Source organism: Arthrobacter silvisoli (assembly GCF_003369445.1).
GTDB classification, from domain to species: Bacteria; Actinomycetota; Actinomycetes; order Actinomycetales; family Micrococcaceae; genus Arthrobacter; species Arthrobacter silvisoli.
The window spans coordinates 115,343-163,511 of sequence record NZ_QRCU01000036.1 but is presented as its reverse complement, the minus strand read 5'-3'; the positions used below and the strand labels follow the sequence as shown (position 1 = coordinate 163,511).

Genomic DNA, 48,169 nt, shown 5'->3' with positions numbered 1-48,169 from the left:
GGAGCCGTCCCGGCGACAATGGACGATCAGAAGGACCGGAACCCACCCCGGGCCGCAGCCCCCTCACACATATCGTCTAGGGCTGCGGTTGCGGGTCCAGGACTTAGACGGACTCCTCGGGGACACTCTCCACCGATTGTCCTTTTCGGACGCAGTTGTGGTCGCGGACCAGATGTTGTCGGAGCGGGCCGACGCGCCGTATCTCCGCTCCAAAGGCCATCTTGAAGAGCTTTGCGCCTTGCTTCCCAAAGCCGCTCAACGGGAACGCATGGCAACGGCCGTGGCTTTTGCGGATCATCGCTCCGAATCCGTGGGCGAGTCCTTCAGCCGGGCAGTGATCGCGCAGCTTGGCTTCGAGGTTCCGGATTTGCAGTTCCACGTGATGGGGCCGTCCGGAGAGGTGGCCCGCACGGACTTTTACTGGCCGCGGCGGAAACTCGTGGGCGAATTCGACGGCCACACTAAATACACCCGTGCCCGGGAGCTCAGTGGAAAGTCAGTCTCGGAGGTAGTGGCGGAAGAGAAAGCCCGCGAGGACCGGATCCGCGAACTGGGTTATGGCGTGATCCGATGGGAAGGGGATGAACTGACCCGGCCCGAAAGGCTCGCAGCCAAATTCCTACGCGCCGGTGTTCCCCGTGCGCGGAGGTTACCGGCCCAAACGTGGGTAACCCGCTCAAATTTCGGCGGGCTACCACGTTTAAGCCGGTGAAGGGGGCAAGCGGACCTTAGGCCGTGAACGGCAGGCGGGGGTCGACGTCGGCGTCCTCCCAGGTGGTGCGCACCCAGCCGTGGTGCTCGTCGTCGCTGATGAGCCACTTGCGCACTCGGCCGGGGCCGGCCATGACGTTGAGGTAGTACATGTCGTAGCCGGGGGCGGCCATGGCGGGGCCATGCCAGCCGTAGGGAACCAGGACGACGTCGCCGGTGCGGACTTCGCCGCAGATGTCGATGGGGCGCTCGTCGGATGCGGAGACGCGAACGTAGCCCAGCGGGTCGGTTCCTGCGGGACTGCCGGCGGGGACGGGGGAGCCTTCGGCGAGGCGGGTTTCGAAGTAGTAGATTTCCTCGAGCGCGGTTTCGCCGTCTTTTTCCTCGTCGTGCTTATGGGGCGGGTAGGAGGACCAGTTCCCGGCAGGGGTGATGACTTCGCAGACGATGAAGCGGTCCGCTTCGAGGGCGGCGGGGGTGCCGAAGTTGTGGACCTGGCGCGAGCAGTTGCCGGCACCGCGGAGTTCCTGCGGGGTCTCTTCGGCGCGGACCAGGCGGGTGGGGTACTCCGCCTTGGCCGGTGCCAGGGCGACGGCGACCCGGCCGCCGCCCGCGCTGCTTACCGAGGCGGCCTTACCGATGCCGGTGTAGAGGACGTCGGTGGTGCCGTGGAAGACGCTCCTCCGGCCGCGCAACTCGTGCTCCCCACCGTCCACCGTCACCGTGAAGGACCCCTCAAGCGGGATAACGATGCGCTCCTCGGCGGCGGCGTCCAGGGACACGGTTGCGCCGGGGGCCAGGGTGGCGACCTTCAGCCCGGTGTGGGCCCAGCCGTCCACCTTGGTGCTGCTGTCGTGCGCGCCAAGGGAGACCTGCCAGTCGCCGTCGGCTGCCTGTCCTGAGGGGTAGACCCATTCGGCCATGGGGGGAGCGTCCTTTCGATCGGGAGTGCCGGCCCCGCGCCTCAGCGCTGGACCAGCGTCATCTCAAAGGTGTAAGAGTCGGCCCGGTACACGTGGTGCCCGGTTTCAATGTTCCGGCCCGTGTCGTCTACGGCGGTGCGCTCCATCGTGACGAGCGCTGCGCCCGGCTCGCAGCCGAGCAAGCCGGCTTGGTATTCGTCCGCGACGGCGGCGCCGATCCTCTGCTGCGCGAGCCGGAAGTTGACCCCGGCGGTGCGCAGGAGGTCGTACATGCCGCGCTCGCTGAGGGTTTCCTCGCTCAGTTGTGCGACGTCGTCGCGCACCCAGTTCTCCATGAGCGCCAGCGGCTTGTTGCCGACGCTGCGGAGCCGGGTGAAGTGGTAGACGCCGACGCCGGCCGGCAGCTGCAGGGTGGTGCGCTGTTCTTCCTGCCCGGGGCCGTGGCTGAAGGACAGCACACGGGTGCTGGGCTTCTGGCCGGTGCGCAGGAGGTCGTCGTTGAGGCTGGAGAGCTCCAGGGGGCGGCGCACCTGGCTGGCGACCACCTGGGTGCCGACGCCGCGCTTGCGGACCAGCAGGCCTGCGCGCACCAGCTCATCCATGGCTTTGCGCATGGTGGGGCGGGAGAGGTTGAGGCGGCTGGCGAGCTCGATCTCGTTTTCCAGCCGGGAACCGGGTTCCAGGGCGCCCGAACGGATCATGCCCTCGATGCCCTGGACCACCTGGTGGTACAGGGGCACGGGGGAGGAACGGTCGATAGGGATGTTCAGGAGCTGTGACATTTCTCCGTCTCCTTCGGGATCGGGTGGCCGTGGCATGTCCGGTTGCAAGGACAAATGCCTTGCCTGAAGTTTAGGCCCGGAATCCGCGTCATGGCAGCGACACGCACCACCCGGAAGCCGTGGTTCATTTGTCAGCAGTAGCTGACATACGCCGGTTTCTACATCCCATTATTTATCGTGACGTAAATATGTCAAGACAAACTATTGACTCTTGTGATGCCGATCACCCATGATCAATTCCAGCCCCCCACGCCGTTCCGTGGGAAAGGATCGAAGGAGATTCGGATGAAGAAAAACACCTGGCGCCGTGTCGCCGCCGTCGCGTTTGTGGCACCCCTGCTGGCCGTCGCGGCCTGCTCCGCGCAAGGAGGCAGGCCCGCCGACAGCGGCACCGGCAATGGTGGCGGCCAGGCGGCCGTGAGCACCCCCCGCCTGAAGATCGCGATGATTACGCACGCGGCCCCTGGCGACACCTTCTGGGACATCGTCCGCAAGGGCGCCGAGGAAGCAGCCAAGAAGGACAACGTCGACCTGCTGTACACGAACGACCAGGAAGCGGGCCGCCAGGCCCAGCTCGTCCAGCAGGCCATCGACCAGAAGGTGGACGGCATCGCCGTCACCCTGGCCACCCCCGACGCACTCAAGGACGTCGTCAAGAAGGCAGTCGACGCCGGCATTCCGGTGGTGAGCTTCAACGGCGGCGAGGATGCCTTCGCCAAGCTCGGAGCCTTCACGCACTTCGGCTCGAACGAGAAGCTCGCCGGCGAGGCCGTGGGCACCAAGCTCGCCGCTGAAGGCTACAAGCACCCCATCTGCGTCATTCAGCAGCAGGGCCATGTCGGCCTTGAGGCCCGCTGTGCAGGGGTCAAGGAAAAGGTGCCGGCCACGGAAGTCCTGTACGTCAACGGCCAGGACATGACCAGCGTGCAGTCCACCGCCACTGCCAAGCTCCAGGCCACCAAGGACGCCGACGCCATCATCGGCCTGGGCGCCCCCATCACCCTGACCCTGCTGAAGTCCATCAAGGACGCCGGCAGTTCGGCGAAGGCAGCCAGCTTCGACCTCAACGCCGAACTGGCCCAGCAGATCGTGGACGGCAACGTCCTCTTCACCGTGGACCAGCAGCCGTACCTGCAGGGTTACATGTCGGTGGACTCCCTGTGGCAGAACAAGCGCGGTGGCTTCAAGATCGGCGGCGGCCAGGCGGTCCTGACCGGCCCGGCCATCATCGACAAGGAAAACGGCGCAGAAATCCTCAAGTACGCCAAGGAAGGCGTCCGCTAACACGGACGTCCCCCGGTGTGCCGTCCGGTTCCGGCCGGACGGCACCCCGCGACCCAGGAGTATCCCCATGTCAACAACTGTCAATGCTCCGCAGGCTCCCGTGGCGGATGAGCGTGTTGCGAAGCGAAACCCTTTCCAGAAGCTCATGGCCCGTCCGGAGGTCGGTGCCCTTGTCGGCGCAGTCGCGCTGTTCGTCTTCTTTGCCTCGGTGGCCCCCACGTTCACCCAGCCGAATGCGCTGGCCACCGTCCTGTACGGTTCCTCGACCATCGGCATCATGGCCGTGGGCGTCTCGCTGCTGATGATCGGCGGTGAATTCGACCTCTCCACCGGCGTCGCCGTGATTTCCTCGGCCCTTACCGCGGCCCTGTTCTCCTGGTATTTCTCGATGAATGCCTGGGTGGGCGTGGGTGTGGCCCTGGTGGTGTCGCTTGGCATCGGATTCATCAACGGCTGGATCCTGATCAAGACCAAACTCCCGTCCTTCATCGTCACCCTGGCCTCGTTCCTGATGTTGACCGGCCTGAACCTGGCCCTGACCCGCGCCGTCGGCGGCAGCGTGTCCTCGCCGTCGATCGCGAAGCTGGACGGCTTTGAGTCTGCCCGTGCGGTGTTCGCCTCCTCGATCACCATCGGCGGCGTGGAACTGAAGATCACCATCTTCTACTGGATCCTCCTGGTGGCCGTGGCCTCCTGGATCCTGCTGCGCACCAAGGTGGGCAACTGGATCTTCGCCGTCGGCGGCGACGACAGCGCTGCGCTCGCTGTCGGTGTGCCGGTCACCAAGACCAAGATCGGCCTCTTCATGGCCGTCGGCTTCTGCGGCTGGCTGCTGGGCATGCACAACCTGTTCGCCTTCGACGCCGTGCAGTCCGGCGAGGGCGTGGGCAACGAGTTCCTCTACATCATCGCGGCCGTGATCGGCGGCTGCCTGCTGACCGGTGGCTACGGCTCCGCGGTGGGCGGCGCGATCGGCGCCTTCATCTTCGGCATGGCCAACAAGGGCATCGTGTACGCGCAGTGGAACCCGGACTGGTTCAAGTTCTTCCTGGGCCTGATGCTGCTGCTGGCCACCATCGTCAACCTGATCGTCAAGCGCCGCGCGGACGCGAGCAAATAGGAAAGGCGCAACCATGACCGAGAACAGCACAGCCAAGCACATCTCCAACCAGACCCTGCTGGCCGACGAAACCGACCCGCTCACCGACCGCCCCGTTCACCTGCTCAAACTCGATAAGGTGGCCAAGCACTACGGCAACATCATCGCCCTGACGGATGTGACCATGGCCGTGGACAACGGCCGCGTCACCTGCGTGCTCGGCGACAACGGCGCCGGCAAATCCACCCTCATCAAGATCATCGCCGGCCGCCACCAGCACACCCACGGAACGTTCACGATCATGGGCGAGGAACGCAAGCTGGGCAGCCCGCGCGAGGCCCTGGACTCGGGCATCGCAGCCGTGTACCAGGACCTGGCCGTGGTCTCGCTGATGCCGATCTGGCGCAACTTCTTCCTTGGTTCGGAGCTGACCACCGGCTTTGGTCCCTTCAAGCGCCTGGACGTGGCGCGGATGAAGGAGATCACCAAGAAGGAACTGAAGGACATGGGCATCGACCTGCGCGATGTCGAACAGCCCATCGGCCAGCTCTCCGGCGGCGAACGCCAGTGCGTGGCCATCGCACGTGCCGTGTACTTCGGCGCCAAGGTCCTCATCCTCGACGAACCCACGGCCGCCCTGGGCGTGAAGCAGTCCGGCGTGGTGCTGCGCTACATCCTGCAGGCCCGCGACCGCGGCCTCGGGGTCATCTTCATCACCCACAACCCGCACCACGCCTTCCCCGTCGGCGACCGCTTCCTGCTGCTCAAGCGGGGGCGGAGCATCGGCTACTACGACAAGAAGGACATCACCCTCGAAGAGCTCACAGCCCAGATGGCCGGCGGCGCCGAACTGGCCGAACTCGCCCACGAACTCGAACAGCTCGGCGGGCACAGTGAGCAACTCAAGGAAGTCCGGGCAGAAGCCGCCGCTGTGCAAGCGGACGCGCCGGCAGAAAGCAGGAACACATGACCATCAGAGTCGGAGTGATCGGCGCCGGAATCATGGGAGCCGACCATGCCAGGACTCTCAGCCGTTCGGTCCGGGGCCTCGCACGACTCGACCCATGCGGCCCTGGTGACCGCCTGCCTGGCCGCCGGCAAGCCGGTCCTGTGCGAGAAGCCGCTGGCCCCCAGCGTGAACGAGTGCCGGGACCTCGTGGAGCTGGAAGGGGATCGCGGCCCGGTGTCGCTGGGCTTCATGCGGCGCTTCGACCCCGGGCATGTGGAGCTCAAGCGTTTTCCTGCCCAGGTACGACGTCGTCTGGTAGCTCGTGCGGGACGGCCGGCTGGGTGCGGTGACGCAGAGCGTGGCGGACTACGGTGAGTTCCTGCCGCCGTCGCACCGCGCCTATGACCCCGCCCTGGCGGGCGGACCGCTCCTGGACCTGGGCGTCTACTTGTTCGCCTTGGCCACCGACCTGGCCGGCGAGGCCACGGCCCTGACCGCGCGCGGAGCCACTGTTCCGGGCCGCGGCGGGGAACCGGTCAACGGGCAGCTCTCCGCGCTACTGGTTTTCGACGGCGGCGCCCGGGCCGCACTTGCCGCCACCATGGGCGGTTTCACCCCCGCCACGTTCACCGTAGTAGGCACCGAGGCCGCCCTGGTGAGGGATGGCCCGTTCAACGGCCCCGGCGGCCTGACGGTCCGGAGCACGGACGGCACGGAGCCCCGCTGGGACGGGAAACCCGGCAGCCACATGGACGGGCTGCTGGGCATCGTGTACCCGGGGGAGCAAGCGCCCTAACCCGCCGCCTTGACCGCCAGCCACACGAACTCCTGGGCCCCCAGCGTCAGGCCGTCCACCAAGGACACGGCCCGGCCGCCCAGGAGTTCGGTGGCTCCGGCTTCGAAGCCTGAGAGGGTCCCGGCGGAGACGTGCTGGGCCGTATCTGCGAAGTTCGCCAGGACCAGGACGGTGCGGCCGGCCCCCGGGCGTTGGTAGCCCAGGACGTGCCGGTTGTTGGCGTTGAAGCCGATGAGGGGGTTCCCCGCGAGCTCAGGGGTCGCGGAACGCACGTCGAGCATCCGCCTCAGGCCCGCGAAGATGGCGCCCTCCGGCGTCGATGGATCCCCGCGGTGGGCGTAGCGCCCGGCAGGGTAGTGCGGGCGGTGGACCCAGCGGCTGTCGGCCTCATGGCCCGGCTCGTCCGCGTAGCCGTAGTCGTTGAGCTGGCCCACCTCGTCGCCGAGGTAGATGAGCGGGATGCCGCCGGTGCTGATCGCGATCGAGTGCAGCAGGAGCACCCGGCGAACCGCCTCCGGTGAGCCGTCTTCGAGGCCGCACAGGGACGCCGTCGTACCCGAAATACGGCAGTCCCCGGTGCGCGGGTTGTCCTGGAACGCGACCCCGCGCGCGAAGCTTCCCGGGAAGCGGTTGACGTAGAAGGAGTTGAGGAAGCGGCGGTGGTCGAAGCCGTTGATCCCGAGCTCCGCGGCGTCCTCGTCCGCGAAGGTCCAGCCGATGTCGTCATGGCTGCGTACATAGTTGACCCAGGCGGTTCCGTCCGGGAGGTTGTGGCGCCGTTCCAGGGCCTGGGAGAGCAGGGAGGCGTCCCGCGTGGCCAGGGCCTCCCAGCCGAGGGCCATTTCCAGCGGGTTATAGGAGATCTGGCATTCGGCGGGGTCGATGTATTGCACCACCTCATCCGGGTGGACGATCGCTTCGGATTTGAACAGCAGCGACGGCGCGGCCAGGCGGCACACTGCGTTGAAGCCGCGCAGGAGCTGGTGAGCCTCGGGAAGGCTCTCGCACGCGGTGCCCAACTGCTTCCAGATGAATGCCACCGCGTCCATGCGCAGGATCTCCACCCCTTGGTTCGCGAGGAACAGCATCTCCCCGGCCATCGCCCGGAACACGGCCGGGTTGGCGTAGTTGAGGTCCCACTGGAAGGTATGGAAAGTGCACCAGACCCACCGGCCGTCCGGCTGCTGCACGAAGCTGCCCGGGTGGTCGTCCGGGAAGATCTCCCGCACCGTCCGCTCGTAGGCGTCAGGCATGGTGCGGTCCGGGAAGATCCAGTAGTAGTCGGAGAACTCCTGTTCGCCCGCGGCGGCACGCCGCGCCCATTCGTGCTCGTCCGAGGTGTGGTTGAAGATGAAGTCCACCACCAGGCTGATGCCGTTGGCCCGCAGTTCCGCGGCGACCTCCCGCAGCCCGGCCATGGTGCCGAGTTTCGGATTGACGTCCCGATAGCTGGACACCGCGTAGCCACCGTCCGAGTTGGGCTCGGGGGCGAGGAAGAGCGGCATGAGGTGCAGGTAGCTGAGGCCGAGCTCTTTGAAATAAGGGATGCGGCCGCGCAGGCCCTCGAGGTTTTCGGCGTAGCGGTCCACGTAGCAGACCCCGCCGAGCATGTCTCCGGCAGCGAACCATTGCGGCTCGGCCTCGCGCCGGGCGTCGAGCTCCTTCAAGTCCGCGGGGCGCTCCTGCCACGATCTGGCGCACTCCACGACGAGGGCGGCCAAGTGCTCCTCCCAGTCCGGGCGTGAGCCGTAGAGCGAGGAGAACAGCTCCCGGAGCACGGGCACGTACTGGTCCACGCGGGCGAAAAAGGCTTTCCAGTCCGGTCCTTTGCGGCGGAGCCCCGGTTCCGCTTCCAGGGCCGCGAGGACCTGCTTAAGCGTCCCGTTTCCGTCGCTGCTCATTCCGCCCATGGGACCTCCTTGTACACCGTGCGTGGCAGCAGCCGCACAGGGAAAGTATGCGCTGCATCACATACTGTAGTGGCCTCCGGGGCGCGCATGAAAGCGCTTACGCATCTGTGACCCGCACGGAAGACCGCTCCACCACCACAGGTTCGAGGAGGAGCCGGCGCGCGGGCGCCGCCGGGGCAGCCATCCGGTCCAGCGCCATCTGTGCCGCCTCGGCCCCGAGCCTCCTGCTGTGGCCGTCCACCGTGCTCAGCCGGATGTAGCCGTAGGCGGCCAGCGGGGAGTCGTCGTAGCCAAGGACCGAGACGTCTTCGGGCACCCGCAGGCCGGCGTCACGCAGGGCGGCCATGGCACCCAGGGCCATCACATCGTTCGCGGCGAATACCGCGGTGGGCGGTGCGCCCGCGGCCCGTTCGCCCGCTTCCAGGGCCTGCCGCATCGCGCGGAAGCCATCCGCCTCGTCCGTGCCGCCGTCGAGGCCGTACACCAGGGGTTCGGCCCCGGCCGCCGCCATTGCCCGGACAAAACCCTGACGGCGGTGCTCCGCCGGTGCGCCTTGCCCGCTCAGGTGCGCGATGCGCCGGTGACCCCGCTCCAGCAGGTGCCGGGCGGCAAGCTGCCCACCGGCGTCGTCGTCCCCGGCCACCACGTCGGCCGGCCCGCCGTCTTCGAGCGAATTTCCGAGCAACGGAGTGAGGCTTCGGGTGCCCGCGATAACCAGGGGGACGCGCACGTCGCGCACCATCTCCGGAGGCGCCTCGGCGGCCACTACCAAGGCGTCAACGTGCTGGGCCAGGAAGCCGTCCACCGGGTTGCGGCCGCTGGCTTCCTCCAACCGCAGGTCCGCGACGGTCAACGTGTAGCCTGCCGGGTCCAGCACTGAGCGGGCCCCGGCCAGCAGCTCCACGAACCACGGGTTCCGGAAGTCGTCGATCAACAGGCCCACCGAGCGGGTGCTCTGGCTGGCCAGCGCGCTCGCGGCCTGGCTGGGGCGGTAGCCCAGCTCCTGGATCGCCTTCTTCACGGCCTCGCGCTTCGCCTCGGCCACGTGCGGGGCGTTCCGCAGGACCAGCGAGACCAGCGACTTCGAGACGCCGGCGCGTTGGGCGACGTCGTAAATGGTGGGGCGGGCGTTCATGCCCTCACCTTGCCCGCAGGGCGCCCGCTGACAGAGGTGCCCGCGTTGCGCGGCAGGAAGAAGCAATCGAGAACGCTGAGCAGCATGAGCGCGGCCACCGCCAGCAGGGCGGCCCGGTACGGGTCGGCCGAACCGTGGGCGGCCGGCAGGAGCCCGGCGCCCAGCCGGATGAACAAGGCCCCGACGGCGACCCCCAGGGCGTGCGCCAGCTGCACCAGGGTATTCGCGACCGCGTTGGCGCTGGCCAGCTGCCCGGCCGAGACGTCGGCGTACTGGACGTTCATGTACGCGGAGAAGCCGAGGGAGCGCAGCGCCCCGGAGAGTGCCAGGAGCGCCACGATGGCCGCATCCGGGGTCCCGGGTCCCAGGGCGGCGCAGGCCACGAAGGTGAGCGCCGATCCGATGCCGGCGAGCACCAGCAGCGGCTTGAAGCCAAAGCGTCGGATCAGCGGAGTAGTGGCGGGTTTGATCGCGATGTTCCCGATGAACACGGCCGTCACGAGCGCACCTGCGTGCACCGGATCCCAGCCGAAGCCGTCCTGAAACAGCAGGGGCAGCAGGAACGGGACGGACGTGATGGCCACCCGGTACACCAGGCCACCGGTCTGGGTGGCGCGGAAAGTGTGCACGCGGAAGACGCTGAGGTCGAAGAGGGCGCCCGGGCCGCGGCGGCGCATCCACTGCGCCGCGCCGGCCAGGAATCCTGCGCTGAGCAGCAGGAGCACGACGGCGGCAGCGGCCTGCGTGCCGGCGCTGAGCAGTTCCAGCCCGGCCACCAAGGCCCCCACGCCCAAGGTGGTGAAGCCAACGCCGGGCCAGTCCAGCCGTGCCCCGCGGTCCGGTGCGGTGCGGGGCACGAGCCGCAGAGCAACGATGAACGCCGCGACGCCGAGCGGCAGGTTCACCAGGAAGATCCAGTGCCAGGACAGGTACTGGGTGAGCAGCCCGCCTACCAGCGGTGCCAGGACCGGGGCCATGAGGCCGGGCCAGACCAGGAACGCCGTCATCCGCAAGAGTTGGTCCTTGGGCGTATCCCGCAGGACCAGCAGCGATCCGACGGGCACCATCATGGCTCCGCCCAGGCCCTGCAGGGCACGGAAACCCGTCAGGGCCCACAACGTCGGGCTCAGGGCGCAGAGCAGCGAGGCGACGGTGAACACCGCGATGGCCAGGCAGAAGATCCGCCGGAAGCCGAAGCGGCCGGCCAGCCAGGAACTGGCCGGGATCCCCATGGCCACGGCCAGGAGGTAGGCCGTCATGGCGATGTTTGCATCCGCGGCGGCCACCTCTAAGTCCCGGGCGATGGCGGGCAGCGCCGTGGCCAGGGCCGTGCCGTCGAGGAACTCGAGGAAGAAGGCCGCGGCGACCAGCAGGGCCAGCGCAGTTCTATTGGTGTATTGACAGGACAAATTACTCAGCCTTACTCTCGTTTGGAGCGCTCCAAATGTTACCTCCCGCACACCTCAATTTCCAAGGAGAGCCCCATGAGCAAGACGCTGGGTGTCGCCGTCATCGGTGCCGGCATGGCCGGCAAGTCCCACGCTGCCGGCTACCGCGTTGCCAGCAGCCTTTTCGCCCCGACGCTGCCGGAGGTCAAACTGGTCTCCATCGGGGATGTCAATGCCGGGTTCGGCCAGGCAGCCGCACGCCGCTTCGGCTACGAACGCCACGACGCCGACTGGCGCGCCATCGCCGAAGCCGATGATATCGACGTCGTCTCCGTGGTAATCGCCAACTCCCTGCACCGCGAGGTAGTGGAAGGCCTGCTCGCCGCCGGCAAGCACGTCTTGTGCGAGAAGCCGCTGTCCGATTCCATTGCCGACGCCGAGGCAATGCTCGCCGCCGCCCGCGCCGCAGAGGAACGCGGCGTGCTCGCCCGCATCGGCTACACCTACCTCCGTTCGCCCGCCATCGCCGCCATCCGGACGCTGATCGACGACGGCACGCTGGGCCGGCCGCTGCACTTCTCCAGCCGCTACTGGACCGACTACTCTTGCAGCCCGCACGCTCCCATGAGCTGGCGCTACAAGGGTGCGCCGGGCTCCGGGGCGCTGGCCGACCTCGGCAGCCACACCACGTATATCTCGGAGTTCCTCTGCGGCAAGACCTTGGCGGTCTCCGGCGGGCAGTTCCACACCGCGATCGAAAAGCGCCCGCTGCCGCTGGGCGCCGTCATGGGCCACGACCACGGCGCCGTGAGCGACGTCTTCGAGCAGGTGGAAAACGACGACTACGCCGCCTATGCCGCGGAATTCGAACACTGCAAGGGCAGCCTCGAGGTCTCCCGCATCGCCGCTGGCCACCCCAACTCGCTGACCTTCGAGATCTTCTGCGAAAACGGCGCCGCACGCTACGACCAGGACCGCCCGGCCGAATTCGGTCTCTACCTTAACCAGGGCCCGTATGCCCGGAACGGCTACCGCCAGGTCCTCATCGGCCCGGAACTGCCGTACGTGGCCAACGGCATGGCCATGGACGCCCCGGGCGTCGGCTACAACCACAACGACTCCTTCGCCTACCAGTCCCGCGCGTTCCTCGAAGAGGTCGCCGGCCTCTCCGCGGAGGAATCCCTGCCGCGCTGTGCAAACTTCGACGACGGCTTGCGAAGCATGACCATCCTGGACGCCGTGGCCCGCTCGGCGGCGGCCGGCGGCTCCCGCATCGAACTCTGAGAAAGACCATCATGAAACTCGGGATCTACAACGCCATCCTGCATGACCGCTCCCTGCCTGATGCCCTCAAGGTCATCGCCGACCTGGGCCTCACCGGGATCGAATTGAACACCGGCGGCTTCCTGCCCGCCGTCCACGTGCCCACCCTGGACGACATCCTGGCCTCCGACGCGGCACGGGACGACTTCCTGGCCCTGTTTGAAGGCACGGGCGTGTCCATCGCCGGCCTGAACTGCAACGGCAACCCCCTGCACCCCAAGCCGGAAATCGGACAGAAGCACGCGGAGGATATCCGCCGCTCCATCCGACTGGCCGAACGGCTGGGCCAGCACCGCGTGGTCACCATGTCCGGCCTGCCTGGCGGCGAGCCCGGCGCCACCGTCACCAACTGGGTGGTCAACGCCTGGAATTCCGCGGCCCTGGACGTCCTGGACTACCAATGGGGCGTGGCTGTGCCGTTCTGGAAGGAAATCGACCTCCTCGCCCGCGGCCACGACGTCAAGGTGGCCCTGGAACTGCACCCGCAGAACCTGGTGTTCAACACCGCCGACGTCCGTCGGCTCGTGGAGCTGACCGGAGCGACGAACGTGGGCGTCGAGCTCGACGCCTCGCACCTGTTCTGGCAGCAGATGGACCCTGTCGCGGTGGTCCGTGAGCTTGGCCCGCTGGTGTTCCATGCCGCGGCCAAGGACGTTCGCGTCAATGTCCAGCACGCCCGGCTCTACGGCGTGCTGGACAACAGCTTCCGCCGGCTCTCCCCGGACGAGCCCCGCACCAACCTCGGCGGCGACGAATGGGCCAACGAGTGGCCGAAGGAATCCGCATGGGACTTCGTGGCCCTGGGCCGCGGCCACGACACGGCTTACTGGGCCGAGTTCCTGCGCGCCCTGCGTGAGGTGGACCCGGACATGCTGGTCAACATCGAGCATGAGGACGTCTCGCTCGGCCGTATCGAAGGCCTGGAGGTCGCCGCCAAAGTCCTCAAGGATGCCGCGGCCCTGGTGGAGGCATAAGCGTCGTCCCGAGGGCCCCGACGCGAGCTTGCGAGCGTTGGGAAGGGACTTACGCGGCGTCGTCCCGAGGGCCCCGACGCGAGCTTGCGAGCGTGGGGAAGGGACCAACGCGGCGTCGTCCCGAGGGCCCCGACGGCGGTACGCGGCTTGGGCGCCGCCATAGGGTACTAAGAACTATTGACAGGACATACTGACGTTCATATGATCGTCTGGCGTTCTGCGTGAGGCGCGCCACACAGCCGTGGCCTGCACTCCCTCCGACAGCTGAAAGGCAAGTCCATGTCCCCTGAAATCCGTAGTGTCGGTGTCGGCCTGATCAGCGTCGGCTGGATGGGAAAGCTGCACGCCAAGGCGTATACGCAGCTGCCCCTCGTGTACCCGGAACTGGGGATCCGTCCTCACCTGGTGATCGCCGCGGACACCGAACCCAAGCGGATCGAATATGCCAAGGATGTCCTGGGCTTCGCGGAGGGCACCACCGACTACCGCGAGGTCCTCGCCCACCCGGACGTCGACGTCGTCTCCATCTGCGCGCCGAACTTCCTGCACGCCGAGATCGGCATCGCCGCTGCGACGGCAGCGAAACACTTCTGGATCGAAAAGCCCGTGGGCCGGGGGATCGAGGAGACCGAAGCGGTGCGCAGTGCCGTGATCGAGGCGGGCGTCCACAGCTCGATCGGTTTCAACTACCGGCACGCCCCCGCCGTCGAGCACGCCCGCGAGCTGGTGGCGAAAGGCAAGCTGGGCCGCATCACGAACGTCCGCGCCGAATTCATGGCGGGCTACTCGGCCGAACCCCACGGGGCGCTGTCCTGGCGCTTCAACCGAAAACTCGCCGGCAGCGGTGTGCTGGGCGATCTGTTCAGCCACGCCGCAGACCTGTGCCAGTACGTCGTCGGTCCGATTTCCGATATCACGGCCCTGACCAGCACGGTCCACACCGAACGCCCGAAGCTGGAGATGGGCGAGGGCACGCACTTCGCGGTCATTGAGGACGGCGAGATGGGACCGGTGGAGAACGAGGACTATGCCGCGGCGCTGGTGCGCTTTGGAGCCGGCGCCCAGGGGGCCGGTGCGGTCGGCACCATCGAATCTTCCCGGGTTGCGGTGGGCCGGGACTGCGGCTACCGCCTGGAGGTCTATGGCACCGAGGGCTCCCTGAAGTGGGACTTCGAACGGATGAACGAACTCCAGGTGGTGTTGGGCCGCAGCAACGACGAGCAGGGCTACACCACGGTGATCGGCAGCCCCCGGCACGGCGACTACGCCCGCTTCCAGCCCGGACCCGGCTGCGCCATGGGCTTCGATGACCTGAAGGTGATCGAGGCGAAGAAGTTCCTGGTGGCGGTCACCGGCGGGGAGCAGTTGAACTCCAACATCCACGACGCCGCCTCGGCCGCCGCGATCGTCTCCGCCGCGGAAGCCTCCGCCGCGGACGGGCAATGGAAGGCCGTCCGGCTGCTGGACGGCACCACCGCCGCCGGCGCCTGACGCGCCCCGCTTATGCCGCACCATTTCCCGCCAGCCACAACTGAGGACTCAGCTGCCGCCAGCAGGGTCCCGGCACACGTCCACGAAGGCCTGGAACGGTGCCAGCCGCTGTTCGTCTGGCAATTGGCCCGTCTCCGGATGCCACTGCATGGACACCACCCAGCGTCGGGGATCCTCCAAGCCTTCGATGGTGCCGTCGTCGGCCACTGCGGTAACCACGAGGCCGTAGCCTACCCGGGCGACTGCCTGGTGGTGGCCGGACGCGATCCGCACGCTGCGTGAGCCGCCGTACAGGGCGGCGAGCCGGGAGCCAGCGGTCAGCCCGACGTCGTGCCACGCCCATGAGTCCTCGGCCCGGCCGTCCTGGGCGTCGGCAGCCGGGTCCGCGCTTGTCGCGAGCCGGTGCAGCACTTCGGAAGGGTGCATGTCCTGGATGAGGGTGCCGCCGTAGAGCACGTTCAGGAGTTGGTGGCCGCGGCAGATTCCCAGCACCGGGATCCCGGCTGTGATGCCCGCCTTGCCCACCACGATGTCGAGCTCGTCCTGGGCGGTGTTGACGTCGTACAGCGCCGTGCCGGGCTCCTCGCCGTAGAGGCCGGGGTTGAGGTCGCCGCCGCCGGGCAGCAGGACACCGTCGAGTCCACGGACGTCCCCCGCGGAATCGCCGGCGGAATCCAGCAATACTGTTTCCGCACCGGCCCTGCGGAGCAGTTCGACGATGGATTCGAAGAGGCCGTTGGCCTTGCCGACGCGCGGATCGGCGCCTTCGGAACTGCTGAGCCGGACGGGGATGCCGATGCGCGGGAAACCTTGTGAAGGCTGCATCTGCCCATTCTGCTACGGAGCTGCCCGGAAAAGGCACCCCATGCCTAAGCTGATCGAATGACACCCTCCGGCCGACTGAACCCCAGCCCGCGCACCCTCGACGTAGAAAGCGTGGCGCACTTCGACAGGCTGGTCGGTGCCGGTGCCGGGACGATGCACGGCTGGCACGCCCAGTCACTGGACCTGCGGGGCCGCAGCCGCGAACTCAAGGCCCTCGACGCCCAAGGCGCCATTTTCCTCGGCTGCACCTTCGACGCCGGCGTCGAGGACAACCTGCGCAGCCGCGGCGCCCTGATCTTCCCGAAACTGCGCGGCATCCCTTTCAATCCGTATCGGGGCAGCCTGTACACCGCGGCTGAACTCTACGAGGACATTGCCGGGCACGAGTACGAGGCCACCCCGGACGCCCGGATCTACCAGTGGAGCATCCTGCCCGGGCAGCGCACCAGCCTCGACGCCACCCTCGCTGCAGCCCTTCACGACCACGCCATCGGCGACGCCCTGGAGGAGGCACTTTCCAACGGGGACTTCGCCGGCACCCGGCTGGTGGGCGTCATGGGCGGCCATGCGGCCTGGCGCGGTACCCCGGAATACGCGGACGCCGCGCGGCTCGGCCGGCTGCTCGCCCGCCACGGCTTCACGGTGGCCACCGGGGGAGGCCCCGGAGCGATGGAGGCCGCCAACTGCGGCGCCTACCTCAGTGGATTGCCCGACGGCGACTTCACCGCAGCGCTCGGAACTCTTGCCGCCGCGCCGGGCTTCCGCCCCTCGGTGACGGACTGGGCGCGGACGGCGGCCGCCGTCGTCGGGCAACATCCCGGAGGGACCGCGACGCTGGGCATTCCCACCTGGTTCTACGGGCATGAGCCGCCCAACCTCTTCGCCACCCACATCGCCAAATACTTCGCGAACTCAGTGCGGGAAGCGATCCTGCTGGAACTGTGTACAGGCGGGATCGTGTTCCTGCCTGGGTCGGCAGGCACGGTGCAGGAAATCTTCCAGGACGCCTGTGAGAACTACTACGGCGCGCCGGAAACCATTACGCCCATGGTGCTGGTGGGGCGCGAATACTGGCAGGAAAAATACCCGGCATGGCCGATGCTGCAGGCACTTGCCGTTGGAAAGCCAATGGCCGGCCGCATCCACCTCGTGGCAACGGTGGAGGAGGCGCTCGCGGTCCTGGAATAGGCCCCTCCCGGGTGCGGACATGTCCGCACCCGGCTGCGGCCAGTGGACATATCGCGAATGTGTCCACTGGCCGCGGTGCAGGAGGGACATGTCCCGTCCTGAACACTGGCCGCGGTGCAGGAGGGACATGTCCCGTCCTGAATCAGGCTTCGATGATGTTGTGTTCGGGGCCGTAGCCGAATTTGGTGATGTTTTCTGCTGAGTCCTGGCCGATGACGAGGATGTCGTGTTCGCGGTAGCCGCCGGCTCTTTTCAGGGATGGGTGTCTCCTTTTCAGGGTTGGGTGGAAGGGAAGATGGCTTGAGGAATCTGCGGTCAGGGCAGCCATAGTGCGAGTTCCGTGCTGACCGCCTCCGCGAGGGCCTTGGAGGTCCGTTCAAGCAGGAGCCGGCCGGCGGCCTCCGAGGCGGCCTTGGCCGAGGAGAGGCAACCCGACTCAGGCGTGAGTTCGGCCCGCACCGGCAGCACGTCGTAGCGGGGGAGCTGTGCGGCGGGCAAGTCCATGACGCGGTCCGGGCGCACGAGCTCCGGGTACAGGTGGAGCATGAGGGAGGTTTCGAGGACCCCGCCGTGCTCCACGTCCCAGCCAGGAAAGGAACCGCAGTAGATCTCCTCGATGGTGTCCTCGTCGACGAAGTCCCAGTAGGAGAGCAGGATGGCGGATACATCCTGGCCGTGCAGCGACAGTTCCGCCGTGGCCTGTTCGGCCCCTTCGTAGAGGAATTGGTAGTTTTCGAAATGCCCGTTGAGGAACACCAGCCGGTGGGCGCCGTGCCGTGCGAACTCGAGGGTGAGGGTCCGGGCGATCGAGATCAGCGTGGCCGCGTCCAGGCTGGTGGTGCCGCCCAGGTGGTTGCCGCCCCCCGAACGCTGCTGCGACTTGTACCCGTACACGATCGGCGCAGCGACGAGGCCTCCAATGGCGCCGGCGAGGCGGGCGCCCATGGCCTTGGACAGAACGACGTCCGTATTGAGCGGCAGGTGGGGTCCGTGCTGCTCGATCGAGCCGACCGGAATGATGATCGGCGCGCCCTCCGCAATGGCCGCGCGGTAGGTGAACGCGTCGAGCTCTTCCATGTAGACGCTGCTGGGCATGGTTCTCCTAGGGAAAGGGGTGGCGGCGGGTCGCTGACCCACCGCCACCGGGTGTGGTGCGGTGGGGAATTACGGGGTGGTGACGTTGCTCGCCCCGGGCGAGGCGACACCGCTGGCGGGCGGGCGGACGGACGACGCCGGGTGGCCGCCGTCGGGCGCTGTGTCAGTAAGCCCTGGTTCGCCAAGCACTCCGTCACCCAGCACTCCGTCACCAAGCGCTGCGTCGCCGTGCGCGGCGAGGTACGCCTGGTCGTCCACGCCCACCTTGAGGCCGAGCGGCACGCCGTGGTGGAGCCGGCTGCGGAAGCGGGGGTAGGCAAGGGCGAAGTACAGTGCGCCCGAGGTGAGCGAACCGGCGAGCCAGGAGAGGTCCACGCCGCCCATTGCGGTGGCGATCGGCCCCTGGAAGATCGGCAGGGCGCCATACATGAACAGCCAGGTCATCACGAGGCCGGCTCCGAACGCGATGAGGGCACGCGGGTTGGCGGCCTTGAGCCGGCTGTCCCGCGGGCTCAGGAACAGGTAACCGAAGTTCTTTTGCCGGCGTTCGAAGACGAAGTAGTGGACTGCCATGATGCCGCCCCAGGTGGCCACCCACGCCGCGATCGCGATGACCCAGCTGTCCAGGAGGGTCGCGAAATCCTCCGCGAAGAGGAAGAGGATCACGGCGCACATCGAGAAGATGCCGACCACGATCGAGATCTTCTTGCGGGAGATCTTGATGTCGAGGGCCTGCGTGGCCACGCCGAAGGTGTAGAGGTTGATGATGTTGGTGGCGATCGGGCCGTGAATGACGAGCAGGATGACGGGGATGGCCATGGCGCCGAAGCTCTTGACGATCAGCTCGCCCGGGTCGGCGGTGCCGTTCATTGTCGCCAGGCTGGCACCCAGCAGGCCGAGCCAGATAACGGGCAGGAACTGGCCGAGGACCGAGGTGAGGTAGAGCTTGCGCGGCGCGATGCTCTTGGAGACGAAGCGGGAGTAGTCGGGAGCGTACGTGAACCATCCGATGCCCCAGCCGATGCCGATCGCCGTCATGATGCCGGACATCGCGGCGATGCGCTCCCCGCCGCTGAGCACCTCGCCGGCGGGGCCAGCGTAGCTCCAGTCGATGGGCAGTTGGGTCCAGGCGATGATGGACATCGCCACGAGGACCAGGAGCGTGGGCGGCATGGTGATGCGCTCGAACTTGGCGATCGCGCCATAGCCGCGGTAGCAGATGGCCACCTGGACGCTCATGATGATGGCTGCGACGCCGATCTTCCAGGCCAGGTTTTCCTGGGCAGGATCTACCCAGCCGATCATGCCGAAGAGCGCCATGACCAGGTCGAGGATGACCCAGGTGTTCACGGCGGACCAGCCGACGGCGACAATCGCCTGGATGGCGGCCGGGATGTAGGCGCCGCGGCGGCCGAAGGCGCCCCGGGCGAGCAGCATGCCCGTTGCCCCGGTCTTCTGGCCGAGGAGCACGAAGAAACCGAACCCGACCATGCCGATGATGTTGCCTAGGATGAGCACCGTCATGGTGTCTGCGAGGCCGAGGCCCATGTTGATGCCGAGGGCGCCGAGGATCCAGTTGATGGGGGCGACGTTGGCCCCGGCCCAGATCCAGAACTGCCCGGAAACTTTGGTGGTGCGCGCCGACTCTGGAACGGGCTGCAGCACATCCTCGACGACGTGCGTGGCGTTCTCAGAATGGCTCTGAGTGCGAAGGCTCATGGGAGACTACTTTCTCTGTGTGTTCGCTGGGGGAGCGAGTAGCCGGCTCCTTCCACTGTATGGCTGGAAACCCGCGTCCAGTAGACTCACCCTGTCACCATTGAATGCTGCAGGGGGATACAGACTGTCACCTGCACGAGATGCGCGTTACACGCCCCGGACGGTCACATGCCCGGACGGCAAACAAGCGGAAAAGGAGACGCCGCATGGCGGTTCCCCTCAGGGAAGTCCTGGAGAGCGAAGCCCTCCTGCCCGGCCACCCCGTGGTCCTCGCGGGGCAGGAAGCGGTCGCCCAGCGGACGGTACGCTGGGTGCACTCGAGCGAGGTGGTGCAGATCGCGCCGCTGCTTCGGGGCGGCGAGCTCCTGCTGGTGGGTGGCCAGAACTTCCTGGCCCTTCGCGAAGGCGCGCAGCTTGAGTACATCCGCAGCCTCTCCGAGCGCGGGGTCGCGTGCGTCGCCTTCGAAACAGCCGGCGGCCGGGACATTCCCGCCGAGGTGCTGGCTGCCGCCGAGGAGGCAGGGCTCCCGCTGGTGGAGCTGAGGAACGTGGTGCCTTTCGTCGAGGTCGCCGAATGGGTGAACCGCCGCATCGTCTCCCGGCAGGTCGAGGCCCTCCAGAGAGCAGACGCCCTCTCGCAGCAGCTCGCCGGGCAGATGGCGGCGGGCGGGTCCCCGCTCCTGCCGATCCTCGAGCTCACAGCACGCGCCCTGGATGCCTGGGTGGCCGTGATCGACCCGCGCGGTGTCGTGATGGAATCTGCCGGGGCCGAACCGGCGGACGAGCGCCTGCAGTCCCTCAGCGTCGAACTGAATGTCGGCGGCATCGATATCGCCAGGCTCGAAATCTCCTCCGCTTCGGAAGATCCCGATCTCCTCGAGACCGTGGCCCAACGGATCCGCGGCATCGTGGCGCTTGCGCTGTCGCAACGCCACCGGCCCAGCCTCGCCCGGATGGCTGATGACGCGCTGCTGCGGATGATCGTGGCCGGGGGAGGCGGCGACCAGCTCCTCGAGCTGGCAGAAGCAGCCGGGCTGCGCCCGGACGTGCCTGTCGCCGTCGCGCTCTTCCGCTCCCGCGACTCCGGGCGTCCCGCGCCCGACGCCGAGCGGGCACTCCGCGCGAAAGGCACCCATATCCGCCTCCACGCCGACGGCGACGCCCTGATCGCGCTTGTCGCGTTCGAAAGCGGGGGAAGCGTCGCCGCCCGGCAGGAGCTGATCAACTCGCTGCGTGAGTCGCTCTCCGGCAGCGGCACCCTCGGCGCGCTCGGTCCCACCGAACCGTCCATCCGCGGGGCGTCACGATCACTCGCCGAAGCCCGCGCCACCCTGCGGCTCGGACGCGCGTCCAAGTGGGAGCACGCCGTCTACGACAGTGCCGACTTCGTCGTCGAACGCTTCGCCGAGCGGGAACTGCCCCGGCAGGCTGTCGAACTCTTCGTCGAAGAGACCCTCGAGCCGCTGCTGGAACTCGAGCGCCGCCGCGGAGGCGAACTGGTGCGTACCTTGGATGTGTGGATCACCGAGGGCTGCAACACCGCAGAGGCGGCCCGGGTCCTCTTCCTCGAACGACAGAGCCTGCACAAGCGGCTGGCCCGGATCTTCGAGGTCCTCGGCGGCGATCCCCGCGGGACAGGACGGCTCGGGGCGCTCGCGTTTGCGGTCAAGCTCGTCCGCGGAAACGCCCGGCTCCGCGACGGCGCGCGCGGCTGAGCGTTGGCCCGGAAACGCACGACGCCGGGCACCAATTCGGTGCCCGGCGCCGTGCCGGCTTGGAGTCGTGCTGTGGAGAAAGGCTACTTGAGCCAGGCAGCTACCTGCTCGGGGTGCGCATCCACCCACTTCTTGGCCGCAGCCTCAGGCTTCATGCCGTTCTGGATGTCCGTTGCCACGGAATCCTGGTCGGCGTTGGTCCAGCTGAAGGCCTTGGCAAGTTTGGCCGCAGGGGAGCCGCTGTCCGCGAACTTCTTGGAGATGATCTTGTTCAAGGTGTAGTCCGGGTAGTCGCAGGCAATCTTCTCGGCATCCGCGTCGCAGCCCTTGGTCCACTTCGGAAGATTGACCTTGGCCAGCGGAACCTCGCTGAGGAACCACTGCGGCTCGTAGAAGTAGCCCAACAGCGGGGTCTTGTTCTTTTCGGCGGCGCGGAACGACTGGATCAGGGACGCTTCCGAGCCTGAATAGACAACCTTGTAGTCCAGGTTGAGGTTCTTGACGAGGGCCTCGTCATTGGTCACGAACGCCGGATCGCCGTCCAGGAGCTGGCCCTTGCCGCCGGACTCAGAGGTCTTCAGGAGGGACGCGTACTTGTTCAGGTTCTTGCTGTCCAGGATGTCCGGGTGGGCCTTTGCAAGCCATGGCGGAACGTACCAGCCGATCCGGCCTTTGTTCCCGGTCGGTCCGGCATCGACTGCCACGGCCTGATCGGTGATGTATTGCTTGGCCAAGTCTGCATGGCCCCAGTTTTCGATGATGACATCGACTTCACCCGAGCCGAAGCCTTGCCAGGCGATCTGCTCGTTGAGGTCCTTCTGCACCACCGTGCAGCCCAGCTTGTCCTTGGCTACGTAGCTGTACACTGCAGCGTTCGCCGTGTAGCCGACCCAGGCGTTGAGGGCTACATTGACGGTGCCGCAGCTTGCTTTGGAGCCGTCGGCTGCCGCCGTCTGGTTGAGGGAGGAGCCTCCACAGCCGGCAAGAAGCAGGGCTGTTGCGGCAGCTCCGGCCAGGGCTGGGACAACACGTCTGATGACGCTGGTTTTTCTCATGGTCAAGCCTCCTTGGTGGTGGGAACGGAGTTCGGGGTGGGTTTTGCGGTGCGGTGGGATCTTGCCGGCGCCGCGAATGCGGCTGCCTGGGTGATGCGGTCAAGCAGGATTCCGAGGAAGACGATGGCCAAGCCGGCGGCCAGGCCCTTGCCGAAGAGCGAGCTCTGGACGAAGCCTCCGACGACGTCGTATCCGAGGCCGCCGGCGCCGACCAGCGCTCCCACAACAACCATCGCCAGGACGTAGATGAGTCCTTGGTTGGCAGCCAGTCCCAGGGACTTCCTGGCCATGGGGAGCTGGACCTTCGTGATGACCTGCCACGGGGTCGAGCCGCTGGACACGGCTGCCTCGACCACGGTCGGGGAGACACCTGTGATGCCGTCGGCCATGATCTTGATCGCGGCCGGCGCGGCATAGATCACGCCTGCCACGATTGCGGTGAAGCGGGTTGCGCCGAAAAGGCCGAGGAAGGGAACGAGGTAGACAAAGGAGGGCAAGGTTTGCCCGGCGTCGAGGATCGGCCGCAGGAAGTTGTCCAACCGCTTGGAGCGGCCCATCGCGACGCCGAACACAACTCCCAGCAGCATGACGATCACGGTCGCTACCAGCGTGCTCGCGAGGGTCGCCATCGCGTCGCCCCACAAGCCGAGGTAGACGATCGCAGCGAGGCAGCCGAGTACCAGGGCGGTGAGCTTCCAGCCGCCGAAGGCGTAGGCCGCAAGGGCCAGGACCGCGAAGATGATGAAGAACGGTGTATCTGTCAGGACGGTTTGGAAGGGGTTGAGCAACGAAACAGTCATGCCTTCGCGGAACGTCTCGGTCAGCAGGGAAAGATGCGTCTGAAGCCAGTCGCTCGCCCCGGCGACACCGTTGACGATGTCTGGACCGAAGTTGACCTCCTGGGGGAATTGGGCGGCCCAGAGAACAGTCCTGGAAAGCTGGATAAGAACCAGTACGATGGCGAAACCGGCTGCCAGCAGGATGGTGCGGAGGCGGCGCGGGAGTTTGCTTTGGCGTCGTTGGGTTTTGGGTTTTGCGCGTTCGCTTGCCGCTGTGGTTACGCGGTCCAGGACGATCGCCATGAGGACGATCGAGAGGCCTGCGTTCACTGCGGTGCCGACGTCGAGCGACTGCAGGGCGCGAACCACTACCTGGCCGAGGCCGGGTGCGGCGATCAGCGCGGCAATGGTAACCATGGACAATGCGGCCATGGTGCCTTGGTTGATGCCCATGACGATCGTCCGCTTGGCCATGGGTATCTGGAGGGTGAACAAGCGCTGCAGTCCGGTGGTTCCCAGGGAATCGGATGCTTCGCGGGTGTTCTCCGGGATCCCCCTGATGCCGTGGGCGGTCAGGCGGATGATGGGCGGCGCTGCATAAATCACGGTGGCGATGACGGCGGAGGCCGGACCGATCAGGAACACCAGCGCGAGGGGTGCCAGGTAGACGAAGGACGGCAGGATCTGCATAAAGTCCAGCACCGGCGTGACGGCCTTCTGGAAGCGGCTGCTGACGCCGGCCAACACGCCCAGCGGAATGCCGACGCAGAGTGAGAGCAATACCGCCGTAAGGACGAGGGCAAAGGTGTAGGCGGCCTCGACGAAGAGTCCCTGCAAGCCGAAGAAGACGAACACGGCGACGGTTAGCAGGGCCACCCTCGCATTGCCAACGGCCCAGGCAATCCACCCCAGCAGGGCTACCGTCCCCAGCCAGCCGATTTCGGGCAGTCGCAGGCCGGTGGTGCTGGCCGCGAAGATGGTCGTGAACGCGTTGGCAACAGCGTCGACGCCGGTACGGAGCGGGGACAGCAGGTAAAGGAACACCGGGTTGTCGGTACGGTTCGATGCCACCCACGAGTTGAAATGGTTCAGCGTGCGGTGCAGATCGGTCAATTCCGAGGTGGGAAGCGCCAAGGTAGCGGTTCCGTGGAGGAAAAGGAATCCCAGGAGCCAGGTCAAGGCTGCGCTGCCAAGGAGCACAACCCGGCGGCTGGGCCGGCGACGGCGAGGTTCAGGATTGGGGGAAGGTTCGGTGCGTACCGTTTCTTTCGCTTCGGTCAGGGTGGCGCTCATGCTGCTGCTCTCACTCCGCGAAGCACGGAGAGGATGCTGTCGCGATCGATCTGGCCGGTGATGGCGCCTGCTTCTTCGACAAGGACCGGGCTGGATGAATGCATGACGGTGTGGATGGCGTCGCGGATGATAGTGCTGGAGCTCAGCACGGGCGCGTCGCTTGGCGTTCCCGGGGCTACGGCTTCGGCGATCCATTTCAGGGTGAGGACGTCCGAACGGGGGACTTCGGAGACGAAGTCGGCGATGTAGTCGTTGGCCGGAGAGCCGACAAGTTCGTCACCGGTGCCGCACTGGACTGCTTCTCCGTGCCGCATGATCAGGATCCGGTCGCCCAGTTTGAGGGCTTCGGAAAGATCGTGGGTCACGAAGACCATGGTTTTTCCCATGTCTTTGTGGAGGCGGATGACTTCGGCCTGCATGTCGCGGCGGATCAGCGGATCCAGCGCGGAGAACGGCTCGTCGAACAGGATGGTGTCCGGATCGCCAGCCAAAGCACGGCCAAGTCCTACGCGTTGCTGCATGCCGCCGGAGAGCTGTTCAGGGAAGTGCTGTTCGTAGCCTTTGAGGCCTACCAGTTCGATGACTTCCCTGGACCGGGCGTAGCGTTCGCTCTTTGAGGCGCCACGGATCTGCAGCCCGTAAGCGACGTTGTCCAGCACGGTGCGGTGCGGCAGGAGGCCGAAGTGCTGGAACACCATGGACATCTTCCGCCTGCGCAGCTCGCGCAGTTCGGCGGCGTTGGCTTCCAGGATGTTCTTGTTGCCGACCGTTACACGGCCCGAGGTGGGTTCAATCAGCCGGGTCAGGCAACGGATCAAAGTGGACTTTCCGGACCCGGAGAGACCCATGATGACGAAGACTTCGCCCTTGGCGACGTCAAAATTCATGTCCCGGACCGCTGCCACGCAACCGGTGCGTGCCAGCAGCTCTGAGGAAGACAATGATGCCAGTTCCGGGTTTGTGGGGATCTTCGCGCCGCCTGGTCCGAAGACTTTCCAAAGATTGCGTACTGATATGTCGGAACTGTTCATTCCTGTACTCCTGCTGGGCTGCTGCTCCGGGCGGGGCAGCGTGTGGGGAAAGGATGGGGAAAGCTCGCGTTCACGATGGTTGTTTAATGTGCAACCTCCATCGCGATACGCAACACCGTGACGCAATTCACACCCTGTTGTCAAGCATTTTGTTCGGCCTTGGGCCTTCATGACTTGCGCCAGCCGGGCAGTTTTGCGTAGCGCGATGCGCGTTAGGCTCGCGCATTGCGACCTTGGGGCGTGCGCCGTGGGCAGCGCTTGCTATATGGCAGTAGGAGGAATCGTTTCTGTACCGTCCAGACGAAATGGTTGCGTTGCACCTGGCTCCCCGGCGGTTGCGGCTGTCATATTTTTCGAGCCCGCGATACATAAATCGTGTTGTGTAATACGCAACTCAATGGGAGCGGAATCCGGGCGCAACGAAGTGCCGGGCAGGCTTCCCGAGCCGTCCATGGCGGCGGGCTGCCAAGGACGTTCCCGTCGCCGTCGGGCCGACCGGCGGAAGTCGTGCCGGGATGCGGCGTCTGCGCTTTCGCCATAGTCTGGCGGGGTGGCTACAAGGACAGTGAATTCCGGCGCGCAGGTTGACAGGCAGTCCCGCATTTTGGACGCGGTGCTGGAGCTGTTGTCGCGCCACGGCATCTCGGGCGTCAATATGCGGGCGGTGGCCCGTGAAGCCGGCGTCGCCCTCGGACTCGTCAACTACTACTACGCAGACAAGCCAAGCCTGATTCGCGCGGTCTTGAATCGAATCGGCGAGAGCGACATGAGGCTGGTGACCCCCGATCCGGAGGCGCGCCCGGATGAGCAGCTCCGGGAAGCCTTGAGGCGGGTCGCGGGACCCGAAATCCTGACAACGGAATACTTGTCCCTGCGCCTCCACCTCTGGGCCCTCGCGCAAGCCGATGAAGGCTTTGCCCTGGTCAACGCGGAAGCGTTTGACCAGTATCTGGACGGGCTCGCAACCCTGATAGGCAATGCAAAGCCAGGGCTTTCCCGCGAAGAATGCAAGGAGCGCGCGGATGACATTGTCGTCGTGCAGAACGGGATGTGGTTGACGTCCCTGCTGGGCATCGACAAGGCGGCGATCCAGCGGAGCATTGCCCGCACTGAACAGATCGCCTTCGCCGACTAGCGAAAAACCCAACGGCTTTGCCTCGTGACGGTTTGTGACCGGCAGTGCGCCGACGTGCCGAAGCGGTTGCTGGTGCACGACGGGCTTCGCAAAGCCGAGAGTGCGCTCACGCTTGAACAAATGTCCAGTCGAAGTCTTGAACATATGTTCAAGCTCGGCTAGCCTCGAATATATGACCTGCACCACACCGGTGCGGTCCCGCGGAGACTGGCCGTCTGGGCCAGCGGCGCCCGCATGCAGCGCCATGGGCTTCGGTGTTGGCACCAAGCCGCATCCGCGTCGAGGCACAAGGAGACTTGCAGAATGACAGAGACTAGCTACGACTACGTCATCGTGGGCGGAGGAAGCGCCGGCTCCGTGCTGGCCAATCGACTGAGTGAAGGCGGCACCCGCAGCGTTCTGGTCCTTGAAGCGGGCCGCAGCGACTACCCTTGGGACCTGTTCATCCAGATGCCTGCTGCCCTGACCTTCCCCAGCGGCAACCCGCTCTACGACTGGCGCTACGAATCGGACCCGGAACCGTACATGGGCGGCCGCCGCGTGGCCCACGCCCGCGGCAAGGTGCTGGGCGGTTCCAGCTCGATCAACGGCATGATCTTCCAGCGCGGCAACCCCATGGACTACGAGCGCTGGGGCGCCGACGCCGGTATGGAAACCTGGGACTTCGCCCACTGCCTTCCGTACTTCCGCCGCATGGAGAACACCCTCGCGGCCGATCCGGACGATGAGTTCCGCGGGCACTCCGGCCCGCTCGTCCTGGAGCGCGGACCAGCCACCAACCCGCTGTTCCAGTCCTTCTTCCAGGCCGCCCAGCAGGCAGGCTTCCCGCTCACGGACGACGTCAACGGCTACCGCCAGGAGGGCTTCGCACCCTTCGACCGGAACGTCCACAAGGGCCAGCGCCTCTCGGCCTCCCGAGCCTACCTGCGGCCGAACACCGGCCGGAGCAACCTCACGGTCCTCACCCGGGCTCTGGTCACGAAGGTCAACTTCACGGGCAATGTGGCCACCGGCGTCACCTACCGCCGGAACGGCAAGCTGCACACCGTCAACGCGGGCGAAGTGATCCTCTCGGGCGGTGCCATCAACACCCCGCAGCTGCTGCAGCTCTCCGGCGTCGGCGACTCGAAGCACCTGAAGTCCCTCGGTATCAACCCGGTGGTCAACCTGCCCGGCGTCGGCGAAAACCTGCAGGACCACCTTGAGGTCTACATCCAGCACGCCTGCACCCAGCCCGTGTCGATGCAGCCGGCCCTCGACGTCTGGCGTATGCCGTGGATCGGTATGCAATGGCTCTTCGGACGCAAGGGCCCTGCCGCCACGAACCACTTCGAGGGCGGCGGCTTCGTCCGATCCAACGAGGACGTGAGCTACCCGAACCTGATGTTCCACTTCCTGCCCGTCGCGGTCCGCTACGACGGCCAGAAGGCGGACGCGAAGCACGGCTACCAGGTGCACATCGGCCCGATGTATTCGGATGCCCGGGGCAGCCTGAAGATCAAGTCCACTGACCCCACCGTCCACCCGTCCATGGTCTTCAACTACCTCTCCACCGACCAGGACCGCCGCGAATGGGTCGAGGCCGTCCGGATTTCCCGCGACATCCTCAGCCAGTCCGCGATGGCACCGTTCAACGGCGGCGAGATCTCTCCCGGCCCCAGCGTCCGGACGGACAAGGAAATCCTGGACTGGGTGGCCGCAGACGCCGAAACGGCCCTGCACCCCTCCTGCACCGCCAAGATGGGACCGGAATCCGATCCCATGGCCGTGGTCAACCCGCTGGACATGTCCGTGCACGGCACCAAGGGACTGCGCGTCGTGGACGCCTCCGCGATGCCGTACGTCACCAACGGCAACATCTACGCTCCGGTGATGATGCTGGCCGAGCGTGCCTCCGACCTGATCCTCGGCAAGACTCCGCTGGCTGCACAACACACCGAGTTCTACCGCCACGGAATCTCGCCGCTCGAGCGCCCCACGTCCGCAAACGGCCAGGCAGTGAGGAGCTAGGACAATGACCGTTACGGAAACCGAAAACAAGACCGTCCGGGGCATCTTCGTCGACGGCGGCTGGCACCAGGCATCCGACGGCGGGACGACGGTGGTTCGTTGTCCGGCGGACGGTAGCGAGGTGGCTGTTGTCGCTTCATCCACCACCGAGGACGCCGAGCGGGCCATCGCCAGTGCCCGGGCAGCGTTCGACGGCGGTGCGTGGCGCCGGCTGACGGACCTCGAGCGCGGGGCGGTCATGCTGCGGGTCGCGGAGCTACTTGAACGGGACAAGGCGGCCTATGCCCGGGCCGAGTCGCTCGACACCGGTAAGCGCCTGGTCGAGGCCGAATACGACATCGACGACATCGCCGCGTGTTTCCGCTATTACGGCAAGGTCGCGGGCCTCGATGCGGGGCGCGTGATCGACACGGGGCGTCCGAACGCCATCAGCCGCGTGGTCTACGAGCCGCTCGGCGTGTGCACCCTCATTGCACCGTGGAACTACCCGCTCCTCCAGGCGGCCTGGAAGGTGGCACCGGCGCTCGTCGCGGGAAACTCCTTCGTGCTCAAGCCCAGCGAGCTGACGCCGTCGACGTCCATCCTGCTGATGGAAACACTGGCCGAGGCCGGGGTACCCGCCGGCGTTGCGAACCTGGTCACTGGACGCGGATCGCGGGTGGGACCGGTCCTGAGTGCGGACCCGCGGGTGGACCTGGTCTCCATGACCGGAAGCCTGGCCACGGGGCAGACCATCATGGCGGCGGCCGCGGACACCGTGAAGCGCGTCGCCTTCGAGCTTGGCGGAAAGAACCCGAACGTTGTCTTCGCGGACGCGGACTGGGACGCCGCCGTCGACAACGCCTTGACCGCAGTCTTCCTGCACTCCGGCCAGGTCTGCTCGGCCGGAGCCCGGCTCGTCGTCGAGGAGACCATCGCGGAGCGCTTCGTCTCCGAGGTGGTCGAGCGGGCGAAGAAGATCCGGATGGGTGGACCCTTCGACGCCGAGGCGGAAACGGGCCCGCTCATCTCCGCGAAGCACCGCGAGCAGGTCCACGCCTACGTCCAAGCCGGCATTGCGGAGGGCGCCGAGCTGCTGTGCGGCGGCTACATCCCCGACGAAGGACCGCTCGCAGGCGGCTTCTTCTACCCGCCCACCGTGCTCGGCAACTGCCGCTCCGGCATGAGCGTGCTGCGTGAGGAGTCATTCGGGCCGGTGCTGACAGTGGAGACGTTCCGGACCGAAGCCGAGGCCGTCGCCATTGCCAACGACACGGAATACGGCCTGGCGGGGGCGGTCTGGACTTCGGACGCGTCGAAGGCGCAGCGCGTCGCCGGCGAGCTCCGGCACGGCACCGTCTGGATCAACGACTACCACCCCTACGTCCCGCAGGCGGAGTGGGGCGGTTTCGGCAAGTCCGGCATCGGCCGTGAACTTGGCAGCGCGGGCCTCAACGAATACCGGGAGGCAAAACACATCTGGCAGAACATCCAGCCCGCTCCCAGCGGCTGGTTCGGCCAGCCCGCCTAAGACTTGCCCACCGAAGCGTGGGCGGGTACAGCAGGCAAGCATCACTCAAGGGGGACACGGGCCGGGCGTGGAATGAGGCACGCCCGGCCGGTCCCGCCGGCCTCCAGGCGCGGCGGGAAACATCGTGCCATTCGACTTAGGAGCTCAGATGTCAGAATCGCGCAGTACTGACACAAGCAGGACAAGCAAGGCCGCTGACAGCAGCGGAATGGATGAGTTCGGCTACGCCCAGACCCTGGACCGCAGCATCGGCAAGTTTGCCAGTTTCGCTGCCGGCGTCAGCTACATCTCCATCCTCACCGGCGTTTTCCAACTGTTCTACTTTGGCTTTTCCACCGCGGGACCGGCGTATGCCTGGTCCTGGCCCATCGTTTTCGTCGGCCAGTTGATGGTCGCACTTTGTTTTGCCGAGCTGGCCGGACGCTACCCTGTGGCCGGTTCCGTCTACAACTGGGCCAAACGGCTCAGCTCCGGCACCTGGGCCTGGCTTTCGGGCTGGCTGCTGCTGATCTCCTCGATCGTGGCGCTCGGTTCCGTGGCCCTGGCCCTGCAGATTACCCTGCCGCAGCTCTGGGACGGCTTCCAGATCATCGGCGACGGCACCGGCCCCTACGACTTCGCGGTCAACGGCGTGCTGCTGGCCACCATCATGATCGTCATCTCCACCCTGATCAACGCGTTCGGCGTGAAGCTGATGACCAAGATCAACAGCATCGGCGTGTTCGTTGAGCTGATCGCCGCGGCGCTGCTTATCGTGGCGCTGTTCTGGCACGTGGTCAACGGCCCGGACGTCCTCTTCGACACCTCCGGTTTCGGCCAGGAGCATCCCATGGGCTTCTTCGGCGTCTTCCTGATCGCTGCCATGGCCTCTGGCTACGTCATGTACGGCTTCGACACTGCGTCCTCGCTCGGCGAGGAGACCAAGGACCCCAAGAAGACCGCACCGAAGGCCATCATCCGGGCCGTCACCGCATCCTTCCTGCTCGGCGGCCTGCTGCTCTTCGGCGGCATCCTCGCCGCACCGGACCTGAGCGACCCCAAGATCGGGTCGGCCGACGGCGGCCTGCAGTACATCGTCCTGTCCGTGCTGGGCGGCCCCTTCGGCAAAGCCTTCCTGGCCTGCATCGTGGTGGCCGTGGTGGTGTGCACCCTGGCCGTGCACGCTGCCGCCATCCGGATGATGTTCGCCATGGCCCGGGACAACAACCTCCCGTTCAGCCGCCAGCTCAGCAAGGTGGACCCGGTCCGCAAGACCCCCGCCGTCGCGGCGATCGTCATCGGCGTCCTGGCCATCATCCCGCTGATCGTCAACGTGGCACAGCCGGCCATCTTCACCATTCTTTCCAGCATCAGCATCGTGCTGATCTACCTGTCCTACCTGCTGGTCACCGTTCCGATGTTGCGCCGCCGCTTCCTGAAGAAGTGGCCACTGCCCGACGACGGCAGCGAAGTGGGCTTCAGCCTCGGCAAATGGGGCTTCGTCGTGAACCTGCTCGCCGTGCTGTGGGGCGCAGCCATGACGCTCAACCTCATCTGGCCCCGCCAGGAGATCTACAACTCCGTGCCGCCGTTTGAGTGGTACCTGCAGTGGGGCGGCGTCTTCTTCGTCGGAGCGGTGGCCGTTGCCGGTATCCTGCTCTACCGCCTGAAGATCCGGCACCAGACCGGCGTGCTCGCCGAGCACGCGGCCGCGGTTGCCGCCCACCCGTCCTCCGGTCCTCCGTCGGAACCCGTGCTCAGGGAGAGGTCCGGGATTGACACCCGGGTGTGACGCCTGCCATATTTCAAATACGCACTATGTGCATCGTGTTGTGTAATACGCAATTAGCGATGTTTTGTGGAGCTGCCCATTCGAGCATCCCGGCTATCCCTTTGGGTAGTCGGGTATCGGGCGCTTCAGCTCATAACATGGGTAAGGCGTATCGGAGATCTGCATCCGGGCAATGGAAGGAAACAAGGAAACGTGGTTCACAAGGTACAAGCGGTCGTTGTCAGGGAAAAGAACGCGCCCGCTACCATCGAGACCATCCTGGTCCCGGAGCCGGGCCCGGGCGAGGCCTTGGTCGACGTCCTGAGCTGCGGTGTCTGCCACACGGACCTGCACTACAAGCTCGGGGGCATCGGCAATGACTACCCTTACCTGCTTGGCCATGAGTCCACTGCCGTGGTGAGCCAGGTTGGCCCCGATGTCACTGACGTCAAGCCCGGTGACCGCGTCATCCTCAACTGGCGCGCCGTCTGCGGAAACTGCCGCGCCTGCGCCAAGGGCCAGCCGCAGTACTGTTTCGCCACCCACAACGCCACCCAGAAGATGACCCTCGAGGACGGCACTCCGCTGTCCCCGGCGCTGGGCATCGGATCCTTCGCGGAAAAGACCCTTGTGGCCGCCGGACAGTGCACCAAAATCGACGACGACGTCGACCCTGCCGCCGTCGGCCTGCTCGGCTGCGGCATCATGGCCGGCATCGGTGCCGCCATGAACACCGGCGAGGTCAAGCGTGGCGAGTCGGTCGCCGTCATCGGCTGCGGCGGTGTCGGTATTGCCGCCATCGCCGGAGCCAAACTGGCGGGCGCGACGACGATCATCGCCGTCGACCTCGACCCGGCCAAGGTGGAAATTGCCAAGACCCTCGGAGCCACGCACGGCGTGGTCTCCAGTGAGACGGACGCCGTCGAGGCGATCCGCGACCTCACTGACGGAAACGGCGCCGACGTCGTGATCGACGCCGTGGGCCGCCCGGAAACCTACAAGCAGGCCTTCTACGCCCGTGACCTCGCGGGCCGCGTGGTCCTGGTGGGTGTCCCGACGCCGGACATGAAGCTTGAGCTTCCGCTGCTGGATGTCTTCGGCCGCGGCGGTTCGCTGAAGTCGTCCTGGTATGGTGACTGCCTGCCTTCCCGCGACTTCCCGATGCTGGTGGACCAGTACCGGCTCGGGCGCCTGCCGCTGGACGCCTTCGTGTCCGAGCGTATAGGCCTGGGCGATGTAGAAGCTGCGTTCGAGAAAATGCACCGTGGCGAGGTCCTGCGTTCGGTGGTGGAGCTCTGATGGCTGTCACCGTAGAAAACCGGGTCACCTCCGGCACGTTTTCGCTTGACGGCGGCACCTGGGACGTGGACAACAACGTCTGGGTCGTCGGCAATGACGAGGAATGCGTGATCATCGACTCCCCGCACGACGCTGCCGCGATCGTCGAGCAGGTCCGCGGACGCAAGGTGCTGGCCATCCTGATGACGCACGCGCACAACGACCACATCGGCGCCGCGCGCGAGGTGGCGGCCGCCGTCGGCGCCCCCATCCACCTGCACCCGGAAGACATGGTCCTGTGGAAGCAGGTCTACCCGGACGTCCAGCCGGACAAGTTCCTGTCCGACGGCGACGAGTTCACGGTGGGCGGCGCCACGCTGAAGGCGATCCACACTCCCGGCCACTCCCCGGGCTCCACCTGCTTCTACCTCGAGAGCGAAGGGACCGTCTTCACGGGGGATACGCTGTTCAATGGCGGGCCCGGTGCCACCGGACGGTCGTTCAGCGACTACCCGACCATCCTGGCCTCGATCCGCAAGCGCCTGCTGACACTGCCGGCGGAAACCGTGGTGCGGACCGGACATGGTGATAACACCACGATTGCGGCCGAGCGGGAGACCCTCTCGCAGCTGGCCAAGTAACGCACCTTCAGCGACAAATCCACAGTAAGGCACGCCCCAGAATGAAGTTCACCAAGCAGCCTGCGCCCGTCGCGGACATCGACGAAGCACAGCTTGAGGTCCACAAGCCCAAGAAGGAAGCCGCAGGGGTCAAGGCCGTCATGGTCGCCCTTGAGCGCGCCGTAGCGCAGGCCGGCGTCCAGCGCTCCGTGCAGTCCCTGTTGCGCTTGAACCAGAAGGGCGGCTTCGACTGCCCGGGCTGTGCATGGCCGGAGACCGATGGCAAGCGCAAGGCTGCGGAGTTCTGCGAAAACGGGGCGAAGGCCGTGGCGGAGGAGAACACCCTGCGCACCGTCGGCGCCGAATTCTGGGCGAAGCATTCCATCGCGGAACTGTCCCAAAAGACCGAGTACTGGCTGGGCAACCAGGGCAGGCTCAGTGAACCGGTGGTGATCCGCCCGGGGGACACGCACTACTCGCCGATCTCCTGGGCGGACGCCTTCGAACTGATCGGGGAACGGGTCCGCGCCACCACGCCGGAACGCTGCGTGTTCTACACCTCGGGCCGGACCGCGAACGAGACCGCGTTCATGTACCAGTTGTTCGCCCGCTCGCTGGGCACGAACAACCTCCCGGACTGCTCGAACATGTGCCACGAATCCTCGGGCTCCGCGCTGAACCCGACCATCGGCATCGGCAAGGGCACCGTCTCGCTGGAGGACATCCACGAGGCCGAACTGATCTTCGTGGTCGGGCAGAACCCGGGCACCAACCACCCGCGCATGCTCTCCGCGCTGGCCGAATGCAAGGGCAACGGCGGCAAGGTGGTGGCCGTTAACCCGCTGCCCGAGGCCGGGCTGTTCAACTTCAAGGACCCCCAGACCGTCTCCGGTGTGGTGGGCAACGGCACGCCGCTGGCCGACGAGTTCCTGCAGATCAAGGTGGGCGGTGACCTGGCGCTGTTCCAGGCCCTGGGGCACCTGCTGCTGGAGGAGGAGAAGCGGAACCCGGGCACCGTGGTGGACCGGGCGTTTGTCGACGGCCAGACGGACGGCTTCGAGGCCTACGCCGAAGCCCGTTCGACGCTCGACTGGGAGCTCACGGAGCAGGCCACCGGCCTGGAGCGTGCACAGATCGAGGCCGTGGCCGGCATGCTGCTGGAATCGAAGGCCACCATCTTCTGCTGGGCGCTTGGCGTCACCCAGCAGCCGCACTCGGTGGACACCATCAAGGAGATGGTCAACGTCCTGCTCCTCCAGGGCAACTTCGGCAAGCCCGGTGCGGGCGCCTGCCCGGTGCGCGGCCACTCCAACGTGCAGGGCGATCGCACCATGGGCGTCTGGGAAAAGCCCAATGAATGGTTGCTCGATGCCTTGGATAAGGAATTCGGCATCCAATCACCGCGGCACCACGGCCACGATTCCGTGGAGACCCAGCACGCCCTGGAAAACGGCGACGTGGACGTGTTCGTTGCCATGGGCGGCAATTTCGCCGCCGCCGGTTCGGACACCGAGGGACTGGAAGCCGGCATGCAGCGCGCCGGCCTTACCGTCCACGTGTCCACCAAACCCAACCGCTCCCACGTGGTGCACGGCCAGACGTCCCTGATCCTGCCCACGCTGGGCCGCACGGACCGGGACGACAAGCACGCCAAGGGCATCCAGTTCCTCTCCGTGGAGAACTCCATGTCCGTGGTGCACTCCACCCAGGGCCGGCTCCAGCCGGTCTCCGATCACTTGCTCGCGGAGCCGGTGATCATCGCCCGGATGGCCGAGGCCACATTCGGCCCGGACCACCCCGTGGACTGGCGCGCCATGGCCGAGGACTACGACGTCATCCGTGACCACGTATCCCGCGTCATCCCCGGCTTCGAGGACTTCAACACCCGGGTGCGGAACAAGAGCGGCTTCGTGTTGCCCAACCCGCCGCGTGACACGCGGTCCTTCGCCACGGACATCGGCCGGGGCCGTTTCACCGTCAGCCCGCTGGAGTTCCTGACGCCGCCGGCCGGGCACCTCGTGCTCCAGACCCTCCGCAGCCACGACCAATACAACACCACGTTCTACGGACTGGACGACCGCTACCGCGGTATTTCGGACGGCCGCCGCGTGATCCTGGTACACCCGAAGGACCTGGCCGCCCAGGGCTTCCAGGACCGGGACCTCGTGGACGTGATCAGCGTTTTCGCCGGATCGGAACGCCGTGCGGACAAGTTCCGGCTGGTGGCATACCCCACCGCCGAAGGTTGCGCCGCGGCGTACTTCCCGGAAGCCAATGCACTGGTGCACAAGGAGAACGTGGCCCGCGTGTCCAACACGCCGGGCTTCAAGGCGATGTTCGTGCGCTTCGTGCCGCACGTGGGCGGGGACGCGTCTGTCGCGGCCGGATCCGCCGAACGGGGAACAGCCGGCTAACCGCTTCCCAACGCGAAACGGCCCCCGCCTCCTTTCGGAAGCAGGGGGCCGTGGTGCTTAAGCCAAGGGGTCTAGACCCCGGCCTTGATCAGAAGTGCGTCAACCAGCATGAAGAACATGGCCCGGTGATCGACGGCCTTCGGGTCGGTCAGGTACTGAATCGCCGCACCGTCGTAGATCATCAGGAAGGACCGTGCAAGCGTGGGAAAGCCCATGAGGCACTCCTCGCCGGCGCTTTGGGCTGCGGCAGCGAATATGCTTCCCAGCTCCACCTCATAGGCCGGATAGATTTTCGTGGCCAGTGGGCTGACGGGGGCATTGCGTGTTGCCCACAGAATGAGCTCAATCTCCGCAAGGAGGCTGGCCGGTTCCTCTTCGAGTGCGCGCCAGTAACCCTCGGCAACTTGCTCCACAGCCTTGCGAAGGCCCAATTCGGCCCGGACCTCGCCGGAAAAACTGCTGAGGTTCTTCAGCCAGGCCTCGGCGGCTGCTTCCATGAGCTCTTCTTTGCCGCTGAAGCAATAGTGTGCCGTTGCCAACGGGGCGTTTGCTTCCTTGGCGATGGCCCGGACGGTCACCGACTGAACGCCCTCACGGCGCATCAGTTCAACCGTCGCTGAGATTAACTGTTCTTTCCGTTCCTCTGCGGATACCCGCATAGCCCACTCTCTAGTCTTCCGGTTCCTGCCCCCCAAGGGCTTGCCCCTTAAGACTAGTGCCTGTACGCCGCTGTCCTGAACCGCCGACTGGAACAAGTGTCCCTGTTGGCTTGACGACGCCGCCCCACGGTACGGCCGCTGCTGTACCGTGGGGCGGGGTCGCATAACCGCGTTGCCGGAACCGGAATTACCTGGCGACCAGGGTGTCGGTGACGGCGTCAGGCGTGTCGGTGTCGATGTCCTGGGACGGTCCGTGCAGATATCTCTCCAGGGAATCATCCATGGCGTTGAGCCACCGTGTGTGGTGCTTGGTCGCCATGGTGCCAGTGACCACTGAGCGGTGGACCATGTCGCGGTATCCCAGGATGTCATCGTGCTTGTGCCGCATCCAGTCCTTGAACAACTGGGAAACAGCGTCCAAGTCAAAGGATGGGTAATCGGTGGCATCAATGAGTTCCCGCAGGTAGTCCGTCTGGAAATCAGCCTCCGCGTCATGATCCGGCAGCGCTGCCTGGCGCTCGAGCCAGAGCTGGATGTCCGCCTCCCGCTGGGCAAGGGGCGGAAGGTCAATCGCTCCAGTCATGACGTCCCGGGCGAACCAGGCCTGCGCGTCAAACATGTTGAAGGTGTAGTACTGGTCCTGCGCGCCAAGGTAGAACAGGTTGGTGTTCTGCTGCCACACCACGCCTTTGTAAAGGTTGCCTGGATACAGCACGTTCGGCGACTTCAGCGACAGCGCGCTGGGCAGGAACGGGTACTTGTGCTGGTATCCGGTACCAAGTACGACGGCGTCAAAGTCACCCTGGGTGCCGTCGCTGAAGTGCGCGGTACTGCCCTGGAAATGGGTGACGAGCGGCCGCTCCACTGTGTTTTCCGGCCAGTGGTAGCCCATCGGGGCGGTGCGGTAGCTGATGGTGATGGATGCGGCGCCCATCTTATGGGCCTGCATGCCAATGTCCTCGGCGGAATAGCTGCTGCCGATCATGAGCAGGTTCTTGCCGTAGAAGCGCTCGGCTCCGCGGAAATCATGGGCGTGCAGGACCTCGCCAGGGAAAGTTTTGATGCCCTTGAACTCGGGGACCGAGGGAACGGAGAAGTGGCCGGTGGCTACCACGAGCTTGTCGAACACGTGGGTTTCAGTCAGGTTGGTTTTGAGGTCTTCAACCGTCAGTGTGAATTCCTGCGTTGCCTCGTTGTAGCTGGTGTGGCGGGCCACGGTATTGAACCTGACGTACTTGCGGACGTCTGACTTTTCCACGCGTCCTTTGATGTAGTCGAAGAGAACCTCGCGGGGCGGGAAGGACGAAATGGGGCGGCCGAAGTGCTCGTCAAAGGAGTAGTCCGAGAACTCCAGGCATTCCTTGGGCCCGTTGGACCATAGGTGGCGGTACATGCTGGAGTGGACCGGCTCGCCGTGGCCGTCCAGCCCGATCCGCCAGCTGTTGTTCCACTGGCCGCCCCAGTCGTCCTGCTTCTCAAAGCACAGAATCTCCGGGATGGCAGCGCCTTTTTGGCGGGCTGATTCGAACGCCCGCAGTTGTGCCAGCCCGCTGGGGCCGGCACCAATAATTCCGACTCGTAGTGTCATGTTGCTCTCCTCAATCAATGGGTCTTAGGTCGCTGGTGCGCGAGGTGATGCCTTTGTATGGGGTCGCTTTGCGGCAGCGTGGCCTGCCGCGGACGGGCTACTTACGGGGCGAAGGAGCGGTGGCCGGTGAAGAATCCCAGGCCGTACTCCGGGGTCTCGAATTTGACGGTGGTTCCCTTGGGGAAGAACAGCACGTCGCGCTCCTTGGCGTGGGTGACGTCGCCGGTGGACTCGTCGGTGAGGATGAACTCGCCCTTGATGACCACCTTCATCTCGTCGTAGGTGTACGTGTACACCAGCGGCTCGGAAGCCTTGAGCTCGAAGAAGCCGGCGCTCATGACCGAGCCTTCGGGGTTGTGGAGCGAGTCGCCGATTGCAGCGACCGTGCCGGGTTCGTTCATCGGCGGCAGGCCGACGTAGCCGCCGACGACCTTGTGGATGGATCCGGCCTTGCTGAGGGTTCCTACGAGGGTTTCCATGGTTCTCTCCTATGTGAATCGTGCTGCAGTTGATTTGGTCAGGATTGCCCGGGTTGGCAGAACTGCCATTCGTGGGCCAAGAAGACGCGGGGCTGCGCTGAAAAGCAGCTGAGTCGCCCGATCAGGGCTCTCGTGTGGCTCTTTTGCAAACCGGAGATTTTCGGATTTGCAGGGGTGGCTGAGCTCGGCTGACGTGACGCCAGTCACGTTTGCTCGTGCCAGAAACTGTGACATGGACGACTGTATAAGTCAATCGTCCAAGACGAATGTTTCCGGGAAATTTCTCCCGTGAAAAAGGTTTCGGTCGCCCGTTCTGAACCGTTGACTGGAACGAGTGTCCGTGTCACAGTGTTCAGCATGCCGTGACCCGGGTCACGATGACGCAGTCCGATGTGATTCACGGAAGCATCGCGCAATAGCAGATTTCCCCCTTCGAGAAACGGGTAAGGAACCATGACTACAACCACCCCCCAGCTCCCAATACCGACGACGGGCGAGCCGATCGATTTCTGGCCGGCGAAGCCCATGAACGTCATGAAAGACGAATGGCAGCGCTTGCGCTGCAGGTTCATCAACGCCAACCCCGTGGGCTCATGGGGGGACGTCATCCTCTCCGAGTGGGAGCTGGAGGCCTGCGGCTGGGAGGACTTCCATCCCCACACCGAGACGAACTTCGTGCTGGAGGGCGAGCTTCACATCCAGAGCGAAGGCAAGACTGTCATCCTGCGGCCGGGCGATGCGGCGCGCGTCAATCCGGGACGGACCGGCCGGTATTGGGCCCCCGTCTACGCGCGCATGGTCACCATTTACGGCCCCAACCCCGACGGCTTGGAGTCGCACTCCTTCCGCTACTCCGAAATCTGATCGACTCCACCGCTACTCCTACGCATTGAGATTGGGTACACCATGAGCGCATTGAAAGAGCAGTACGCAGAAGAACTCAACACCAGGCTGGCCGAGTGGCAATCCGGCGAGTTGGAACCCCCCTTCAGGTTCGGTGACATGCGAACGCTGCTTGCCGTCACCGTTGCTCTTCCCGCCGTCGCCTTGATTATGGGGTGGTTCCTGTGAGTCAGACCACGACCAGGGTCTCCACGTCGGGAACTGAGGGTTCGCTTCCCTTGCTGAGCCATGAGCGGAACTGGAGCCCCAGGGCCCTGTTCTTCAGTTCTGCCCAGGCTGCAGTGGCCACCTGGTGCTTCATCATCGGTGGATATGTGGCGTTCTATTTGCCGGCGGTCCAAGGCTCTGTTGTGATGATCGCGGCCATGCTGGCAGGAATGTTGCTGGTATTCCTGGCCACGGTGCCGATGGCAACGCGGTACGGACTGGAGGCTGTACGCTCAACGCGGCCGGTCTTCGGAACGCGCGGATCGCTCTTCAGTGTCGCCCTCACCTTTCTCTTTACGATCGGATGGGGGACCACGCTGATGATCTTCAGCGGCAAGTCCGCCGCGTTGCTGCTGGTCACCCTCGGCATCGTCAGCGAAAACAACGGGCCAATCGCGCAGACCCTGAGCAGCCTCGTCTGCCTTTTGGTGGTTTGGGCGCTGATCAGCCGCGGCCCCGGCATTCTTCGAAGGGTCGGCGTGATCGTTGCCTGCTCGGTTCTGGCGCTCGGGATCATGGTCATTGTCGTGATTGTTGCCAAGGTCGGTTGGGGCGCCCTCCTCGAGGCCAAGCCGAGCGCCGCCAGCGGCAGTAAGCTGCTGGACTACACGACGGCAATCGAACTCATGCTCGCCACGGCCTTGTCCTGGTGGCCGTATATCGGCGGCATGACCCGCTTCTCAAAGAGCACAAAGAAGTCCGTACTGCCGGCAACGCTGGGGCTTGGACTCGCCCTCTCGGTAATCTGCCTGATTGGTCTTTACACGGGCCTGGCCTTCCCGGATTCCGGTGGAGATCCCCTCCCCGGGTTGCTGGAAATCGGGGGCGTATGGCTGGCATTGCCGGCGTTTGCGTTCATCATCGCCGCCAACGTCGGCACGGCAATGGTGGGAACATACACGGCTGCGCTTTCACTCAAGCAGCAGCCTGCTATTGATGCCCGCCTCAGCTGGCGGGGGGCGACAACGGTCGCTGGACTCACTGTGGCCGCGGTAATCCTGTTCCTGGCGGAGCCTTTCTATGCCAATTTCGGAACGTTCCTCACGTTGTCGGCCGTCGTCTTCGGCCCGTTGTGTGGACTGCAGATTGCCGACTACTTCATCATCAGGAAGCAGCGGCTGGACCTCGACGGCCTGTACAGCGACAGTGCAGGATCCGCGTACTGGTATTGGAGGGGCATTAATGTCGCAGGCTTTGCCAGCATGACTGTCGGCATAGTTGTTTACTTCCTTCTCCTGGACCCTGTCACTTTTGCCTCTTCGCCCGCGTTCGCCTTCACGACCGCGACGCTTCCCTCAACGCTGGCCACGGTTGTCTCCTATGTCCTCCTGGCTCGGCTCCAGGCTAAGCGGAATGTTCCGGGTACCCTGCCGCTTGACGCCAAGGCGCACTGACGAACAGCGGAGGTAGTGGCCCCGTGCCGGGCTTATCCCACCGGGGCGGAATGTCGCCGTCGTGCGTTGACCGGCTCGCTCTTAGCGGCTGAGCCGCAGCACCGAGGCGTTGGCGGCGACGATGAGCAGGATCCCCGCCCACTGCAGTGCGTCCAAGGCCTGGCCCATTGCCAGGCCGATCAGGGCTGCGAACACCGGATTGACGCTCATCAGGATTCCGAACAAGCTGGCGGGCACCCGGCGCAGGGCCAGCAGGTCGGCGATGTACGGCACCACCGAGGCCAGCACGCCGGCGCCCACCGCGCACAGGATGCTGAACCAGTCCACGGGCCGGCTCAGCAGGATAAGGCAGGCAACCGGGAGGAAGCACGCCGCGGAGACCGCCATGGCCGCGGCGGTTCCCTGGATGCCGGGGATGCGCTGGCCGATGGTGCGGTTCAGCAGGATGTACGCGGCCCAGCTTGCGGCGCCCATCAGGCCCAGCCCGATGCCGGGGTAGTCCGTGGACGGTCCCGGCTGCGTGATGGCCACGACGCCGGCAGCAGCGGCGAGGGCGCAGGCGGCACCTGCCCTGCTGCGGGAACCGACAAGGGCGATCGACAGCGGGCCCAGGAACTCCAGGGTCACGGCCAGGCCCAGGCCGATCCGGTCGATGGCCGAGTACAGGCCCAGGTTCATTGTGCCGAAGACCATTGCCAGGAGGAGGACCGGCCACAGTTGCCCGCGCGTGAAGCTCCGGAACCGGGGCCGGGCGATGGGCAAGAGCACAGCCGCGGCGATCAGTTGCCGCACGGCCACCACGCCGAGCGGTCCGATCGCCGGGAAGGCAAGGGACCCGCTGGCGGCGCCCAGTTGGTTCGACAGGGAACTGGCCATCAGTGTGGCCACGCCGCGGGCCGTCCCGTTCTTTCCACCGTTGCTTGCCGCGTTTTCCATGGCGAAAGTGTCGCCCCTGTGGGCCGCACCGGCACAATGCACCCGGTGGCGTATTCATGCGCCTTCCGCATGAATAGAATCGCTTCATGGACATCGAATTCCGGCAGCTGAGGTGCTTCGTGGCTGTGGTGGACGAAGGCACGTTCACCGATGCCGGGATCAGCCTGGGGATTTCGCAGACCGCGGTGTCCCGGAACGTCGCGGCCCTCGAGGAACACCTCGGCGTCCGGCTCATCCACCGCACCACCCGCAGCGCCTCCCTGACCGAGGCGGGGGAGCAGGCCCTGGCGCACGCGCGGCGGGTGCTTTCCGCCGTCGTCGGGCTCGAACGGGCGGTGCAGGGAGGCGGGCGGCTGCGGCTCGGCTACGCATGGTCGGCCTTGGGCCGCCATACGCCGGAGCTGCAGCGGCGCTGGGCGGCGGCGCGTCCGGACACCGAGCTTGAGCTGGTCATGGAGAACAGCCCGACGGCGGGGCTGCTTGAGGGGGCGTGCGACGTCGCGATCCTCCGGCGTGTGCCGGCCGCCGGTTCTGCGGCACGGAAGCTGGAGCTGCGCCGGATCGGCGCGGAAAAACGCTACTGCGCGATGGCCGCCGACGATCCGCTCGCCGGACGCCGAAACGTGAGCCTGGCCCGGATCGCAGACAAGCCCCTGGCCGTGGACGTGCGGACCGGGAGCACCACGCTGGACCTCTGGCCGGCGGAATCCCGGCCGGCGAAGACGTTCGAGATCCACAGCGTGGACGACTGGCTGACGCTCATCAGCAGCGGCAAGGCCCGCGGGGTCACAGCCGAGGCCACGGCGCACCAATACCGGCGCCGCGGTCTCGTGTACCGGCCTGTGCGGGACGCCCCGCCGGTGCCGGTGCACGCCGCGTGGGTGAAAGGCGAACTGCCGGCCGTCGGCAGGGAGCTGATCGGGCTGCTGGAGGAGCTGTACAGTTCAGGTGGGAACGGCGAAAGGTAGCATGGGGATGGTTAATGGGGGAGTGCAGAAAGCCGGATTCAGGGACCTCCCGCGGCTGGCCTGGCTGCTGGCAGGGGCTTACCCGGGTGGAAGTACAGGCCGCCCCTTGCTTCGACGCGTCCTTTGCGCTCTTCTGTTGCCGGTCCTTGCCGTGGTACCGGCCTTCCTGTGGACCGATGCTTCCCGACGAATGGTGATCGGTGTGCAGTCAAAGGAAGAAAGCACCAAGCAGCTGGTTCGGGGCCTCGTGCTGGCAACGGTCCTGAGCCTGATCGGCGCGGCTGTCCTGGTGTTTGGCGTCACCTTGATGTCGGAACACTTCCCGGCGTATGGCGGCTTGATCCTCCTGGCGGTGCTTGGGGTGCTGGCTTTTCTGCTGATCATTCTCGTCCCGCTTCAGTTCAGTGAGTTGGCCGCAATGCGGGCCCTGAAGCCGTGGAAGGACTCGCCCGCCGGATTCCGGTATGTTTCCGGCCTTGCCGCCGATTCCTCCGTGACTCCGCAGGAGCTGGAAGGATTCGTCAACCGTGTCTTGATGGGCAGCTTTTCCGCGGGAACGTGCCTCGGGATCGTTGCGACGGCACCGGAGCAGCTCGGCTTTTTCCAGAAGATGGGGTTCTCGCAGCTCGGCACGACCCTGGCGTTGATCGGCCACGTGCCGGCGCGCACGGCCGCCGCTCCTGACCTCCTTTGACCCAAGCACGACGGCGACATGCGGCAGATTGCCGCGCGTCGCCGTCGTCGGACACTCAAAAGAGGTCAGGAAGGTGCGTTGACCGCCGTGGCACCGCGCAATCACAACCGCCCCCTCAAACGTGGGGTGGCCCCCTGAAATTTCAGGGGGCCACCAACGTTTGCGCGGGCGGAACCGTCGGGGGCCGGAACCGGCCGGAGCCCTACAGCGTGGCGGTGTCGATCACGAAGCGGTAGCGGACATCCGAGGCGAGGACGCGTTCGTAGGCTTCGTTGATCTTCTCTGCCGGGATGACCTCGATCTCGGCGCCGATGCCGTGTTCGGCACAGAAGTCCAGCATCTCCTGGGTCTCGGCGATGCCGCCGATGTTCGAGCCGGCCAGGGACTTGCCGCCGCCGATCAGGCTGAAGATACGCAGGTCCAACGGCTCGCCCGGCGCGCCCACGCACACCAAGGCACCATGCGGCTTGACCAGGCGCAGGTAGTCGTCCAAGGAGATGACGGCGCTGACCGTATTGATGATGAGGTCGAACGTGCCGGCCAGGTCCTCGAACGTGGAGGAATCGCTCGTGGCGTAGTAGTGGTCGGCGCCCAGGCGGAGGCCGTCTTCCTGCTTCTTGAGCGATTGGGACAGCACGGTGACCTCGGCGCCCATGGCGTGGGCCAGCTTCACGGCCATGTGGCCGAGGCCGCCGAGGCCGATCACGGCGACCTTCTTGCCCGGTCCGGCGCCCCAGCGACGCAGCGGCGAGTAGGTGGTGATGCCGGCGCAGAGCAGGGGAGCGGCGACGTTGAGGTCCAGGCCTTCGGGGATCCGGACGGCGAAGGCTTCGTCAACCACCACATGGCTGGAGTAGCCGCCCTGGGTGATGGTGCCGTCGCGGTCGGTGGCGGCGTAGGTGCCCACGTTGCCGTTCAGGCAGTCCTGCTCCTGGCCGGCGAGGCACTGCTCACACTCGCGGCAGGAGTTGACCATGCAGCCGACACCCACCCGGTCGCCGGCCTGGTAGCGGGTCACGTCGCTGCCGACCTCGGTAACGATGCCGGCAATTTCGTGGCCGGGCGTGAGCGGGTAGGGGACGGAGCCCCAGTCGCCGCGGACGGTGTGGATGTCGGAGTGGCAGATACCGGCGAACTTGATGTCGATCAGGACATCGTGCGGGCCGAGCGCACGGCGTTCAATGGTGGTGGGGACAAGGGGTTCCGTAGCGGATGGAGCAGCGTAGGCCTTGGCAGTAATCATGTTTAAAAGCCTAGGGGTACAGACGGGACCGAGGGAGGTCCTGTCTGTACCCCTCTGAGCGGGAATAATCAGCCGCGGATGCGTTCCATGGCCGGATCGTACAGCGGTTCCGCGGTCACAGTTGCCGGGATGCGCTCACCGAAGTACTCGATCTCCACGGCATCCCCGACGCCGACGGCGGTGGGCAGCCAGGCGTAGGCGATCGGCTTGTGGATCGAGAAACCGTAGGCGGCACTGGTGACATAACCGGCAGCCTCGCCGGCCACGTACACCGGCTCCTTGCCGAGCACGATCGAGGTACCGTCGTCGATGGTCAGGCAGCGCAGCGTCTTGGCGGCGGGCTCGGCCTTGCGGGCGAGCAATGCCTCGGCACCCACGAAGCCCGTCTTGTCCTTGGCCACGGAGAAGCCCAGGCCGGACTGGTAGGGATCGTGCTCGGTGTTCATGTCCGTGCCCCAGAGGCGGTAGCCCTTCTCCAGGCGCATGCTGTTGAACGCGCCACGGCCGGCGGCAACAATGCCGTGCTCCTGGCCGGCTTCGAACAGCAGGTCCCACAGCTTCAGGCCGTATTCGGAGGTGGTGTAGAGCTCCCAACCGAGTTCACCCACGTAGGACAGGCGCATCGCGGTGACCGGGATGCCGCCCACGGAGATTTCCTTGGTGCGGAAGTACTTCAGGCCGTCGTTGCTGAGGTCGTCGTCGCTGACCTTGCCGATGACCTCGCGGGCCAGCGGGCCCCACAGGCCGATGCAGCAGGTGCTGCCGGTGATGTCGCTGACGTGCGCCCACTGGGACGGATCCGCGGCGGACTGCTTGCGGGCCTCCACGCGCAGGTAGTCGAAGTCCACGTTGCTGTTGACGCCCAGCTGGAACTTCTCCTGCTCAAGGCGGGCGACAGTCACGTCACTGCGGATGCCGCCGTCGTGCTCCAACAGGAGGCAGTAGGTGACGGCGCCCGGCTTCTTGGTGATGTTGCCGGTGCTGAGGCGGTGCAGCAGCGCCTCCGCTCCCGGGCCGACCACCTCGAGCCGCTTGAGCGGCGTCATGTCATAGAGCCCGACGGCGGTACGCGTCCGCCATGCCTCTGCTGCGGAGATGGGGGAGTGGAACATGTTGGACCAGGAGTCACGCTCCGGCGCCTGCCATGCGGCGGGCAGTTCCTCGAGCAGGCCGCGGTTGGCCTCGAACCAGTGCGGGCGCTCCCAGCCGGCGGACTCCAGGAAGAAGGCGCCGAGTTCCTTCTGGCGGACGTTGAAGGGGCTCACGCGCAGGTCACGCGGGGATTCCTTGGGCTGCAGCGGGTGCAGGATGTCGTAGATCTCCACGAAGTTCTGCTGTGAGGTTTCGCTGACGTAGGCGTCCGATGTCTGGACCTTCTCGAAGCGGGTGAGCTCGGTGCCGTGCAGGTCGGTGCGCGAGCGGCCCTCGACGAGGAGCTCGGCCACGGCCTTCGCCACACCGGACGAGTGCGTCACCCAGACGGCCTCGGCCACCCAGAAACCGGTGAGGTCCGGGTGCTCGCCGATCAGCGGGCCGCCGTCCGGGGTGAAGGAGAAGATGCCGTTGAAGCCGTCCTCGATCGCAGTGCTGCGCAGGGCCGGCAGCAGGTCCTGGCTGTCTTCCCACGCGGGCAGGAAGTCTTCCAGCGTGAACTCCAGGCGGGAGGGCATCTTGTGGTCCGACATTTCCTCGGAGGACACCTTTGGCAGGGCGGACATGTCCACCGGCATCGGGCGGTGGGCGTAGCTGCCGATGCCGATCTTGTTGCCCCACTCCCGGTAGTACAGATCCTTGTCCTGGTAGCGCAGGATGGGCTTGCTGGCGCCCTTCGGGAGTTCGTTGACGCCTTCGAGTTCGGCAAGGGGCGTGGTGACGACGTACTGGTGGGCCAGCGGCAGCAGGGGGACTTCCAGGCCCACCAGCTTGCCGAGTTCGCGGCCCCAGAAACCGGCACAGGAGACCACGATGTCGGCCGGGATCACTCCGGTGTTGGTTTCGACGCCGGTTACCTTGCCGCCCTCCTGGGCGATGCCGGTGACGGTGGTGTTGCCGATGAAGGTCACGCCGCGCTCGCCGGCGCGCTCGATCAGCAGCTGCACCGCGCGGGCGGCCAGGGCCAGGCCGTCGGTGGGGATGTGCAGGCCGCCCAGGATTTCGCGGCCGCCGGTGAGCTTGCCGGTGTTCAGGAGGGGGTAGATCTTTTCGCACTCATCGGCGTCGATGATGCGGCTTTCCACGCCCCAGGAGGTCATGATGCCCATCTTGCGCTTCAGCTCGGCAAGGCGCTCCGGGGTGGTTGCCAGTTCCAGGCCGCCCACCTGGTTGAAGCATGACTGGCCGTCCTTGCTCAGGGAGAGCAGCTTGTTCACCGTGTACGTGGCGAATTCGGTCATGGTCCTGGATCCGTTGTTCTGGAACACCAGGCCCGGAGCGTGTGAGGTGGAGCCGCCGGCAAGTTCCAGAGGGCCCTGCTCAACGACGGTGACGTTGGTCCAGCCGCGGCTGGACAGTTCATCCGCGATGTTGGTGCCGACAATGCCGGCGCCGATGATGACGACGCGTGGTGATGCGCTCATGGGTGTTGTTTCTCCTGTTGCTTGGTGTTCGCGTTAGCGGAAGACGACGGTGCGGGTGTTGTTGAGCAGCACCCGGTGCTGGCAGTGCCACTTCACTGCCCGGGACAGTGCCTGGGATTCGGCGTCCCTGCCGACGGTGACCAGGGCGTTCGGATCCAGGCTGTGGTCCACCCGGAACACTTCCTGCTCGATGATCGGGCCCTCGTCCAGGTCTGCGGTGACGTAGTGGGCGGTGGCTCCGATGAGCTTCACGCCCCGGTCGTAGGCCTGGTGGTAGGGCTTGGCGCCCTTGAACCCGGGCAGGAAGGAATGGTGGATGTTGATGGCGCGGCCGCGGAGC

The 48,169-nt window shown here is 66.0% G+C and carries 43 protein-coding genes (1 of these 43 only partly in view); 23 read left to right on the top strand and 20 right to left on the bottom strand.

Going from position 1 to position 48,169, the window contains the following annotated elements:
* Positions 1–157 precede the first annotated feature (157 nt).
* Positions 158–712, top strand: a complete 555-nt coding sequence (locus DWV11_RS09540; protein WP_115788646.1) for a hypothetical protein — start codon at positions 158–160, stop codon at positions 710–712.
* Positions 713–728: 16 nt separating this feature from the next.
* Here DWV11_RS09540 and iolB read toward each other — a convergent pair whose 3' ends face one another.
* Both iolB and DWV11_RS09530 read right to left on the bottom strand, forming a co-directional pair.
* Positions 729–1,634 carry a 5-deoxy-glucuronate isomerase gene (gene iolB, locus DWV11_RS09535; RefSeq protein WP_115788645.1) on the bottom strand — a complete coding sequence of 302 codons (906 nt, stop codon included), beginning with the start codon at positions 1,632–1,634 and terminating at the stop codon, positions 729–731.
* A gap of 41 nt (positions 1,635–1,675) precedes the next feature.
* The gene (locus DWV11_RS09530) at positions 1,676–2,416 is read right to left on the bottom strand and encodes a GntR family transcriptional regulator (RefSeq protein ID WP_115788644.1); all 741 of its coding nucleotides are present in this window, start codon (positions 2,414–2,416) and stop codon (positions 1,676–1,678) included.
* Positions 2,417–2,701: 285 nt separating this feature from the next.
* On the opposite strand from DWV11_RS09530, the gene DWV11_RS09525 reads away from it, so the two are divergent.
* The 5 genes from DWV11_RS09525 (at position 2,702) to DWV11_RS09505 (ending at position 6,544) form a co-directional block, all read left to right on the top strand.
* A complete protein-coding gene (locus tag DWV11_RS09525) occupies positions 2,702–3,700 on the top strand; it encodes a substrate-binding domain-containing protein (RefSeq protein WP_115788643.1) in 999 nt (332 codons plus the stop codon).
* 67 nt (positions 3,701–3,767) lie between these two features.
* On the top strand, positions 3,768–4,820 hold the full coding sequence (locus DWV11_RS09520) for an ABC transporter permease (protein WP_115788642.1): 1,053 nt from the start codon (positions 3,768–3,770) through the stop codon (positions 4,818–4,820).
* Between the two features lie 13 nt (positions 4,821–4,833).
* Positions 4,834–5,769 (top strand): ATP-binding cassette domain-containing protein, encoded by a 936-nt coding sequence (locus DWV11_RS09515; RefSeq protein WP_115788641.1) that lies wholly within the window; start codon positions 4,834–4,836, stop codon positions 5,767–5,769.
* Positions 5,770–5,814: 45 nt separating this feature from the next.
* Positions 5,815–6,123 (top strand): Gfo/Idh/MocA family protein, encoded by a 309-nt coding sequence (locus DWV11_RS09510; protein ID WP_245953530.1) that lies wholly within the window; start codon positions 5,815–5,817, stop codon positions 6,121–6,123.
* Positions 6,095–6,544: a Gfo/Idh/MocA family protein gene (locus tag DWV11_RS09505; RefSeq protein ID WP_136017892.1), complete on the top strand. Its 450-nt coding sequence runs from the start codon at positions 6,095–6,097 to the stop codon at positions 6,542–6,544. The genes DWV11_RS09510 and DWV11_RS09505 overlap by 29 nt, the downstream gene beginning before the upstream one ends.
* On the opposite strand, the gene DWV11_RS09500 is transcribed toward DWV11_RS09505, so the two are convergent.
* The 3 genes from DWV11_RS09500 to DWV11_RS09490 form a co-directional block, all read right to left on the bottom strand.
* Positions 6,541–8,454, bottom strand: coding sequence for an alpha-amylase family glycosyl hydrolase (locus DWV11_RS09500; RefSeq protein WP_245953529.1), 1,914 nt, complete (start codon positions 8,452–8,454; stop codon positions 6,541–6,543). The two genes, DWV11_RS09505 and DWV11_RS09500, sit on opposite strands and share 4 nt — an antisense overlap.
* A 97-nt stretch (positions 8,455–8,551) precedes the next feature.
* Positions 8,552–9,589 (bottom strand): LacI family DNA-binding transcriptional regulator, encoded by a 1,038-nt coding sequence (locus DWV11_RS09495; protein ID WP_115788639.1) that lies wholly within the window; start codon positions 9,587–9,589, stop codon positions 8,552–8,554.
* On the bottom strand, positions 9,586–10,998 hold the full coding sequence (locus DWV11_RS09490; RefSeq protein ID WP_245953528.1) for an MFS transporter: 1,413 nt from the start codon (positions 10,996–10,998) through the stop codon (positions 9,586–9,588). Before DWV11_RS09490 ends, DWV11_RS09495 begins: the two co-directional genes overlap by 4 nt.
* Before the next feature lie 75 nt (positions 10,999–11,073).
* Here DWV11_RS09490 and DWV11_RS09485 point away from each other — a divergent pair, with 75 nt between their 5' ends.
* The 3 genes from DWV11_RS09485 (at position 11,074) to DWV11_RS09475 (ending at position 14,765) form a co-directional block, all read left to right on the top strand.
* Positions 11,074–12,261, top strand: a complete 1,188-nt coding sequence (locus DWV11_RS09485; RefSeq protein WP_115788638.1) for a Gfo/Idh/MocA family protein — start codon at positions 11,074–11,076, stop codon at positions 12,259–12,261.
* A gap of 11 nt (positions 12,262–12,272) precedes the next feature.
* Positions 12,273–13,274, top strand: a complete 1,002-nt coding sequence (locus tag DWV11_RS09480) for a sugar phosphate isomerase/epimerase family protein (RefSeq protein WP_115788637.1) — start codon at positions 12,273–12,275, stop codon at positions 13,272–13,274.
* A 279-nt stretch (positions 13,275–13,553) separates the two neighbouring features.
* The gene (locus DWV11_RS09475; RefSeq protein ID WP_115788636.1) at positions 13,554–14,765 is read left to right on the top strand and encodes a Gfo/Idh/MocA family protein; all 1,212 of its coding nucleotides are present in this window, start codon (positions 13,554–13,556) and stop codon (positions 14,763–14,765) included.
* 48 nt (positions 14,766–14,813) lie between these two features.
* On the opposite strand, the gene DWV11_RS09470 is transcribed toward DWV11_RS09475, so the two are convergent.
* Positions 14,814–15,590 carry a gamma-glutamyl-gamma-aminobutyrate hydrolase family protein gene (locus DWV11_RS09470; RefSeq protein WP_115788635.1) on the bottom strand — a complete coding sequence of 259 codons (777 nt, stop codon included), beginning with the start codon at positions 15,588–15,590 and terminating at the stop codon, positions 14,814–14,816.
* Positions 15,591–15,647: 57 nt separating this feature from the next.
* Here DWV11_RS09470 and DWV11_RS09465 point away from each other — a divergent pair, with 57 nt between their 5' ends.
* Positions 15,648–16,778 carry an LOG family protein gene (locus DWV11_RS09465; protein WP_115788634.1) on the top strand — a complete coding sequence of 377 codons (1,131 nt, stop codon included), beginning with the start codon at positions 15,648–15,650 and terminating at the stop codon, positions 16,776–16,778.
* Between the two features lie 142 nt (positions 16,779–16,920).
* Here DWV11_RS09465 and DWV11_RS09460 read toward each other — a convergent pair whose 3' ends face one another.
* The 3 genes from DWV11_RS09460 to DWV11_RS09450 all read right to left on the bottom strand — a co-directional run bounded on the left by DWV11_RS09460 (position 16,921) and on the right by DWV11_RS09450 (position 19,592).
* Positions 16,921–17,106 carry a hypothetical protein gene (locus DWV11_RS09460; protein WP_115788633.1) on the bottom strand — a complete coding sequence of 62 codons (186 nt, stop codon included), beginning with the start codon at positions 17,104–17,106 and terminating at the stop codon, positions 16,921–16,923.
* Complete coding sequence (locus DWV11_RS09455; RefSeq protein WP_115788632.1) at positions 17,094–17,873, bottom strand: creatininase; 780 nt, start codon at positions 17,871–17,873, stop codon at positions 17,094–17,096. The genes DWV11_RS09460 and DWV11_RS09455 overlap by 13 nt, the downstream gene beginning before the upstream one ends.
* A gap of 69 nt (positions 17,874–17,942) precedes the next feature.
* The gene (locus tag DWV11_RS09450) at positions 17,943–19,592 is read right to left on the bottom strand and encodes a purine-cytosine permease family protein (protein WP_115788631.1); all 1,650 of its coding nucleotides are present in this window, start codon (positions 19,590–19,592) and stop codon (positions 17,943–17,945) included.
* 206 nt (positions 19,593–19,798) lie between these two features.
* Here DWV11_RS09450 and DWV11_RS09445 point away from each other — a divergent pair, with 206 nt between their 5' ends.
* A complete protein-coding gene (locus DWV11_RS09445; RefSeq protein ID WP_168404639.1) occupies positions 19,799–21,307 on the top strand; it encodes a PucR family transcriptional regulator in 1,509 nt (502 codons plus the stop codon).
* Positions 21,308–21,390: 83 nt separating this feature from the next.
* On the opposite strand, the gene DWV11_RS09440 is transcribed toward DWV11_RS09445, so the two are convergent.
* Genes DWV11_RS09440 through DWV11_RS09430 form a run of 3 tightly spaced genes read right to left on the bottom strand, consistent with a single transcriptional unit; the run spans position 21,391 to position 25,465 of the window.
* Positions 21,391–22,362, bottom strand: a complete 972-nt coding sequence (locus tag DWV11_RS09440; RefSeq protein WP_115788629.1) for an ABC transporter substrate-binding protein — start codon at positions 22,360–22,362, stop codon at positions 21,391–21,393.
* A gap of 2 nt (positions 22,363–22,364) precedes the next feature.
* Positions 22,365–24,434, bottom strand: coding sequence for an ABC transporter permease (locus DWV11_RS09435; RefSeq protein WP_115788628.1), 2,070 nt, complete (start codon positions 24,432–24,434; stop codon positions 22,365–22,367).
* Positions 24,431–25,465, bottom strand: a complete 1,035-nt coding sequence (locus DWV11_RS09430; protein ID WP_115788627.1) for a quaternary amine ABC transporter ATP-binding protein — start codon at positions 25,463–25,465, stop codon at positions 24,431–24,433. The genes DWV11_RS09435 and DWV11_RS09430 overlap by 4 nt, the downstream gene beginning before the upstream one ends.
* A gap of 550 nt (positions 25,466–26,015) precedes the next feature.
* Between DWV11_RS09430 and DWV11_RS09425 the strand changes: the two genes are divergently transcribed.
* From DWV11_RS09425 to DWV11_RS09395, 7 genes are all read left to right on the top strand, one after another.
* On the top strand, positions 26,016–26,600 hold the full coding sequence (locus DWV11_RS09425; RefSeq protein ID WP_115788626.1) for a TetR/AcrR family transcriptional regulator: 585 nt from the start codon (positions 26,016–26,018) through the stop codon (positions 26,598–26,600).
* A 303-nt stretch (positions 26,601–26,903) separates the two neighbouring features.
* Positions 26,904–28,610, top strand: coding sequence for a choline dehydrogenase (betA, locus tag DWV11_RS09420; protein WP_115788625.1), 1,707 nt, complete (start codon positions 26,904–26,906; stop codon positions 28,608–28,610).
* Positions 28,611–28,614: 4 nt separating this feature from the next.
* Entirely contained in the window at positions 28,615–30,120 is a 1,506-nt protein-coding gene (locus DWV11_RS09415; protein ID WP_210725708.1) for an aldehyde dehydrogenase family protein, read from the top strand.
* A 148-nt stretch (positions 30,121–30,268) separates the two neighbouring features.
* Positions 30,269–31,891 carry an APC family permease gene (locus DWV11_RS09410; RefSeq protein ID WP_168404637.1) on the top strand — a complete coding sequence of 541 codons (1,623 nt, stop codon included), beginning with the start codon at positions 30,269–30,271 and terminating at the stop codon, positions 31,889–31,891.
* 192 nt (positions 31,892–32,083) lie between these two features.
* On the top strand, positions 32,084–33,169 hold the full coding sequence (locus tag DWV11_RS09405) for an S-(hydroxymethyl)mycothiol dehydrogenase (RefSeq protein WP_115788623.1): 1,086 nt from the start codon (positions 32,084–32,086) through the stop codon (positions 33,167–33,169).
* On the top strand, positions 33,169–33,789 hold the full coding sequence (locus DWV11_RS09400) for an MBL fold metallo-hydrolase (protein WP_115788622.1): 621 nt from the start codon (positions 33,169–33,171) through the stop codon (positions 33,787–33,789). Before DWV11_RS09405 ends, DWV11_RS09400 begins: the two co-directional genes overlap by 1 nt.
* 41 nt (positions 33,790–33,830) lie before the next feature.
* Entirely contained in the window at positions 33,831–36,182 is a 2,352-nt protein-coding gene (locus tag DWV11_RS09395; protein ID WP_115788621.1) for an FdhF/YdeP family oxidoreductase, read from the top strand.
* 71 nt (positions 36,183–36,253) lie between these two features.
* On the opposite strand, the gene DWV11_RS09390 is transcribed toward DWV11_RS09395, so the two are convergent.
* From DWV11_RS09390 to DWV11_RS09380, 3 genes are all read right to left on the bottom strand, one after another.
* Positions 36,254–36,841, bottom strand: coding sequence for a TetR/AcrR family transcriptional regulator (locus DWV11_RS09390; protein WP_115788620.1), 588 nt, complete (start codon positions 36,839–36,841; stop codon positions 36,254–36,256).
* A 187-nt stretch (positions 36,842–37,028) separates the two neighbouring features.
* Positions 37,029–38,429, bottom strand: coding sequence for an NAD(P)-binding domain-containing protein (locus DWV11_RS09385; RefSeq protein WP_115788619.1), 1,401 nt, complete (start codon positions 38,427–38,429; stop codon positions 37,029–37,031).
* 101 nt (positions 38,430–38,530) lie between these two features.
* Positions 38,531–38,908: a cupin domain-containing protein gene (locus DWV11_RS09380; protein ID WP_115788618.1), complete on the bottom strand. Its 378-nt coding sequence runs from the start codon at positions 38,906–38,908 to the stop codon at positions 38,531–38,533.
* 453 nt (positions 38,909–39,361) lie between these two features.
* On the opposite strand from DWV11_RS09380, the gene DWV11_RS09375 reads away from it, so the two are divergent.
* Positions 39,362–39,772, top strand: a complete 411-nt coding sequence (locus DWV11_RS09375) for a cupin domain-containing protein (protein ID WP_245953527.1) — start codon at positions 39,362–39,364, stop codon at positions 39,770–39,772.
* 42 nt (positions 39,773–39,814) lie between these two features.
* The gene (locus DWV11_RS20110) at positions 39,815–39,979 is read left to right on the top strand and encodes a hypothetical protein (protein ID WP_168404635.1); all 165 of its coding nucleotides are present in this window, start codon (positions 39,815–39,817) and stop codon (positions 39,977–39,979) included.
* A gap of 1 nt (position 39,980) precedes the next feature.
* Here the strand turns inward: DWV11_RS20110 and DWV11_RS20485 are convergent, their stop codons facing one another.
* Positions 39,981–40,115: a hypothetical protein gene (locus DWV11_RS20485; RefSeq protein ID WP_281269611.1), complete on the bottom strand. Its 135-nt coding sequence runs from the start codon at positions 40,113–40,115 to the stop codon at positions 39,981–39,983.
* On the opposite strand from DWV11_RS20485, the gene DWV11_RS09370 reads away from it, so the two are divergent.
* Positions 40,093–41,412, top strand: coding sequence for a purine-cytosine permease family protein (locus DWV11_RS09370; protein ID WP_245953526.1), 1,320 nt, complete (start codon positions 40,093–40,095; stop codon positions 41,410–41,412). The genes DWV11_RS20485 and DWV11_RS09370 overlap by 23 nt on opposite strands.
* An 81-nt stretch (positions 41,413–41,493) precedes the next feature.
* Here DWV11_RS09370 and DWV11_RS09365 read toward each other — a convergent pair whose 3' ends face one another.
* On the bottom strand, positions 41,494–42,348 hold the full coding sequence (locus tag DWV11_RS09365) for an EamA family transporter (protein ID WP_210725707.1): 855 nt from the start codon (positions 42,346–42,348) through the stop codon (positions 41,494–41,496).
* Between the two features lie 86 nt (positions 42,349–42,434).
* On the opposite strand from DWV11_RS09365, the gene DWV11_RS09360 reads away from it, so the two are divergent.
* Positions 42,435–43,316, top strand: a complete 882-nt coding sequence (locus tag DWV11_RS09360; RefSeq protein ID WP_115788615.1) for a LysR family transcriptional regulator — start codon at positions 42,435–42,437, stop codon at positions 43,314–43,316.
* The gene (locus DWV11_RS09355) at positions 43,297–44,010 is read left to right on the top strand and encodes a hypothetical protein (protein ID WP_168404631.1); all 714 of its coding nucleotides are present in this window, start codon (positions 43,297–43,299) and stop codon (positions 44,008–44,010) included. Before DWV11_RS09360 ends, DWV11_RS09355 begins: the two co-directional genes overlap by 20 nt.
* Positions 44,011–44,212: 202 nt before the next feature.
* Here the strand turns inward: DWV11_RS09355 and DWV11_RS09350 are convergent, their stop codons facing one another.
* The 3 genes from DWV11_RS09350 to purU all read right to left on the bottom strand — a co-directional run.
* Positions 44,213–45,253: an NAD(P)-dependent alcohol dehydrogenase gene (locus DWV11_RS09350; RefSeq protein WP_115788613.1), complete on the bottom strand. Its 1,041-nt coding sequence runs from the start codon at positions 45,251–45,253 to the stop codon at positions 44,213–44,215.
* A gap of 68 nt (positions 45,254–45,321) precedes the next feature.
* Positions 45,322–47,829, bottom strand: coding sequence for a GcvT family protein (locus DWV11_RS09345; RefSeq protein ID WP_115788612.1), 2,508 nt, complete (start codon positions 47,827–47,829; stop codon positions 45,322–45,324).
* Positions 47,830–47,862: 33 nt separating this feature from the next.
* Positions 47,863–48,169, bottom strand: partial view of a formyltetrahydrofolate deformylase gene (gene purU / locus DWV11_RS09340; RefSeq protein WP_115788611.1) — the end only. It continues 617 nt past the right edge of the window; the window shows 307 of its 924 coding nt (coding positions 618–924); its start codon lies off the right edge, out of view; it ends in the stop codon at positions 47,863–47,865.

Coding starts and splice junctions, on each gene's coding strand:
- iolB (WP_115788645.1), bottom strand. CDS start 1,634: ATGGCCGAATGGGTCTACCCCTCAGGACAGGCAGCCGACGGCGACTGG.
- DWV11_RS09530 (WP_115788644.1), bottom strand. CDS start 2,416: ATGTCACAGCTCCTGAACATCCCTATCGACCGTTCCTCCCCCGTGCCC.
- DWV11_RS09525 (WP_115788643.1), top strand. CDS start 2,702: ATGAAGAAAAACACCTGGCGCCGTGTCGCCGCCGTCGCGTTTGTGGCA.
- DWV11_RS09520 (WP_115788642.1), top strand. CDS start 3,768: ATGTCAACAACTGTCAATGCTCCGCAGGCTCCCGTGGCGGATGAGCGT.
- DWV11_RS09515 (WP_115788641.1), top strand. CDS start 4,834: ATGACCGAGAACAGCACAGCCAAGCACATCTCCAACCAGACCCTGCTG.
- DWV11_RS09510 (WP_245953530.1), top strand. CDS start 5,815: ATGCCAGGACTCTCAGCCGTTCGGTCCGGGGCCTCGCACGACTCGACC.
- DWV11_RS09500 (WP_245953529.1), bottom strand. CDS start 8,454: ATGGGCGGAATGAGCAGCGACGGAAACGGGACGCTTAAGCAGGTCCTC.
- DWV11_RS09495 (WP_115788639.1), bottom strand. CDS start 9,589: ATGAACGCCCGCCCCACCATTTACGACGTCGCCCAACGCGCCGGCGTC.
- DWV11_RS09485 (WP_115788638.1), top strand. CDS start 11,074: ATGAGCAAGACGCTGGGTGTCGCCGTCATCGGTGCCGGCATGGCCGGC.
- DWV11_RS09480 (WP_115788637.1), top strand. CDS start 12,273: ATGAAACTCGGGATCTACAACGCCATCCTGCATGACCGCTCCCTGCCT.
- DWV11_RS09475 (WP_115788636.1), top strand. CDS start 13,554: ATGTCCCCTGAAATCCGTAGTGTCGGTGTCGGCCTGATCAGCGTCGGC.
- DWV11_RS09470 (WP_115788635.1), bottom strand. CDS start 15,590: ATGCAGCCTTCACAAGGTTTCCCGCGCATCGGCATCCCCGTCCGGCTC.
- DWV11_RS09465 (WP_115788634.1), top strand. CDS start 15,648: ATGACACCCTCCGGCCGACTGAACCCCAGCCCGCGCACCCTCGACGTA.
- DWV11_RS09460 (WP_115788633.1), bottom strand. CDS start 17,106: ATGGCTGCCCTGACCGCAGATTCCTCAAGCCATCTTCCCTTCCACCCA.
- DWV11_RS09455 (WP_115788632.1), bottom strand. CDS start 17,873: ATGCCCAGCAGCGTCTACATGGAAGAGCTCGACGCGTTCACCTACCGC.
- DWV11_RS09450 (WP_115788631.1), bottom strand. CDS start 19,592: ATGAGCCTTCGCACTCAGAGCCATTCTGAGAACGCCACGCACGTCGTC.
- DWV11_RS09445 (WP_168404639.1), top strand. CDS start 19,799: ATGGCGGTTCCCCTCAGGGAAGTCCTGGAGAGCGAAGCCCTCCTGCCC.
- DWV11_RS09440 (WP_115788629.1), bottom strand. CDS start 22,362: ATGAGAAAAACCAGCGTCATCAGACGTGTTGTCCCAGCCCTGGCCGGA.
- DWV11_RS09435 (WP_115788628.1), bottom strand. CDS start 24,434: ATGAGCGCCACCCTGACCGAAGCGAAAGAAACGGTACGCACCGAACCT.
- DWV11_RS09430 (WP_115788627.1), bottom strand. CDS start 25,465: ATGAACAGTTCCGACATATCAGTACGCAATCTTTGGAAAGTCTTCGGA.
- betA (WP_115788625.1), top strand. CDS start 26,904: ATGACAGAGACTAGCTACGACTACGTCATCGTGGGCGGAGGAAGCGCC.
- DWV11_RS09415 (WP_210725708.1), top strand. CDS start 28,615: ATGACCGTTACGGAAACCGAAAACAAGACCGTCCGGGGCATCTTCGTC.
- DWV11_RS09410 (WP_168404637.1), top strand. CDS start 30,269: ATGTCAGAATCGCGCAGTACTGACACAAGCAGGACAAGCAAGGCCGCT.
- DWV11_RS09400 (WP_115788622.1), top strand. CDS start 33,169: ATGGCTGTCACCGTAGAAAACCGGGTCACCTCCGGCACGTTTTCGCTT.
- DWV11_RS09395 (WP_115788621.1), top strand. CDS start 33,831: ATGAAGTTCACCAAGCAGCCTGCGCCCGTCGCGGACATCGACGAAGCA.
- DWV11_RS09390 (WP_115788620.1), bottom strand. CDS start 36,841: ATGCGGGTATCCGCAGAGGAACGGAAAGAACAGTTAATCTCAGCGACG.
- DWV11_RS09385 (WP_115788619.1), bottom strand. CDS start 38,429: ATGACACTACGAGTCGGAATTATTGGTGCCGGCCCCAGCGGGCTGGCA.
- DWV11_RS09380 (WP_115788618.1), bottom strand. CDS start 38,908: ATGGAAACCCTCGTAGGAACCCTCAGCAAGGCCGGATCCATCCACAAG.
- DWV11_RS09375 (WP_245953527.1), top strand. CDS start 39,362: ATGACTACAACCACCCCCCAGCTCCCAATACCGACGACGGGCGAGCCG.
- DWV11_RS20110 (WP_168404635.1), top strand. CDS start 39,815: ATGAGCGCATTGAAAGAGCAGTACGCAGAAGAACTCAACACCAGGCTG.
- DWV11_RS20485 (WP_281269611.1), bottom strand. CDS start 40,115: ATGATGAAGCACCAGGTGGCCACTGCAGCCTGGGCAGAACTGAAGAAC.
- DWV11_RS09365 (WP_210725707.1), bottom strand. CDS start 42,348: ATGGAAAACGCGGCAAGCAACGGTGGAAAGAACGGGACGGCCCGCGGC.
- DWV11_RS09360 (WP_115788615.1), top strand. CDS start 42,435: ATGGACATCGAATTCCGGCAGCTGAGGTGCTTCGTGGCTGTGGTGGAC.
- DWV11_RS09350 (WP_115788613.1), bottom strand. CDS start 45,253: ATGATTACTGCCAAGGCCTACGCTGCTCCATCCGCTACGGAACCCCTT.
- DWV11_RS09345 (WP_115788612.1), bottom strand. CDS start 47,829: ATGAGCGCATCACCACGCGTCGTCATCATCGGCGCCGGCATTGTCGGC.